The sequence below is a fragment of the Paracoccus sp. L-17 genome, from assembly GCF_056857655.1.
The window spans coordinates 1-55,136 of the sequence record NZ_JBSXNM010000039.1 but is presented as its reverse complement, the minus strand read 5'-3'; the positions used below and the strand labels follow the sequence as shown (position 1 = coordinate 55,136).

The window sequence follows — 55,136 nt, the reverse complement described above, 5'->3', positions numbered from 1 at the left end:
CAATGCCGGCAGCATGGCATCGATGGAAAAGGCGACGGTGGCGAACAGGAACGCCAGCATCGCGATGAATTCGGGCATCGGCAAGCGTCGCAGGGGCGCCTGCTGGAACCGCGTTTCCTGGATCATTGGAGGGCACCTTTCCGGCAGCCTCCGGCTGATAGACCGTTTTTGCAGATCCTGCAAGTCACGCGGGGTCGGTCAGTTCATCGATGACGCCCTGCCAGACATGCGCGGGCTGGGCGCCGCCGATCGCGTGGCGGTCGGCGACGATGAAGGTCGGCACCGCGTTGATGCCACGCTCGCGGGCATGAGCCTCGCGCGCGGCGATCTCGTCGCGGTCGGCGTCGCTGTCCAGCAGCCGGGCGATCATGGCCTGATCCAGGCCGGCCGCGCCGCCGATCCGCGCGAGTTCGGCCGGATCCGAGATGTCGCGCGATTCCTGCCAATGGGCGCGAAGCAGGCCGGACATGACGCGCCCTTGTTCGCCCTCAAGGCCGGCCCAATGCATCAGGCGGTGCGCATCGCTGGTGTCGGGCTGACGGGTTGGCGGCCGAAGATCCAGTCCCATCGCGGCCGCGCGTTCGGCCAGCGCGCGCGCGGCATTGGCGGCGCCCGGTTTCATTTTCAGATATTCCAGTCGATCCATCCCCCCTCGCGGCATCTGCGGGTTCAGGCGGAACGGGTGCCAGGCGATGCGGAACGGATGATCGGAGCGGCTTTCGAGGGCGCGGTCCAGTTCCAGTTTGCCGATCAGGCACCAGGGGCAAACCGGATCAGAGAAGATATCGAGGCGGATCATGGCATGTCCTTGCGGTGACGGTCGCGCAGCGCGCAGTGGTTGTTCGTGCGGGTCGTGGCGCAGGGCGGCGCCTCTGGCCGGATCGGCAGGTTTCGGGCAGGGCCCGCCTGGACCACCAGTGCGCAAGCCGGCGGCTGGCTTCGGACCCTGCGGGAGGTTCCGATGATAGGGCTGGCGCGACCGACCTGCAACTCGGCCCATGGCGGACTTGATCCGTGGGGGCAAGAACCGAGCTTGCCATTGCCGACAGGCCCATGTCACCCTGCGCCAGAGGAGGCCGCCATGAAGATCATGCATTCGGGCCGCGCGCCATCGGGGCCCGGCCCCGAAAACTACTTCACCGGTCAGGTGCGGATCGATCCGCTGTTTCAGGCCGAGCCTCCGGGACGCGCGGTGGGCGCCCATGTCACCTTCGAGCCCGGCGCCCGCACCGCCTGGCACACGCATCCGGCCGGGCAGACCCTGATCGTCACGTTCGGGCGTGGACTGGCCGCCCGCGATGGCGGGCCGGTCGAGGAGATCCGTCAGGGCGATGTCGTCTGGATTCCGGCTGGCGAGAAACACTGGCACGGCGCCGCGCCCGATACCGCGATGAGCCATATCGCCATTCAGGAAGCCGTCGATGGCAGTGCGGTGACATGGCTGGAGAAGGTGACCGAAACCGAATATGACGGCCGGTCCGCAAGCGGGTGACACAAAAGAACGGCCCGCGCGAAGCGGGCCGTGAATGCCGAGGATCCCCTGGGATCAGAGCAGTTTGAGATCGCTGGCCGATGCGCGGCCGTCGCGGCCCGATTGCAGTTCGTATGCGATTTTCTGGTTGTCCTTGAGGCCCGTCAGCCCGGCGCGTTCCACCGCCGAGATGTGGACGAAGATGTCCTTGCCGCCATCATCGGGGGCGATGAAGCCATAGCCCTTGGTGGCGTTGAACCATTTCACCGTTCCGGTCGCCATAACCGTTCTCTCCTTCAAGTCATCCCGACGCCCGATTGCGCCAGGCCGTGCAGCCCGCTTTCGGTATTCCGGCTGCCCATCGAAAGGGAGGCGGTAGAAAGTCCTTGCTCACGCAGGTTTGAGGATGACCGAATCGTTAAGAAACGCAAGGGGTATCGCGCGCGGAATCGTGTGCCGCGCGTGAAGTCCCGGCGACATTGGCGCATTTCAGCGCAGATCCGGCGGTGTGGCTTCGGTCTTCAACATCTCGGCGGCCTGTTCCAGTGACAGGGACTTGCTGCCCTGCTGGTCCAGACGGCGGATCGAGACCGTCCGATCCTCTACCTCTTTCATGCCGATGGCAAGAATCGCGGGCACTTTTGCCACCGAATGTTCGCGGATCTTGTAGTTGATCTTTTCGTTTCGCGTATCCGCCTCGGCCCGCAATCCCGCCGCGCGCAGGGTTTCGACCACTTCGTGGACGTAATCATCGGCGTCCGAGACGATCGAGGCGACGACAACCTGACGCGGCGCCAGCCACAGCGGCAGCTTGCCGGCGCTGTTTTCGATCAGAATGCCGATGAATCGCTCGAAACTGCCCAGCACGGCACGGTGCAGCATGATCGGGCGATGTTTCGCGCCGTCCTGTCCGACATATTCCGCATCCAGCCGCTCTGGCAGGTTCGGATCCACCTGCAAGGTGCCGCATTGCCAGTCGCGACCGATGGCATCGGTCAGCACGAATTCCAGCTTTGGCCCGTAGAAGGCGCCTTCGCCGGGAAACAGCGTGTAATCATGGCCCGCCGCGATGCAGGCATTACCAAGCGCGGCCTCGGCCCGGTCCCAGCTTTCGTCCGAGCCGATGCGCTTTTCGGGGCGGGTGGACAGCTTTATGGTCCAGTCGGCGAAGCCCAGATCGGCGTAGATTCTGGCCAGAAACTCGATGAATCTCTTCGTTTCCGCCTCGATCTGATCCTCGGTGCAGAAGATATGCGCATCGTCCTGGGTAAAGCCGCGCACGCGCATGATCCCGTGCAGCGCGCCCGAGGGCTCGTAACGGTTGCAGGATCCGAATTCGGCCATGCGCAACGGCAGGTCGCGATAGGATTTCAGCCCATGGTTGAAGACCTGGACGTGGCACGGGCAGTTCATCGGCTTCAGCGCGTTGATGGTCTTGGTCCGGGCATGATCCTCGTCCACCTCGACGATGAACATGTTTTCCTGATAATTGTCCCAATGACCTGATTCTTCCCACAATTTCCGGCTGACGACCTGCGGGGTATTGACCTCGACATAGCCGTCGGCACGCTGCTGGCGGCGCATGTAGTCCTGCAGCGCGACATAGATGTTCCAGCCGTTCGGGTGCCAGAAAATCTGACCCGGCGCTTCTTCCTGCATATGGAACAGGTCCATCTCGCGGCCCAGCTTGCGGTGGTCGCGCTTGGCGGCCTCTTCCAGCATGTGCAGATGGGCCTTCAACTCGTCACGGTTGCGGAAGGCCACGCCGTAGATGCGTTGCAGCATCGGGCGGCTGGCATCGCCCAGCCAGTAGGCGCCGGCGATATGGGTCAGCTTGAAGGCATCGGCGGGAAGCTGGCCGGTCGATTGCAGATGCGGGCCGCGGCACAGATCCTGCCAGTCGCCGTGCCAGTACATCCGCAGCGGTTCGTCGCCCGGAATCCGGTCGATCAACTCGACCTTGAAGGGTTCGCCGCGGTTCCGATAATAGGCACGGGCGCGATCGCGATCCCAGATCTCGGTGCGGACGGGATCGCGGTCGTTGATGATCTCTTTCATCCTCGCCTCGATGCGGCCCAGATCTTCGGGCGTGAACGGTTCGGCGCGGTCGAAATCGTAGAACCAGCCATAATCGCGCACGGGTCCGATCGTGACCTTCGCATCGGGCCAGATTTCTTGCACCGCGCGCGCCATGACATGGGCGAAATCGTGGCGGATCAGCTCCAGCGCCGGCGCCTCGTCCTTCATGGTGTGAATGCTGATCGCGCCGGAATCCTCGATTGGCCATTGCAGATCGATGTGCCGCCCGTCCAGCGAGGCCGATATGGCGCGCTTGGCGAGGCTGGGCGCAATGCTTTCGGCAACCTCGGCGGCGGTGATGCCGGCTGCGTAGTTGCGCGCATTGCCATCGGGAAAGGTCAGGGAAATCTGGGACATGCCGTCCTCCTCGTCGGTCTGGCGCCCACGGAACGCCCGGTTGCGGGTTATCTGCGCCAGTCCATGGACCTCGCGGCGAAAAGTGTCAAGATTGGCACGGGAACGAAGGAGAGTGCCGCATGAGCGATCATCTGACCACCAGCGAGGGCCGCCGCATCGCCTATCGTCGGATCGCGGGGCAGGGACCGGGCGTGGTTTTCCTGGGCGGGTTCAAATCCGACATGCAGGGCACCAAGGCGCTGCATCTCGAGGCATGGGCGCGCCAATCCCGGCGCGCATTCCTGCGCTTCGACTATTCCGGCCACGGCGAAAGTGGCGGCCGTTTCGAAGATAGCTGCATCGGCGATTGGGCCGAAGACGCCCGCGCCATGATCGAGGCGCTGACGGATGGGCCGCAGGTCCTGGTCGGATCGTCAATGGGCGGCTGGATCGCGCTGCTGCTGGCGCGGTCGATGCCGCAGCGCGTGGCCGGGCTGGTCACGATCGCGGCGGCGCCGGATTTCACCGAACAGGGATTCTGGGCGGGTCTGGATCCGGCGCAACGCGAGATCCTGATGCGCGACGGAAGGATCGAGACGCCCAGCGATTACAGCGACGAGCCCTATGTGATCACCCGGCACCTGATCGAGGACGGGCGAAAGCGGCTGGTCCTGAATCAGCCGCTGCCGCTGCCATTTCCGGTGCGTCTGCTGCAGGGAACCGCCGATGCGGATGTACCGGTCGATTGGGCGCTGCGGTTGCTGGATCATGCCAGCGGGCCGGATATCCGGCTGGTCCTGGTCAAGGATGCCGATCACCGGTTCTCGACGCCGGAATGCCTGGACCTGGTAACCGCCTCGATCGAGGGGCTTCCGGTCTGACCCGGATCAGAAGCGGATCGTGTCATGCTCGCCCATATCGGGCTTCTTGCCGGTGACCTTCGATTTGGCGATCTCGTAGAGAAAGCTAGGCTTGCCACCTGTAGCCCATATTTCGGCCTCGGACAGATCCATCCGCATCAACTGCACATCTGGATCCTGGCGACCGTCCTCGAACCAGCTTGAGGCAACGGCATTCCACAACTCATCCAGCTTCTCCCGGTCGTCAGACAGCGACAGCGTTCCGTGGATGCGCGCAAACAGGCCGGCGCCGCCATCGGTCACGATATGGATCGCAGCCAACCCGCCGGCCGACGCGGATTTCGCGAGATCCGTTTCCTTGGCGGTGATGAACCAGAGGGCGCGACGGTCACGGTCCGCGTAATGCGACATCGGCACAAGCCGCATGTCTTCGGTGACGCCCAGCATTCCGACATTGATGTCGTCCAGCCGGTTCCAGAAGCTGTCGGTCAGGCTTTCCCGGTCAGTCATGTCGATCCCTTTCACGCCGCACCCTGCGACCTTGCGGGAACAACCCGGCGACGGCGGCCGGGTTCCGGGATCAGACGCCGATCTTGCTGCTGTCGCCCACCGGGTCGTTGACACCGCAATCGGCTGCCACACCCCCGCGGGCGCGGCGGCGCCTGGGCTTGATCGAATCCGGCACCGACATGTTCTCGTCGATGAAATCCAGCACCAGCGGGCGAATGTTCAGCCGCCACGACTTGCCTGCGAAGATGCCGTAATGACCGGCGCCGGGTTCAAGATGCTGCTGCTTGCGCTCGGCCGGGACGCCGCTGCACAGATCCAGCGCCGCAACGCATTGGCCCGGCGCCGAGATGTCGTCATTGGCGCCCTCGACCGTCATCACGGCTGTGCTGGTGATCCTGCCGATATCGACCGGTCGCCCGTTCACGGTGAAACGGTTCTGCGCGATTTCCAGATTCTTGAAGATCCGTTCGACCGTGGACAGGTAGAATTCCGCCGTCATGTCCATCACGGCCAGATATTCGTCGTAGAACCGGTTATGCCGGTCGCCTTCCGTCGCGGTGCCGCGTGCCTCGGCAAAGATCTTGTCGATGAAGGCCTTCGCGTGGGTTTCGGCGTTCATCGCGATGAACGAGGAAAGCTGGGCGAGGCCCGGATAGACCATCCGACCTGCGCCGCGATATTTGAAGCCGACCGACTGGATCGCCAAATGCTCCAACTCGCCCATCGTCATGCGGTTGCCGAAATCGGTGACATCGGTCGCGGCCGCGTCGGGATCGACCGGGCCGCCGATCAGGGTCAGCGTGCGCGGCTGCGAGGCGGGTTCGTCCTCGGCCAGGATCGCGGTCGCGGCCAGCGCCAGGGGGGCCGGCTGGCAGATGGCCACCACATTGGTATCGGGGCCCAGGAACCGGATGAAATCGACCAGATAGCTGGTGTAATCCTCGATGTCGAACTTGCCTTCACTGACGGGAATGTCGCGCGCGTTGTGCCAATCCGTGACATAGACTTCGCAATCGGGTAGCAGCGAGGTGACGGTGGACCGCATCAGCGTCGCGTAATGGCCCGACATCGGAGCGATCAGCAGCACCTTGCGAAGTTGCGGCTCGCGCCGGGAAACGCGGAAGTGGATCAGGTCGCCGAAGGCGCGGCGCATCACCGGTTCGGGATAGACGACGTGATCCTGGCCGTCCTCGCCGAGGATTGCCGGAATTTCCCAGTCAGGCTTGATGACCATGCGTGCGAAGCTGCGTTCGGTGACATGGCCCCAGGCGCTGATCAGCCTGAACATCGGGTTGGGGGACAGGGCGAAGACCGGATAGGACGCAAAGGCGCGGGCTGTCGCGCCGAGCCATTCATTCGTGTTCCGGATCGTCTCCATCGCGTCGTAGGATACGACGCCCTTCAGTCCCTTGGTCGGCATGTTAGCCACCCTTTTCTGCGTTGCGGCGCAGTGCGGGCCCGGCCGAGGTCGGCTGAGGCTCTGATCTGGCGGCTTTACGCTGTGCCTGCGCTGCGCGTATCATTACCCTCTTTCTAGGGGGGATGTCGTCTCATGGCAAGCAACAGAGGCTCGACGGGCAAAGATGTTACGCAACGGAAGGGCATTCGGGCAACATCTGGAAAGACCGGCACGTCGAAGGATTCGGCGGATGCGAAGGAGACAAGGAAGCCTGCCGCCGCGGAACCGCGCAAACGGGCCAAGTCCGCCGATGCCGCGACTGCGAAATCGGTGGCGGCGGCACGGCCCGCAACCGCCCGCAAGGCCGCAAAGCCGGCCGCTTCGTCGAAAGACCAACCGCGCAAGACCGCGAAAGCCAGCCCGGCCGAGGCCCGGCTGGAGGACGCGGCCTCGACCCGTTCGAGCGAGGCAGGGGCCACGCCCCGATCCCCCGGCGCCATGCCGCCGCCCCCTGGCGCCACGCCCGAAAAGATGCTCGAGGCGCTGGCCATGGGCGTCGATGCACCCAACGCGCAGCGGCTGGCCGAGAATATCGAGCGGATCGAGGCTTTGGGAAACCGGCTGATGAACGCCTTTTCGGGCCGCAGCCTGCCCAATCCTGGCGTCGAGGCGCCGGGCCCCGATCTGCTGCTGACCGCCGCCAACGCCTGGATGAAGTCATGGACGGAACAGCCCGCGCGGGTGATCGAACAGCAGGTGAATTACTGGGGCGAGACGCTGAAACACTATGCCAAGGCCAATATCGCGCTGGCCAGTGGCAATCTGAGCGCGCCCGAGGATGACAGCCCCGCCGACAAGCGTTTCGCCAATCCGCTGTGGCGCAGTCATCCCTATTTCAACTTCTTCAAGCGTCAGTATCAGATCAATGCCAGCGCCATGCGCGAGGCGGCGGACAGGCTGGACATGCCCGATCAGGTGGCACGGCGGCGCATCGGCTGGCTGACCGACCAGATCATCGACATGATGGCGCCGACGAATTTCCTGGCCACCAATCCCGACGCACTGGAAAAGGCCGTCGAGACCGAGGGCGAAAGCCTTGTGAAGGGCCTGGAGAACCTGGTGCGCGACGTCGAGATGAACGGTGGCGAGATGGTCGTCTCGCTGGCCGATCGCGATGCCTTCACCGTCGGCGAGAATATCGGCACCGCCGAAGGTCGCGTGGTGCATCGGACGCCGCTGCTGGAACTGATCCAGTACACCCCGACGACCGACAAGGTGCACGAGATCCCGCTGCTGATCTTTCCGCCCTGGATCAACAAGTTCTACATCCTGGACCTGAAACCCCAGAACAGCCTGATCCGCTGGCTTCTGGATCAGGGTCACACGTTGTTCATCGTCAGCTGGAAGAATCCCGATGCCAGCTATGCCGAGGTCGGAATGGAGGAATATGTCGCCGCCTATCTGGACGCGATGGACAAGGTTCGCGATCTGACCGACCAGAAGAAGCTGAACGTGGTCGGCTATTGCATCGCCGGCACGACCCTGGCGCTGACGCTTGCATTGCTGAAGCAGCGTGGTGACGATCGCGTGAATTCGGCGACGCTGTTCACCGCATTGACCGATTTCTCGGATCAGGGGGAATTCGTCAGCTTCCTTCAGGACGATTTCGTCAACGGCATCGCCGAAGAGGTCGAGCGGCATGGCCTGCTGCGGGCGCAACTGATGTCGCGCACGATGAGCTTTCTGCGCGCCAACGATCTGGTCTGGGGCCCGGCCATCCGCAGCTACATGCTGGGCGAACAGCCGCCCGCCTTCGATCTGCTGTTCTGGAATGGCGACAGCACCAACCTGCCGGGCAAGATGGCCATGCAATATCTGCGCGGCCTGTGCCAACGAAACGATTTCGCCGGCAATGGCTTCGATCTGATGGGCCACAAGCTGACATTGTCGGATGTCACCGTGCCGCTTTGCGCCGTGTCCTGCGAGACCGATCACATCGCGCCCTGGAAAGATTGCTGGCGCGGCGTGGCGCAGATGGGCGCGACCGACAAGACCTTCATCCTGTCCGAAAGCGGCCATATCGCGGGTATCGTCAACCCGCCGTCGAAGAAGAAATACGGTCACTACACGGGCAATGGCGACTTTTCTCTTGGCCACGAGGCATGGCGTGAACAGGCCGATTTCGCGCCGGGCAGTTGGTGGCCCCGCTGGGGGGAATGGCTGGCCGAAAGGGCAGGGCGGATGGTCGATGCACGGCAGCCCGTCGAAGGGCTGGGCGCCGCGCCCGGCAGCTATGTTCACGACCGCGCCGGGTGATCCGCATGCGATGTCCGAGGGATTTCAGGCTCCTGGAAAAATTTGCTGCAACGCAGCATTCGGGCTTGAAATGCCGCAGCGCAGCATTCATATTGGTCTCACGATAACCGGGCGTGGCGAATCCCTCGGAACCCGCATTGGCCGCGCCGAAAAGGAGAGATGAGATGGCTACGAAGACCCCCGACTTTACCAAGACCTTCCAGGACATGATGGCGAATTTCCCGGTCGACACCTCGTCGGTGCAGGACGCGATGAAATCGCAAAGCGCCCTGGGCGAGAAACTGGCCAAGGTTGCACTGAGCGCCGCCGAACGCTCGACCGAGATTTCGGCCCAATGGGCCAAGGACACGATCGCCCGCATGGGTGAAGCCGCCATCGTCAAGTCCGAGCCCTCGGACTATGCCAAGGCGATGACCGACTTCGCCTCGGCCTATGCCGAAGTGACGTCCGAACATATGGCCGCCTATGCCGAGGTTGCCAAGAAGGTGCAGATGGACACGGTCGATCTGATGCTGACCGCCGGCAAGGACATTGCCTCGGACGCCCAGAAGGCCACCGAGAAAGCCGTCCGCGACACGCAGACCGCCGCGAAGAAGGCCACCGCCGCCGCGAAGTGATCGCGACGTTCGAGGATCGGCTGAAACGGGGGGACGGGCGACCGTCCCCCTTGTCCTATCCGGATCGGGCCTCCGCCACCGCGCGCGGCCGCCCGAAGCCGCGTCACGACGCGGAATTTTTCTTTGCCTTTTGCGTATGCAGCAACCATCATGGCCCAAATCTGCCGCAAGGGGTTTTCAGGGATGGTCACCAGGTCCGCGCCGCTGCTGATCAAGCGTTATGCCAGCCGGCGCCTCTACAACACCGAGACCAGCGATTACGTCACTCTGGATGATATCGCCGGCTTCATTCGCGAGGGTCGCGAGGTCAAGATCGTCGATCTGAAATCCGGTGACGAACTGACACGGCAATATCTTTTGCAGATCATCGCCGAACACGAGGGCCGGGGCGAGAACGTCCTGCCCATAGACGTGCTGACCGACCTGGTGCGAAGCTATACCACCAGCGCTCAATCCGTCGTGCCGCAATTTCTGGCCGCCAGTTTCGAGATGCTGCGCGAGGGGCAATCGAAGGTGCTGGAAAACATGTCCTCGATGAATCCGATGGCCCGGATGCCGGGTTTCGAGGCCCTGCAGCGCCAGCAGCAGGCCTTTCTGAAGGCGATGATGGTTGGTTGGCGCGGCGGTGCATCCGGCCCTGAGCCTGAGGGTGACGACGCCGGACAGCGCGCCGCAGCGCCCGCAGCCAGCGAAACCGGCGGCCGTGCCGACCCGGCGGGCGACGACCCGCAAGACATGGCCGATATCCGCCGCCAACTGGCCGAACTCCAGAAGCGCATCTCCAAGCTCTGACTTGCACCCGCCGCCCGGGCGGGCTAGACGGACCGACACGGAGCGGTGGCCGAGTGGTCGAAGGCGCACGCCTGGAAAGTGTGTAGGCGGGAGACCGTCTCGAGGGTTCGAATCCCTCTCGCTCCGCCACTTGCCCTTGTGAAAGCTTTCTCCCGATCCGGCTGCGGCCGGATTTTTCCGTTGTATTCGAGGGTTATGCCGGTGGGGCTGTTAACCGGCCCACGCGCCGTGAGGCCCGGACGCGTTCTCTCAAGGGCGGTATTCTCCCGACCTGTTAACCGCCTCCGTTCCGGTGAATAGCCTCAAGTATTTGTTTTAAATCGATATTTTGAAATCCCTGATGCATGCGATTTGGTAAATCCATCTGCATGGCGGATGGAACAGAGATCGAACGCTGTCCGCTGCGCTGCAGTTCGGCTGCAGCTGGCAACCAATCCCGGCACAGCGGCCGTTCGTGCTTTGTGCTGACTCAACTGCGTGTTAGCATCGCCAAAAAGCGGTGAGGCGAGCAGTTGGCCCAGAAGTCAGACATCGAATGGACGGACGCGACGTGGAACCCGGTGACAGGCTGCACCAAGGTCGGTCCCGGTTGTGACAACTGCTATGCTGAGCGGTTCGCAGAGCGCTGGCGCGGAATTGCCGGACACCCCTACGAGCAGGGCTTCGACCTGACACTCTGGCCATCAAGGCTGAAGCAGCCCGTGCTCTGGAAGAAGCCGCGGATGATCTTCGTCAACTCGATGAGCGACCTCTTCCACAAGGACATCGATCGGAAATTCGTCGACGCGGTGTTCGATGCCATGGAGCAGGCGGACTGGCATGTCTACCAGGTGCTGACCAAGCGCAGCTCGCTCATGCGCAACTACGTCCGGCGACGGTATGGTGGTGGGTCGGTCCCTCGCCACATCTGGCTCGGCGTTTCTGTAGAGGACGCCGCGCATACGAGCCGGATCGAGCACCTGAAGCAGATCAATTCCGATGCACGCTTCATCTCGTTCGAGCCGCTGCTCGGACCGATCGGGGATGTTGATCTGCAGGGCGTCGCGTGGGCCATCGTCGGGGGGGAGAGCGGGCCTCGGGCTCGGCCCATGGACGAGAGCTGGGCACGCCAACTTCGTGACATCTGCGACCGTGACGACGTGGCGTTCTTTTTCAAACAATGGGGCGGTGCCCGGCCGAAGTCAGGCGGGCGCCTTCTTGATGGTGAAGAGTGGAATGGCTTTCCGTGGCAGATCGTTCCCGAACCCATCATCCGTGCTCTGCAGCCCGAGGATGCTTGATGCCACCTCGGATCGAAAACTATCAGGGGCGCGAACAGTCGTTCATCAAGCACCTGTTTCTCAACAAGTACCTTGAGTCAGCGGCGTACAAGCTGTTCCAGGGCAGATCGCCGGTCTTCAATTTCGTGGATGCATTTGCGGGTCCCTGGCGGGTCTCGGACACGGACAAATACTCAGACGCTTCATTTTCTCAGGCGATAGAAACGCTGGATGCCGTCCGCCGGTCGCTACTAGATATGGGGCGCCCGGGGCTGAAGGTTCGTTTCCGGTTCTGCGAGCGAAACCCGGCTTCGGTCGCCAAGCTCCAACAGTTTGCAGCCCAGAAGCCCGAATTCGATATCCGGGTGTTCTCTGGTGCTTTCGAGGACAATCTCGATGGCATCCGCTCCGCCTGCCGCGATGGCTTCACTTTCACTTTCATCGACCCAACCGGCTGGAATGTCGAGTCCGGCAAGATCTTCGATTTTCTCCGGAATCTCAACGGCGAGTTCCTGTTCAATTTCATGGCCGAAGAAGTGAACCGACACGCAGGTTGGGATGGTGTGGCGCAATCGGTCGGTCGCTTCCTAGCGGACCCCGCTTGGAAGGCTGCGTTCGAGGCGCTGCCCGAGGGGGCCAACGAAACGAAAATCCTGCATCTCTTGAAAGCCAGGATGAAGGAGGCACGGGTCGCGACGTATCTGACGGACATGGCCATCCGGAAGCCTCGTGAGGACCGGATCAAGATGCGCTTGATCCTCGGCACGCACAGTAGTTTCGGCGTAGAGGTGTTCCGCAGCGTTCAGGAAAAGGTGGAAAAGGAGGCGGTTCGCACCCGCCACGCTATCCAGACCGAGGAGAGCGGCCAGTCGCAGCTCTTTCCGGATGACCAGATCATCGCTTTCGAGACCGATCGTGACGGGGTCGGCTGTTCCTCCCACATGGGCTGGGCCACCGAACTGGTGCTTCGCATTGTTGCCGACAGACCGGGGATTGCGTTCAGCACGCTTGCCGGCGAGGTTATGGAGCAGGTTCCCGTCCGGACCACGCACCTGAACAAGATCGCAGCGACAAACCGAAAGGCCGGGTTGCTGCAGTTCGACCTTGCGACTGGCAAGCGAACCCCGAGCCCCGATACAAAGCTCTGGGCCGGTGAGGTGCAGGCAAATTAGGCCCGCCCGCCGCGACGGCCACGAGCAGTGGCGTGCACATCACCGACGCGCAACACCCACCATTGGCAAGCTGGCGTCGTCGTTTTCGACCAAGGCCGCGAGCCGAGCGAGCGCTTCCGCCACGATGCGGCCCTGATCGTGGATGCTCTGAATGATCTCAGCTGGCGACCGGTCGTCAAACTTTGCAACGGTGCTTGGATTGACCGCCTTCAGGTCGAAGACAGCAGCGTCAATGGCAGCTGCCTGAGCCTCCAGTTCTCGCGCCGACTTCTCCTTCTCGTTGATTTCGCCAATAAGCGCAGCCACCTCGGCATCTGAAGTCTTCAGCTTCTTCAGGCGCTTGAGCTTTTCCTTGAGGTCGATCACCTCGGCCTTGGTTTCAGCTGCCTGCGCCAGGATGGGCTGCATTTCTTCGCGGGCTTTCGCGCGGCGCGCGGCAAAGTCGATGGTCCAGGAGTAACGGCTGTCGGCCTCGGTCTTGCCACGGAGCGGCAGCAGCCGGGCGTAGGACGGGAACGGCTTCCCGGCGTTCTCTTCCTGCTCAAGCCAATCGGCGGTCAGATTGGCGGGCAGCGCGCTGTCGGCAAGCGGCTTCCCATCCTTGTCGAAACCGAAATGCGCCAGTGTGAGCGGGGTCTTCTTGCCGACCTTCACATGGCTCAGGTCGTAGTACCAGATTCGCTCGGTTTTCTTGCCTTTGGTGAAGAACAGCAAATTGGTCTTCACGCCCGCGCCAGCGGTCGAGAAGACCCCTCCCGGCAGGCTCACAATTGCCCAAAGGTCGCATTCGTCGACCAGCTTGCGCTTCGTCTCAACGAAGGAGCTTTCGTTGGTCCGGAACAGCATGCCTTCGTCGAGAACGATGGCGCAGGTGCCCTTCGGCGCCAGCTCGGCAAGGATGTCCTGGACGAACAGCACCTGCGTCGAGCTGGTCTCGAAGGCGAAGTTCTTCTGCGCGTCCTTACCTTCCTTTCCGCCGAACGGCGGGTTGGTCAGGATGACGTCAAACTGCTTCGGCGCCTTGTCGAACAGCGCGCCATAGGTTGCCCGGCGCGTGAGGGAGTTGCCATGCCAGAGATTGGGCTGGTCGATCCCGTGCAGGACGAGGTTGGCCAGCGCGATCGGGATGACGAGGTTCTCCTTCTCGCGGCCGAAGAACGTGTCGTGCTTCAAGGTCTCGAGATCGGTGCTCAGAGGGGACCGGCCCAGCTTCCGCGCGATGTGCTCGTATGCAATTGCCAGGAAGCCGCCCGTCCCGCAGCAGGGATCATAGATGGTCTTGCCGAGTTGCGGATCGACGGTGTGCACCATCGCCCGGATCACCTCGCGCGGGGTGAAGAACTGGCCGCCATCCGAGTTCTTTTCGCCCATCTTGAGCAGCAGGTCTTCGTACACCTGCGACAGGGTGAAGAAGTGGGTGTCGTCGATGTTGTCGACGCTGATCTCGTCCACGCGATCAAGGATGTCGCGCAGGTTCGTCTCGGAATCCACGCGAACGCGTTCGACCGCCGTCATGATCCGGCCGATGATGCGCTGCTTCGGCGATGCTGCGGGGTTCGGCAAACCCGTCCTTGCGTCTATGTCCAGCCCGTGCAGTGCCGGAAGCAGCTCCTTGTTGATGAAGTCGAAGAGCTTGCCGTCACCAGCGGCGAACAGTTCCTGGCGCTTCCAGCCGAACGGCTTCCCCTCCGGAGTCTTCGGATGGCCCGGCTTCTCGGAGTATGGCGCCGCCCAGTCCTGCCAGCGGTAGGGCGCGCGCAGGGCGTGCGAGAACCCGACGCCGACGGCATCGGCTTCTTCCTGATCGCGTGCCTCTTGGGCATCTAGTAGGCGCAGGAAAAGGATCCATGTCAGTTCCGGCACATACTGTAGGGCGCTGGCGCAATTGGAGCGACGCATCACGTCACAAATGCCCTTAACGAACGTCGAGAGAGATCTCACGCCGTTGATGCTTCTCTGCTGGGGTTTTGTCGATTTAGCTTGCTTCATTATTCTGCCCCAAAGGAAGCCGCAACAATTCTGTGTGGGAGGCTCCTTATGTCCCTGAGCTGCAAATCAATTGCAGACTTTATCGAGTTTATCTCAAATTGTGCAGTGCGTAGCTTATTGGCAAAATCCTGCTGAATATCGAAATCAGGTAGTGAGACCTCAGCCTCTGCCAGCCGATTGAAAAGCATACGTTCTCTCACCGCTCCTCTAGCCAGAGAAAGTATGCATTCGTGTCCGAGAGGCGAGCGGAGCCAGTAGTAGAACCATAGGGAGTCAATGCAGCCTTCATTCCCGCGGAATACAACATAGTCCGGACTTGTCATCCCAGGCGCGTCATCGTCGGAAACAAAAGCTACAGAACCAATAAGTATGCGCATCGGGTTGTAGAAAATGGTTCCTGGCGTCACTGGCTTGTATTTATGAGGGCTCTTCCCAGGCGGTTCTTTCGCTGGGGCAAGACCGTCAACTGTCGCGCCATACACCGGAACGTTTGCCCAGTCGGGACCAATGCCGCCTTTGATCTCCGTCAGGCCGTCGCCAAGCTTGATCTTCTTACTCACGATCCGAACAGCCTTCCCTTTGCCTCGCGCACAACGTCAAACGGCTTTCCAAGCCCGCGAAGCGCGGCGAGACCTCCTGCCATCCGGATTTCCGGTACATCCCACAGCGCAGGCGTTTCCAGCGCGTCGGTACCGCCTTGCGCGAACTGGGGGCCCAGTTCCTTCAGCACGACGGCCGCTTTCGGGTCCATGCCGTCAAACCAGCCGCGATTCAAGTCGATATACTGATTCCCTCGCTCGGGTCGCTTCAGAGCGCGCGCATGATAGCCGTGGTGGCCAAAGAAGTCGTAGAGATCAAAGTCGCTCATCTTGTCGATTTCGCGGATGACCTCAGGGCTGAAGTTGTCGCCCAGCAGATGGTCGATCAGGTCACGTCGCTTGCTGGTCTCGATCCAGAGCTCGCGGAACTCGTCCAGCGTGTGCGCCTCTGCAAGAACGCGCGCCATCACCTCGCGCCGGTACTCGTCCACCGGGATCGGGGTGTCGCGGCCCTCGCGGCTGACCAGGATGAAGCGACCCTGCGGGTTGATGACGACCTGCTTTCCGCCAATCTCTGCGACAGACGGGCCGTCGCTGCCCCCGTCGTCGCCGCCCTCGCCACCACTGCCTGTGCCTCCATCGCCTCGCGGACGTGGGGGCTTGGTGATGAACTCGGTGCCGAAGAGATCGGTGACGCCGGTGTAGTCGTAGAGCCAGAACTTGTACTTGGCCGTCTCTTCGTGGATGCGCGTGCCCCGGCCGACCATCTGGTAGAATTTGATCGGCGACTGGAGGTATCGGAAGAAGACAACGGCATTCAGCCGTTCGATGTCCACGCCGGCCTCCAACAGATCGACCGTGCAGGCGATGAAGGCGCGTTCGCCGGACCCGCGCATCGGCTCGATCATGTCGGCGCCGTTGTTCGCTCCGCCCATGCATTTGAAGGCGTAGTGGTCCTTCGGCGTCTGACCGTTCTCGCGGCACCAACGGACGTAGAGGTTGTTCATGTGCTGCGCGACCCGGTCGGCATGGATCTCGCGCGTGCAGAAGATGATGACCTTCTGCTCCGGCCCACCATTCGCGCAAAGGAGCTGGAACAGGTCCTCGCACATCTTCGGCGTGCGCAATTCGACGAACAGCTCGTCGTCGAAGTCCTTGCCGGTGTACTGCGCCTTGGGCAGGTCGTCCTCGGTCAGCGGCAAGCCCGTCTTGATGTCTCGGACACCCGCCCTGAGGATTTCTTCTCGGGTGAAGACCATGTTGTCGATGCTGGCCTTGCGCTTAACGATCTCGCAGGCCGCCAGATAGCCGTCCTCCTGCGCCTCGATCAGGGTGTACTCGTAGACCGGTTCGCCGAAGTACTTTCTGTTATTGGCAGTGATCTCCTGGTCCTCGGCGCTGGCCTGCGTCGATTCCTCGAGCTTCCGCGGCGTCGCGGTCAGGCCGATGTGGATGGCGTTCGGGTTGCGGCGAAGCACCTCGGACCACCGGCCCCAGGCAGAGCGGTGGCACTCGTCGATGATGATGACGCTAAACGCGTCCTGACCGTAGTGCTCGGACAGGAAGCTGGCGAACCCGTCATCGTCGTCCAGTCCGAGCGTCTGGTAGGTGGCGATATGGATCCGTGCGTTCTGCGCGGCGTTGCCGCCCCGCTCCGTCTTCACGATGCGGGCGTTGTCACCGAAAGCCGCCTTGAGCTTGTTGTAGGCCTGCTCGCGAAGTTCATCCCGGTCACACAGGAAGAGCGCTGGCTTGGGGAGCTGGCCGGCCTGCGACAGCCGCCAGAGCAGGTTCGTGGCGATAATCGTCTTGCCTGCGCCTGTGGCGAGCGTCAGCAACACCCGGGGTGCCGTGCCAGCCTGGCGGTCCAGAATGATCTTCTCGAAGGCGGCGCGGATCGCTGCATCCTGATAGTAGCGGCTTTGAGCCCATGCCGGGCTGTCCGCCTGGAACAGCATGGCTGCGTCGGGGGCGTGGAGGTCTATCCCACTGTCCTTCGCATACCGTGTCGTCAGGTCGGGGTGCGTGGGGAAATCGGGAAACTGAAAGGGCCCAGCCTGCAGGCTTGAGAAGCAGTCGTACTCCCCATAGCGGTGGCCATTGGTCGAGAAGACGTACTTGACCTCGTACCGCTCGCAATCGGCATAAGCCTTAGCTTGCTGCATGCCCTTGAGCGGATCGTCCCCCTCCTTCTTTGCTTCGAGCACAGCGATGGGCATCGACTTCGGCATGTCCGCGATCTGGACGCACAGGAGATAGTCCGTGCGCCCCGGACCTTTCCGCCTGCGCCCCTTTGGCCCTGTGGGCTCCACCGGCGGCGGCGTCAGAACGGTTTCGAGCGTAACCTGGTCCCGGCTTACATAGCCTTTTGCCCGGAGGACTGGGTCGATGAGGTGATACCGCGTATCGGCTTCATTCATGCTCATGGTCACCCTCCCGCCCAGCTGGAAAATGCTATCTGCGAACGGAAGGATGAATCGGGTCGGCATCCAGTGCCGAGAGTGCCTCGAAGCGATAGACCACTATGCATTGACTGACCATATCCGCTGCGCTCTATCGACCAGATCAGCCTGACGTGCGATCAGCAGGTCCTTCGTCCAATGATCAGCCGACAGGATCGGCTTTGTGGTGTCGAAGGAAACCCGGTTGTTCCGCTCTGCGTAAATCTTCTTCTTGCGGTCGAATGGGAAGTACTGCGCCTTGTAATTCTTGATGCCAGCAAGCAGTGCAAGATTGCCAAGGCGGTGCAGCCAGAGGCGGTGTTCGTCATCACTGAAACGCTCACGCCAGTAGGCGTCCTTGAGCGCCTGAGGCAGAACATGCTCGATAGTAATCTTTCCGCCGAAGTCCTTGGTGACCGACTCGTCCTGATCGGCCTCTTCAAGCCGCAGCAGGACGGCCTGCGCGAAGGGCCGCCCATAAACCTCGCCGTCAAGCAGAGAACGGAACTCATCGTCGTTGGCATTGGCGCGGAAGATCGCGTGGATGTCGTCCGCGTTTTTCCCGGCACGGATCGCGGTGATGAGCTGAAAGTACGCTGTTAAACGAGCAGTGAACGCGAGCCGCCGGATCCAGTTCTGATAGGTGATCCGTTCGAGTAGATCGATGAACTCCCCCTCTGGCATGTCAGCTACCGGCCTGTTCAAGAAGGCAAGCAGCGGCGGGATCCACTCTTCGAACGCTACCCGCTTGAGCGATCTGACCGCGCGACGAGCTGCAGGTGCCTCGAACTCGTTCCTGAGAACGCGCAGATAATTGCGAGCGGAGGTATTCACTTCGTCGAGGAAAGTGAACGGCGACGCTGCAGTCTCGATAAGGGGTTCAAACTCCTCGTGCAGTGCCTTCCGTGCTTTTGTCGCGACAATCGAACTGCGATGATGCGCCATGAACTGGTCAAGCCGCTCGATACCGATCTGCTCCTCCAGTTCGAGCCATGCCTCGTACAGGTCACTGCTTCGGGTTGCATTGCCGCCGAGCCGCGCGAACAGCATGTTTTTTATCAAGTCCGCATTTGACAGCGCCATGCCTCGGGCATTCAGAACGTTGAACAACCGGTAAGCCGACTGCCAGGAAGCAGTGGTGACAAACACCACATAGACCCTGCTGAGCAGGTAGTTCGCGAACAGCTTCAGCGTCTTCTGGTCATGCTGAGCAATGAAGCTGTCGATGGCCTCGAGGTTCTCGATGATGCGCTGCTTTGGGGCGTCCTGCTCCTTAGCGACTTCTTTTCGGACCGCCTCGGGCACCGTTTCCCCTGCCAGAACATGTCGGCGGAAGAAGTTCTGATCTCGCTGGCGCAGGGTCAGGCGTGGCGACTCCTCTTCACCGGTCAGGGCATTGCGTGGCAAGACGCGCCGACCGAGTTCGGATTTCGCCGGTTCATCGACGCCATCGCGCAGGCGTGAAAAGATCAAGTTGAGCGTTGTCAGACGCTGTTGACCGTCCACGACATCATAAAGACGACCCTTCTCACGCTCGATCGTGATCAGCGAGCCGATGAAATATTCCTCATCGTTAGCCGCAAACGCCTCCCAAACATCATCGAGTAATTGCTCAACGTTACCCTTCTCCCAAGAATATGGGCGCTGATACGCGGGTATTTCGTATCTAATCTGTTCCGTCAGAATCTGACTTATCGTGCGCTCGGCCGCTTCCATTGTCGCTCTCAACTATCGGACGGCGACGGGATTGCCGGGCGCCCCGATTTTGAGCTGACATTACCGCCGTTTACGGCGCTAGACTAAGCTGTCGCCCTAGGGCGACGCAAGCATGAAGCCAGCTGCTCGCCGATGGCATCTTCAATCTAGGGGAGCGCTCAGGACAGTTCGCTGCTCGGACCACGCCATTGGCAGGGTGCTGCGCAGCGCCTCCAGCTTGAGACCGGACGGCTGACTGCCGTCAAGGATACTCTCCACTAAATCAGGCGCCAGTTGAGTGAGGCGCATGGTTCTCGTCAGGTATGGAGCGGCGATCCCCTCCCGCTCGGCCAGTTCGGCGATGGTAGCGAACTCACCCGACTCGAGCATCTGCTTCCAGCGGAAGGCGCGGGCCAGCGCCTTGACCAGCGTGTTGTCCGCCTTGCGGTCTGGCCGGACGCCATCGGGAAGTTGCATTTCCTTGCGCCCGCCGCGCTTAACGACGCGGAACGGCACGTGGAGCGTCACCGTCTCGGGGATCGGCGTCGCGCGGGTCACGCCGCTGCTCCGATGCTGCCAGACAGCATCTCGCGCGCGAGCCCTCCGAGGCCGTCCATCCGGAGCCGGAAGTTGAGCCCGTTCGCGCCGATATCGACGCGCTCGACCAAAAGCGTGACAATGCGCGCCTGCTCGGCGGGGAAGAGTTCGTCCCACAGCGGGTCGAGCTGCTGCAACGCCGCGCGGGCGTCGGCCTCGGAGATGTCGTCGGCGCGGGCACGCGCCGCCTTCCAAGTCCCCGCAACAATCTCTGGCTGCCGGAACACGGCACGGAGTTGGTCGATGACTGCGGCCTCAATCTCCCCTGCTGGCACGCGGGCCACGGGGCATGACCCGGCACCATGCTTCAGCACTGTCTGGCTGACGTAGTAGCGGTAGAGCCTGTCGCCCTTCCGGGTGTGCGTCGGCGAGAAGGCCGCGCCGTCCGGCCCGAACAGCAGCCCCTTCAGCAGCGCGGGCGTGTCGGCGCGGGTGCGCGCGGCGCGCTTGCGCGGGCTTTCCTGCAGGATGGCGTGGACCTTGCCCCACGTGTCGCCGTCGATGATGGCGTCGTGTTCGCCGGGATAGCTGTCGCCCTTGTGGACCGCCTCGCCGATGTAGGCGCGGTTGCTGAGCATCCGATAGATGTATTTCTTGTCGATCCGGTTGCCGCGGGGCGTCCGAAGTCCCCGCATGCCGACCTCCCGCGCCAGTTCCGTGCAGGAGCCGATCTCGAGGAAGCGGGCGAAGATCCAGCGCACATGCGCTGCGGCTTCCTCGTCCACCACCAGCTTGCGGTTCTCGACGCGGTAGCCGTAGGGCGGCACCCCGCCCATCCACATGCCCTTCTTGCGGCTGGCGGCGACCTTGTCGCGGATGCGCTCGGCGGTCACTTCGCGCTCGAACTGGGCGAAGGACAGCAGGATGTTTAGCGTCAGCCGCCCCATGGAGGTCGTCGTGTTGAACGACTGCGTCACCGAGACGAAGGTCACCCCGTTCCGGTCGAACACTTCGACCAGCTTGGCGAAATCGGCCAGCGAGCGGCTGAGGCGGTCGATCTTGTAGACCACCACCACGTCGACCAGCCCGTCCTCGATATCCTCAAGCAGCCGTCTCAGGCCGGGGCGTTCGAGCGTGCCGCCCGAGATGCCGCCGTCGTCATACTGATCGCGGACGAGCACCCAGCCCTCGGAGCGCTGGCTGGCAATGTAGGACTCGCATGCCTCACGCTGGGCGTGGAGGCTGTTGAACTCCTGTTCCAGCCCTTCCTCGGAGGATTTTCGGGTGTAGACCGCACAGCGCAGCTTGCGGACGACCTTCGATTTCTCGGGCGGCTTCGTCATGTCCGCCCCCTGTGGTTCTTCAGCCCGAAGAAGGTCCACCCGTTCCAGCGCGTGCCGGTGATGGCGCGGGCGATGGCGGACAGCGACTTGTACGGCCGACCTTGCCACTCGAAGCCGTCGGTGGTGACGGTGACAACCTGCTCGACACCCTGCCATTCGCGCAGCAGCCGCGTGCCCGTGATGGGGCGGTCACGGTCGGCGCGGATGCCGCGCTTCCTCTTGTCCCCGCCATCCAGTTCCTCGCCCAGCCGCTCCAGGCGCCGGATCGTTTCGGGCTTCAGCCCGCCGTAGGCGAGTTCCTGGATGCGGTATGCCAGTCGGGACTCGAGATAGCGGCGGTTGAACGGCGGCGGCTCGCTGTCGAACAGATCGCGCCACTGCTTCTTCAGGTCAGGCGTTGGCGTGGTCTTCAGCGCGACTAGGCGCGCGGGGATGGGATCGGGCTTGTTCATGCATTTCTCCGGTGCGTTGGAGTTGCATGACGGCACTGGTCGGGCGGATAGTGTAGGCAACGTTCTCCACTATCGTCAGATACTTCGCCCCCATCCTGCATCCGCAACCGGACCAGCCCGAGCGCCAGCAGGCCGCACAGCTCGGCGCGGCGCTCTGCGGGCGTCATCTGGTCGGGCGGGAGCGGATTGGGGCGTTTCATGCGGCCGACCGCTCCGCACGGCCAAGAACGGCGGCGGTGATCGCGCCACGGTTCCAGCGGAAGTTCAGGTGGCAGTTGGCGGCGTATTTCGACAGGCTGAAATCCAGCCCGTTGGCCTCGTGCCCCGCGCGCTGCAGCAGGTCCATCTGTTTCATCGTCGCCGGGTCGTTCAGCCAGCGACGGCTCTTGATCGAGGCGGTCCCCGTCTCGGTGGCGCGCAGGAAATCGTCTGCGGCGGCGAGCGCCTGCACCCGGGTGCCGATGGCGAGCGGCCGGATCGCCCTGCCTTTCGGCTGTCCGAGCGCGTGCCAGAGCGCGCCGTCATGGAACACCCCGGCCCAGCCATTGAACCCGCTCGCCATCATCGCCTGGCCGTCGCCATGCAGATCGCACCAGGCGAACGGGGACCGCTCCAGCAGGTCGATCTCCATCATGTCGAAGGCGGTCAGCAGTCGAGCCTCTGCTCGTTCCCGCGTGAAGACGTGACCGCAGAAATCACAGACCGATGCTCCAAGCGGCAATTCGGCTCCACAGGTCGGGCACAGTTTCCATGGTGCTTGGCCTGGCTCAGGATCGTCCTCGTCGAGGGTGATCTCCTGTTCGAGCGACCCGTGCCGGAGCGCCGCGCCCGCGAAGTCGAGCACGACGCAGTCGGTTTTCACGATGCCTGGGAAACGCGCGGGATCAACCCGCCGCAGACCGCGACCGACTGCCTGGATGAAGGTACCCTTGTGCAGCATGGGGCGCAGGATGCCGATGCAGCCGACGGGCTGGCTGTCGAAACCCTCGGTCAGGACCATGCAGTTCGTCAGCACCTGCACCTCGCCCCGGTCGAACCGGGCGATGAGGTCGACGCGCGTCCGCGATGGCATCTCGCCCGAGATCGTCTCGGCCGTGACGCCGGCCGTGCGGAATGCCTCGGCAACTGCATCGGCATGGTCGACCGTCGCACAGAAGAAGATGGTGCGCCGGTCCGCTGCCTTCGCCTGCCAGTGTTCGACGACGGCCTCGTTCAGCACCGAGCGGTTCAGCACCTTGTCTGCCGCGCGCATGTCGAAATCGCCGGCGGTGGCGCCGAGCCCCGCCAGTTCGTCCTCGACGCCGAGATCGATGGTATAGGTGCGCGGTGGCACCAGGAGACCGCGACTGATCAGCGTGCCGATCTTGAGGTGATAGCCGACATTGCTGAAGGTGCGGCGCAGGCTGCGGCCATCGCCGCGACCCGGCGTGGCCGAGAGCCCGAGCAGCTTGATCTCCGGATTGAGCGCCCGGGCCTCGTCGATGATGGACTGATAGCTTTGCGCCGCGGAGCGGTGGCATTCGTCGATGACGAGATGCGAGACCGGCGCCATCCGCTCGCGCCGGTTGGCGCGCGCCAGGGTCTGGACGCTTCCGAAGACGATGCGGCCGTCCCAGTCGTCCTGCTCGGCCTTGACCACCGAGGTCGGCATTCCGGTGACAGTGCCGATGGCGCTGCGGTTCTGATCGATCAACTCGTCGGTGTGCTGCAGCACCAGAACGCGGTCGTGTTTGCGTTGCTCCAGTTCCTCGCCGATGTAGAAACCGGCGATGGCCGTCTTTCCCGCCCCGGTGGGCAGCACCAGCATGGTGTTGCCATGTGCGGCGGTGCGGTCGCGGGCGGCATCGACCGCCGCCCTTTGATAGTCGCGCGGAATCATGGTCGTCCCCCTCAGCGTGCCCAGAAGGGCGCGGAGCCGGAGGACGGCGCGCCCGACTGACCCATGCCGTTGTCTGCAAGCTGCGGGCCCGAGGCGGTGAACTGACCCTGCTGCGGTGGCTGGGCTACGCTGCCCATCACCCGAGCGTATTCGGCATGGTCGGCGCCGAGCGCGGCCTTGATGACGTTGCGCCCGGTGTCGTCGGGCTTGTCCTTGTCGCGCTCGATGCCGATGCGCGCCACGAACTCCAGCCCGCTCAACTCGCCGAGGCTGCGGATCATCCGCGCGGCGCGGGCGGCGTTCGACTGGTCATCGGCACGCACGCCGCGGGCGGATTCGAGGATGCCGCGGATCATGGCGCGCCCGCGGTTGCCATAGGTGTCGTCGCCGGGACCGCCCGCAGCTTTTCCGCGAAATCCGATGCGCGTGTAGATGCGGCGCCGCGCGAACGGCCCCTCCATCACGACTGCCTCGGTGTTGAGGTAGAGGGCCGGGCTCGTCTTGCTCTGGGTGAGCCAGCCTTCCGGGCCCGCGCCGCCGGGGCGGACGGTGAGGCAGACCTTGACCAGCGTGTTGGCCGGGATGAGGTCGAAAGCGGCGTCCTGCGTGTCCGCGCCGTTGAAATCCATGTCGCTCGCCATTGTCATGCTCCTTTCGTCGTCGGGGGATTGGGTGCGGTGGCGGCCGCGGGCAGATCGAAGTTCAGGCGGGCAGCGCCATCGGGGCGCGGACCACGGATCTTCGCCATGAGCCGCCCGAGATGGGCGGGCTCGATCATCGACAACCGGCCGCTGCGGTCCTTCGCAGGCAGGCCGAAATCGTTGATGGTGGTGCAGATGAACGCCCTGAACGGGTCACCCTTCTCGGGGCGCAGTTCGGTCAGGGTCACGACTTCGTCGACGATGCCGGGCAATTCGAGGCCGGTCTTCGATCCCTCGATCTGCATCGAGAAGAAGGGCTTGCCGAAGTCGTCGAGCTTGCGGTCGAGAAGACCGACCAGCCAGATGTTCTTGGCGGGCGTGTGCTGCAGATGCGTGAGCCAGCCGATCATCTCCTGGCCGAGCAACCCGTAGGTCGCGCGGAGATCCGGCTTGCCGGTGCGGTCGGACTGGGCCTGGGATTGGCCCTTGCACCACTGAAGGCAGATGCGGGAGGCGACGGAGATGCTGTCGACGAAGACCGTGTCGTACTTGTCGAGCTGGCCGGCGGGACCGAAGGCCGCGCAGACCCGCGCGAAGTGCCCGGGCCCATAGGACTGGTCGTCCCGCATGGCCGGGTTGGCGCCGCCGATCCAGGCGGCGAGATCGCGGGCGACCTCCCAGTCGCGGATGCGGATCTCGTCGCCGGGCCAGCCCTGAACGGCCAACTCGCCCGCCTCGAGGTTCAGGAAAAGCGTTCGCTGCGGATCGAGGGTCAGCAGCTGCGTGGTCTTGCCGATGCCAGAGGTGCCCGTGAGCACCCCCTTGATGCCGCGCGCCTCGCGCAGGCGTTCGTCGGCCTTGATTATGCGGAGCGGCCCGCCGCCGAAGGGGGCGCTCACTTGCCGCCCTCCAGATCCCGCACAGCGGCCGAAATGGCGATGTCCGCGCCACAGGCGCCCTGGCGGCGCGCCATCTTCAACACGTCGCCAAGCGCACTCGTGAGCCGGTAGAGCTCGGACTGCTGCCGCGCCAGGGCGACAAGCGCGAACTCGATGTCGTCCACAGTGGCGCGCTCGATCGGCACCGCGCGGTTCGGCCTCTCAGACAGGGCCGGAACGTTGATCGTGTCGGGGATCGCCTCCATCCAGCTCGACTGGCGCAGGCGTTTCAGGGGGGAAGTCGTGAACATGGTGATGCTCCGTGGTTTCGTCGGTTGGTGTCCAGGGATCGTCGGGAAGACTGCTGCCGGGCCTGACGCCGCCCTGGAGCTTGCGGTCGGAGTGTTTCCCCGCGTGGGGGTGTTGCATTCCTCCGAGGGCCCGGCATGAAACTTGGTGGAACCGGGTCATCGCCGGTCCTGTTGTCACCTACCGGCGGGCCTCCGAGACCGTCGGGGCGGCGCCGAGATATGCGGCGAGATCAAGCGCCTCGGCCGCCTTCCGGATCGTGCCGAGCCGGGCGTAGACTGTGCTGCGATGGATCCCGAGGGCCTCGGCTGCCTCCGTCGGCGACATGTCGATCAGCGCCAGCGCGACATCCCTGCAGGTCGGTGTCAGCCCTGCGAGAAGGCGCCGGACATCGCGGACCAGCCCGAACGCCTCGTCCGGTGCACGCGCGACGGCGGCGTGCGGCATCTCGCTGTCAGGGAGGGTTTCAGCGAGCGGCAACATCTCGTCGTTGCCGCGACCCTGGGACGGAGTGTCGAAGTCGACCCACGCCCGCTCGGCCCGCAGGCGTTCGGTCGGCGCGGCCAGCGTGGCGATGCGGTTCGCCAGAACGCGGTCTGCAAACGTGTCGTACTGACCGCGGGAGGGGTCGAACCTGTCGTCGCGGCGATAGAGGTGCAGACGCAGGTCCTGTTTGATGTCCTCGGCGTCCATGCCGGGAACCGAGCCCGACCGCGCCAGCCGTTCGGCCCGGATGATGATGTTGCGGGAGACGCGCGAGCGCGCGTCGCAAATTGGGTGGAAACGCTCCATGAAGTTTCGCCTTCGTCCAGGTGGACGGGCACGCGGCCCGAGTGACCGGGACCGGCGAAAATTCGCGGAACGGGCTCGAAATCAGAGCGAACGACGCAGAAAAAACCCACGAAACCGAATGGTTTCATGGGGTTGCGTGGCAGGAAAAAAGTTCGAAAAGGGTCAGTCGTCGTCAGCGAGATTTCGCCGGGACAGACCTGCGACGCCCTGCCTCAGTCCGCTGCCGTCGATGGTAAACCTCGCGACGTATTGGCCGGAATCGTCCCCGATGGGGTCCTCGACAATCCCGGTGAAGGCTGAGAGTTGCTCGCTAACGAACTGCTTGTGCTTCTGGGCGCTACTCTTGCCCACGGGTATTCGGCCGCCGTGAAGCGCGAAACTGCGCAGCCACTCCCACGGGAGTCGTGCCTTGCCTGTACGCTTGTCCGCCATGCCGACATCAGCAGGCGCTACGGCGCGTTGAACGCCCGGCCCGCTAAAATTGAACAGCTCGTCATTCTCGAATGCGATCCGGATCGACGACCAGGTCGTACCAGGTGGCAGCGCGATTGCCGGTGGTGCTGGTGCGTCATCGCCGGAGCCCGGAAGCTTCGCGATCAGGTCTCGGAAGATTGTCCTAGGATCGAACCGAGCCGCGAGCGTAGTCTTCTGGTCCCAAACGACGACATCGTCGAGAAGGAAGACACGCGCCTCCGCTTCGGCCAGCCTCGATGACAGATCACAGTCGATGGCCGAGGCATGCGGGACCAACACCGCTTTCGGGCCAGGTGTGCGAAAGACCGGTGCGAGATCGGCGAAGATAAATGGGGCTCCTTGCTCGGTTAGGCCAAGGAAGACGGCGAATCCGACCCCCGACCGCATGTCGTAACGTCCGAGGGCAAGCATAGGCGTGGGAGCCACAACCGGTGTCGTGTCTTGCAGGCCGAACGCGCGGATCAGGGCGGAGGCAAGCTTGCCACGGTGAAGCGCGAGGATCCGAACGTCGTCCCTCTCGAGACGGAGGGTGTCGCAGCGGCGCGGAACATCGCCGCAATCTGCCCGGAACTTGCCGTCGGGCAGCAGAACGAGGTGGCGGAAGCAACCGTTTTCGCTCGAGCGCGGGCACACGAGCTCTTCGGCGAAATCGCCGGTTCTGTGCAGCAGCGCCCCAGCGATGGCCCAGTCCTCACCGAGTTCTCGTACCCAATCACGTTGCGGAGCCGAGCCGCCAAGCGCCTCAAGCGCCTGCCAGAACCGGCTCGTCCTCATCGATCACATCCATCTCCCTGCTGATGTCGAAGAACCCACGCTCGCGGAGCCAGGCCTCAACTCGTTCGGCATCCGAATCCCGGTCGTAGCGGGCCGAGTCGAGGCGGATGTGGACACCACGCTCGCGACTCGAATCCTCGAACAGGAAGCCGAACTTGGCGGAGGTGATCTTTCCGCGCGAGAGCGCTTGCTGCCAGTGTGTCCCGAGAGACTGGTAGAGGTGCGACGAGCGCCGAATATCGATCTGAGGAGGATCACCCGGGATCACGCGCACCACTTCCAGCAGACGGACGCGCGTCACGCCGTCGACATCGCCGCACTTCAGGATATCGGGCCCGACTGTTCTGATCGGCGCGAGGGTGAAAACTTCGCCTTCACCGAAATAGTTCGACCGGTTGAAGACCAGCCCACCCAACGTATTACGATACAGATCCCGTTCGCCCTTGGTCTCTGCGTTGATGCCGAGGAGATCCAGCACTGCGTCGTATATGATTACGTCGTGCTTTTGCGGCCGGTAGAACGCGGCACCGGATTCGCCGTCTTCCTCGTGCTTGCCCTCGCGAACCGCCGCCTTTCCATGGCGGATGACCAACCAGAACTTCTGCTCCCGCCGAAAACAGAAGGCGCGCACACCACGGCCTTTTCTGCGCTCGTGGAACCAAGGGTTCATGATCTCAGTCATGCGCGCCAGATGTGTCTCTGCGACCTCAGGAAGCTCGCGCCCGTCGCCGTGTCGGCCCGGATAGTATTGGAAGGCCGATTTGTTGAATGCGATCGCTCGAACTGTTCTTGCCTCGAGAACGCCGGGGCGAGCGAGGTGGATCTGGACTGCAACATCGGCGGTTGTCGGATTTGCGGCGGGCGAAATCGCGATACCTTCCTCCATCGCACGCTCAAGCAACCATTCGAGCGTTTCATCCGAGGCAGCCTCGTCGATGTAATAGAGCCCGTTCATGAGCTCCATCGGCATTTCGGGATCGTACGAGAGGAGAGTCTTCGCCAGATCGTTGTGTGGAAACTCATCCGTCGGGTCAGTTGGAAAAACAAACCCGCGCTTTGCGAAGTAATCGCGCCATGGCTCGAGAAGTTCGATTAAGTGGACATTTGCTATCCGCTTCAAGCCGTCCGGACGGATAAATACTTTTGGATTAAATGACGCCATTCGCGACTCCTGGATGAATCGGTGGAAGTTTAGGCTACTGACGGACCGGTTCTGGCACAAGTATCTGTTCGCGAAAGGTTCCCTGAGCGCCATCCGACAGTCCGCCACCCCCGCCGGTAGGTGAGGAGAGCATCTGGAGCTCTCCCATGAACAGCATCTACCCGGCGCGCCGCGCCATCCCGCATTCCCTCACGCCAGCGCCCACTAGCGGGGTCGGCGCATGATCGATCCAGACAAACGCGAACAGGCAGCCCTGCGCGCCGCCCTCCGCAACATGGCCGAACTGATGGCCGAGATCGGATGGACCACGCGGTTCGCCGATCTCAGCGAAGAACAGGCGCTCGCGCTCGCGACCGCCGCCGTCGACGGTTTCCAAGAGGCGATGCAGACCAGCGCGCCCCGGCCTGATCCGGAGGTGCCGTTCTGATGGACGCCGGTTTCGACTTCAACCATCGGGAGAAGCCGCCCAGTTTCGCGGACACCGTCAATGCCTGCATCGACACCGCCCTCGTGGCGGAACAGGCCGAACGTCCCCAACGCGACTATCTCGGAGGCAGTCGGCTGGGTGACATCTGCCAGCGCAGGCTGCAGTACGAATACCTGAAGACGCCGAAGGACCCGGGCGCCGGGTTCTCGGGCAAGTCCCTGCGGATCTTCGCGCTCGGGCACGTTCTCGAAGACCTGGCTATCGTCTGGCTGCGCAGGGCCGGGTTCGACCTTCGCACGCGCAATCGCCATGGCGATCAGTTCGGCTTCTCGGTCGTGGGCGGACGTGTGCAAGGCCATGCCGACGGGGTGGTCGTCGCCGCGCCGAACGGCATGGCGGTTCCTGCGCTCTGGGAGTGCAAATCGGCGAACGCCAAGAACTGGCGGGAAATCGCGAAGCACGGCGTCAGAAAGGCCAAGCCAGTCTACGCCGCGCAGATCGCGCTCTACCAGGCCTATCTCGGCCTGACCGAGGCGCCCGCGCTCTTCACGGCGATCAACAAGGACACGTGCGAGATCTGGCACGAACTGGTGCCGTTCGATGCCGCACTCGCCCAGTCCGCCAGCGACAAGGCGGTGACGATTCTGCGCGCCTGTGATGCGGGTGAACTTCTTCCCCGCCACACGGCCGACCCCGACCACTTCGAATGCCGCTTCTGTGCGTGGCGGGAACGCTGCTGGGCATGACGGTCCCGTCCGACACCATCGCGCCCGACGACGTCGCGCCCGACGCTGAAATGATCGCGATCTATGCCGACGTGGTGTTCGGCTACTGCGACGGCTGGGTGCCGGTCCGTGCGCTCGCAGAGAAAGGCGCGGGCGATGGCCCGCCGCATGTGCCCTTCATCGAAGCGGACGCCACGCTCGCCGCGAAACTCGCGCTTCAGGCGACATGGGCGAGCGACGCCGGCATGGCCTTGTTCGTGGCGCCCGGTACGGTTGCGGCTCCCGGCGACGCGCGGGCGGAGAGCATCGTCCAGACGCAGGTGGTGCTGGTCGATCTCGACCATGGCGACATCGGCGCGAAGCGCGACCACCTTGTGCAGCACCTCGGTTGCCCGACACTCGAGGTCGCATCCGGTGGTGTCACCGCCGAGGGCCAGCGCAAGCTGCACCTCTACTGGCGTCTGACCGAGCCCGCCGAAGGCGAAGACATCGCCACGGTCTGCCGCGCCCGGCACATGATCGCCGCGAAGGTCGGCGGCGACCCTTCGTTCCGGTCAGCGCACCAGCCGATCCGCGTGGCGGGATCGATCCACGCCAAACAGGGTCTTCGGCGGCTGGTGCAGATCCTGAACCACGATCCTCGCGATCACGACCTTGGCGAGCTGCTCGAGGCGATCATCGCGATGCCGCCGCTCGACGGCGAGAACGGGCTCGACTTCAACATGGCCGCGACCGAGCGCGGCAGCGTGACTGAGCTGTTCGGCCGCCAGGTTCGCGAAGGCGGCGTGGATGGCACCACGCGGTTCGACGCACTGTCGCGCGTAATCGGTTACTGGATCCGCCGTGCCCGCGAAGGCCACGTGCCGCGCGAACAGGCGTGGGAGGAAATCGTCTCCTACAACATGGCCCGCGTTGCCCCTCCCTGGCCGGAGGATCGGCTGCGCGAGGAAGCCGAACGCCTCTGGAAACGCGACGCCGCACGCAACGGCGAGATCGATGACGAGGATGACGGTCCCGATGGCGGCGGCCCAGCTGGCGGGGGGCATGATGGGCCGGTGCCGGTGCGCTTCACCGAGGATGCGCTCGCCGCAGCCTTCGCAGCCCGACACGCCGAGACATGGCGCTACGTCGCCGGCTGGGGGCAATGGCTGACCTGGTCGGGCAAGCTCTGGCGGCGAGAGGAGACGCTGCAGGCCTTCGATCTGGCCCGGATGATCTGCCGCGAGGCGGCGGCCCGTGCCGGGTCTGCGCGGCTCAAGGCGAAGCTTTCCAGCGCCGCGACCGTCTCCGCCGTGGAGCGGCTTGCCCGTTCCGACCGCCGCCACGCAACCACGACGGAGCCGTGGGATCGCGATCCCTGGCTGTTGAACACGCCCGGCGGTGTGGTCGATTTGCGCAGCGGCGCCTCGCTGCTCCACGACCCCGGCCTCTTCATGACCCGCATTGCCGGGGCATCGGTCGCAGACGCCTGTCCGGTCTGGCTCGGGTTTCTCGAAACCGTCACGGGCGGGGATGGCGAACTGCAGTCCTACCTGCAGCGCATGGCGGGCTACTGCCTGACCGGCGTCACCACCGAGCATGCCCTTTTCTTTCTCTACGGCACCGGCGCCAATGGGAAATCCGTTTTCGCCAACACCCTGACCGCCATCCTTGGCGACTACGCCACCGTCGCGCCAATGGACATGTTCATGGCCACGCAGGGTGATCGCCACCCGACCGACATGGCGGGCCTGCGCGGGGCGCGCATCGTCACGTCCATCGAAACGGAACAGGGCAGCCGCTGGGCCGAGAGCAAACTCAAGGCGCTGACCGGGGGCGACAAGATCACGGCCCGCTTCATGCGGCAGGATTTCTTCGAGTTCATCCCGCAGTTCAAGCTGCTGATCGTCGGCAACCACAAGCCTTCAATCCGCAACGTCGACGAGGCGATGAAGCGGCGCCTGCACATGGTGCCGTTCACGGTCACCATCCCGCCCGCACGGCGCGACAAGCACCTGGCCGATAGGCTGCTCGCCGAACGCGACGGGATCCTCGCATGGGCGCTCGAGGGCTGCATCGAATGGCAGCGGACAGGGCTGCGCCCTCCGCCCGCCGTGATGGCTGCGACTGAGGATTACTTCGAGGCCGAGGACGCCATCGGTCGCTGGATCGACGAGCGCTGCTCTGTCGGGTTGCACCTCAGCGCCAGCACCTCCGCGATGTTCGCCGACTGGAAGGCGTGGGCCGATGCGAACGGCGAGTTCGCAGGCTCGGTCAAGCGCTTCTCGGAAGCCCTGATCGTCCGGGGATTCGAGCGTCACAACACCCGCGCCGCGAAGGGATTCCGGGGCATCGCCCTCGATGACAGCAACTCTGACCTTTTCTCGGGAGAATAGGAAAATGCCAATGAATTCAGAGAGTGTGACGGATGTGACGGATCATACCTATAAGACCGTTACGCGCGCGCATGTGCGCGCCTGTGGAGCGGATAGGGAACCATCCGTCACATCCGTCACACCCGTCACCAACCCTCCGGTTCGGATGGAGGACGGTGGCGGACTGCTTCCCTGCATCCTCGCGCTCGACCTCGGCACCTCGACCGGCTGGGCGATCCGCGGCCACGATGGTCTGATCACCAGTGGGACCGTCTCGCTGCGCCCGGGCCGCTTCGACGGCGGCGGCATGCGCTACCTGCGCTTCACCAACTGGCTGACCGAGATCGACCAGCTGTCCGGTCCGGTCGCCGCGATCTGGTTCGAGGAAGTCCGCCGTCACGCCGGCACCGACGCGAGCCACATCTACGGCGGGCTCATGGCCACGCTGACCGCATGGGCCGAGCTGCGGGGTGTGCCCTACGAGGGCGTCCCGGTCGGCACGATCAAGCGCCATGCCGCTGGCAAGGGCAACGCCGACAAGGCCGCGATGATCGCCGCCGTCCGCGCCCGCGGTTTCAGCCCGGCCGACGACAATGAGGCCGACGCCATCGCCCTGCTGCTCTGGGCGATCGAGACGAAGGGAGGTGTCGCATGAGGTGGCACCCCCACGGCTACGGCGGCCGGCGCCGGGATCCCGAACAGGTCAAGCGCGAGGGCTGGCAGGAACAGGGCGTCCTCGCGGTCTCCGCCGATGACGACCGTCTCACCTGGCCCGAGCGTGAACTGGTCCGCCAGCTCGGCGAGAAGCTCTACGGCCCGCGCCCGTCCGACAGGGAGGCGCGCCATGGCTGATCGCGAATGGACCGCCGACTGCGTCGCCGATCATTTCGAGGAGGCGTTCCGCACCCTGCGCCAGCTGCCGCCGGTGAAGGCGCAGGGCTACTTCAACACCTGGCCCGACATCGTGCGGACCAGCCGCGAGATCGCGGCGATGGAGCCGCAGCCGATGCGGGTCTGGCCCTCGGCCGCCGCCATCACCCGGCTCGAGCAGACCTTCGACTGGGTGCTCTGGATCGAGGAGGCGGAGCGCAAGCTCGTCTGGTCCCGCGCGGCCCGTGTGCCGTGGAAGCAGATCAGCGGCGAGCTCGGCTGCGACCGCACCACCGCGTGGCGTCGCTGGCAACTGGCGCTGACCAAGATCGCCGCGCGCCTGAATGCGCAGTGACTCCAATGTGTTGCAACACTTTTTCTTTCGACATCTGCAACATGATCGTGCTATTCCGAAGGCAAGATGGGGAGAGTGCGCTGGAAAGCTCGCTCTCCCTTTTGCGTTGACGGCGGCCTTCTGGACCCCGGCATCCAGCAAGGGTCCGACCGGGGTCCAGCCCACGACAGTTTCCGGTTCCTTCCTGGCGACATTCGTATGCTGGCGGGCGAAGCGCGGGACATCGCCAGCGACAGGGCCGGATTTTTGGGAAGCCACCCGGAAGCCAGATCCACCTGACCGCGCACGAAACCCAATAAACACTGGCCCTTGGGCTGGACACCCCGGACGCCGCTGGACCCCGCATGGAGTCCAGCGTGGCATCCGGTGTCCGGAATCCGGCCAGCATCCACCCGACCGAGGAACCTTGCCCACCATGACGCTGAGCTTCGCCCCGGACGCCGTCGAGACGTGGCCGCTGGCCAGGCTCCAGCCCTACGCGAAGAATGCGAAAGCCCACGGGCCGGACCAGGTCGCGAAGATCGCTGCCAGCATGGCCGAGTTCGGCTGGACCGTGCCGTGCCTCGTGGCCGAGGACGGCGAGCTGATCGCGGGCCACGGGCGCGTGCTGGCCGCGACGCAGCTCGGGCTGACCGAGGCGCCGGTAATCGTGCTCGGGCATCTGACCGAGGCGCAGCGACGGGCGTACCGGATCGCGGACAACAAGCTGACCGAACTCGGCACCTGGGACGAGGCGCTGCTGTCGGCGGAACTGAACGACCTGCTGGCTGAGGATTTCGACCTGTCGCTGGTCGGGTTCTCCGACGGCGAGCTCGACAAGCTGCTGGCCTTCGTGCCGGAGGGGGACGGGGAAGAAGGTGGCGCCGGGGGCTCCATGCCGCCGGTGACCATCCCCGAACCGCCGCGCAACCCGGCTTCGCGCACCGGCGATCTGTGGATCCTCGGCGATCACCGTCTGCTTTGCGGTGACAGCACCAGCGCCGCGGATGTGCGCCGCCTGATGAATGGCGAGCGGGCGATCCTGTTTGCGACCGACCCGCCATACCTTGTCGACTACGACGGCTCGAACCATCCGACCCGGAACAAGGACTGGTCAGCGTCCTACGGCACCACGTGGGACGACAGTTCGCAGGGCGCGGAACTCTACGACGGTTTCATCGCGGCGGCCGTGGCCGAGGCCATCGCCGAGGACGCCGCCTGGTACTGCTGGCACGCGTCCCGCCGCCAGGCGATGCTGGAGGCTTGCTGGGAAAAGGCGGGGGCGTTCGTGCACCAGCAGATCATCTGGGTGAAGGACCGCGGGGTTCTGACCCGGTCGCACTACCTGTGGAAGCACGAGCCCTGTTTCATGGGCTGGCGGCGTCCGAACCGCCCGCCGAAGGTGGCCGAGGAAACGCTGCCTTCGACATGGGCGCTGCCCAGCTTTGCCAAGGATGAGCGACCCGACCATCCAACCCCGAAGCCCCTCGACGCTTTTGGCATCCCGATGCGGCAGCATGTGGCACGGGGTGGCCTCTGCTATGAGCCCTTCTCGGGGTCAGGCTCGCAGATCATGGCGGGCGAGGCCAATGGCCGCCGCGTGTTCGCGATGGAAATCAGCCCCGCCTATGTCGATGTGGCCGTGGAGCGCTGGCAGGCCGAGACCGGGCGCGACGCGATCCTCGATGGCGATGGTCGGACCTTCGCTGAGGTGAGGACCGAGCGGCTGGGCGACGATGCCAAAGCCCCCGCCGATCCCCCGGCAACGGACGCCGCCCCCGAACCCGCGCGCAAGCGCCAGACCGCCGCGTGACATGCATGACCTGGCTTTACCTTCCTCCGGAGACGCTTCCGGAGCCGGAGACGCATGCCTCTTCGGCCTCTCCCTCTGCTCCGGCGCGGGCGGGCTCGACCTCGGGCTCGCCATCGCTCTCCCCGGATATCGTGCTGTGGGCCATGTCGAACGGGAGACCTTCGCCGCAGCCACTCTCGTGGCGCGGATGGAAGACGCGTCCCTGGATCAGGCTGTTGTCTGGGACGACGTTGCCACCTTCGACGGCCGCCCGTGGCGCGGCGCGGTGGATATCGTCACTGCGGGCTATCCGTGCCAGCCGTTCTCCGTCGCGGGCAAACGCCGGGGCGCGGAGGATCCGCGCCACCTCTGGCCGCATGTCGCCCGCATCATCGGCGAGGTCCGGCCGCCCTTCGTGTTCCTCGAGAATGTCGCCCATCATCTCCGCCTCGGCTTCCCCGAAGTCGCCGCAGGACTGGTCGATATGGGCTACCGCCTTGCGGCAGGCCTCTTCACGGCGGCGGAAGTCGGTGCGCCCCACAAGCGTGAGCGGCTGTTCATCCTCGCCATCCGCGAGGGGGACGAGCTGGCCGACGCCGCGCGCCTGCTCTGGCACCCGGTCGAGTGGCGGAAACCGGACGGAACTGCTGAGGCTCTGGCCGACGCCGAGGGCCAGCGCCAACGAGAACCGGCAGACGAAGCCAACGCCGTCGCAGGCAGCGGGTCAGCACGGCATGAACCTCGCGACGACGGCCGCGATGTGGCCGACGCCGCAGACCGACAGCTTTCGCAGCAGGGGTGGCGCGCGGAGGGACGAGAAGGGTCTGGACCAGCTGGCGCGGGACTGGCCGACGCCGATGGCGAACGACGGCTGCAAACCGAGTGCTGGCAATCGCAAGGCGGCCGATCTGACCCACACCGCTGCCATGTGGATGACGCCCACCGCGCGGGATCACAAGGATGGGGCCACGACTTTGGCGAACACGCCGGTCAACGGCCTTCTTGGCCGCCAGGTCCTGGTGACGCCGATGGCTGGGATCAATACCTCCGATGCGCGCCGGACCTTGAACCCGCTGTTCGTCGAGGCGCTGATGGGCTGGCCCACCGGGTGGACCGGCTTCGCCTCTGTGGCAACGGAGTGGTCCCACTGGTTGCAGCGCATGCGCTGCGAACTCTCGCGGCTTCCATAATGGGGCGATCCTAGTCAAGCGCCATGGCGCAGCATGAGACAGGCGCGAAACGGAGGTTTGTTCGCGGGACATAGGCGTTGGCGGCGCGGAGACATGACGGATCGGAGCGGTGCCAACGCCGGGCCGATCCCATGAGTTCTGTGCGGTCCGGCTTTTGGCCTGACGCTCTCAGGATGCCGATCTGTCGTTCCTGATCCGGGATGTTGCTTCCATCCGAGGTCGACGCCGGGGGGCCGCCTCTCCATGCCTGGTTCAAGTGCGATTCCCGCGTGCCAATCTGAACTGCGCTCTTGGACAGCGTCCGGATGCAAGCCGCGAGGCGGCATCGTCGGGAACCGCGTCCCGGTCGGGACTTCGGCAAGCCATGGCGTCCGTGCCTGGCCTGTTCCTCCTGTGCTACGGAATGGACGTCAGCAGGCCCGCGGCGCCATCGCGGCCATGGCCTCATCGCGGGTGAAACGGAATTCCGTCCCATCCCGCCACATACGATGCAGCACCACGCCGATCCGCCGCGCCAGTGCGACGGTGGCGCGCTTCCTGCCGCGGCGTTCGGCGACTCTGAGCGCCCAGGCCTTGAGCCAGCTCGGCGCGCTGCGGCACAGCACCGCGTTCGCCGCCTGATAGAGCGCCGTGCGCAAGGCAGCGTCTCCGGCGCGCGTGATCTGGCCGACGACATCGCGTTCGCCTGACTGGTTGCGCCGCGGGGTCAGGCCCGCCCAAGGGCCGATATCCTTCGATGAGCGGAAACGCTCGGGATCATCCACCGCCGACCGCATGGTCAGGGCCACGACCGCGCCGACACCCGGCATCGTCATCATCAATCGGCAGTCAGGATCGGACTTGGCCAGATCGCGCAGCAGCTTTTCCAGCCCGGCGAGTTCCTTGCGCAATTCCTCACGAGCGCACAGGACGGGCGCGGCGGCGCGTTCCAGCATCAGGTTGCCGTCGACCAGTTCGCGGACGCGGGCCTCGAAGCGGACCTTCGTCACCGCACCCATCTTGAGGCCGAAATTGCGCAGCACCCCGCGCAGCGAAAGCTCGAGGTCGATCAGCGCCTGCTGGAGCATCTTGCGCGCGCTCAGAACCGCCCGCATCTCCTGCGCGGAGACCGACTTGCAATGGACCGGCCGGAACCAGCCCATCTGCAGAAGCCGGGCGATGCCTTCCGCGTCCCGTCGATCGGTCTTGATCGGCATCGCTTTCAGCGCGCCCTTCACTTGCCGGGTCTCCAGCAGAACGACCGGGAAACCCGCCTCGGACATGTGCCGATGCAGCCACTGCGAGAGGGGACCGGCTTCAAGACCGACCGCTACGACGTTGCCGGGAAGCGCGCGCATGGCGGCGATCAGCGGCTCCGGTTCGCTGTCGACCTTCGCCTCCTTCACCACCTTGCCATGCGCATTCAGGGCGCAAAGCGCCGTGCTTGCCAGAGACACATCAAGAGCAATAAACAGATCCATGTCGTTGTCCTTCTTCCTGACCAGGGAATTGGGGCGCGCCTCATGGCCCGACCCCGTCGACACGCCAGCCGTGTCAGGGACAACGACACCTCAACTTCCGCCAGCCATCAAGACGCCGAACTCCGCATCAGGATGCCGAAGCGTTGCCGACTCGCGCCAAGCCCCATTACGGCATCTGAACTGCTGGCCGATGGATGAGGCAGCGGCGTGAAGCAGTCCCGCCTCATGTCGCTGGTCGAATCCGTCGCCAACGTGATCGTCGGCTACGGCGTTGCGGTCGTCACGCAAATCCTGATCTTCCCGGTCTTCGGGCTGCACACGACGCTGGCGCAGAACCTGAAGATGGGTGCGGTGTTCACCGTGGTGAGCATCGCGCGGTCCTACGTCCTGCGGCGTCTGTTCGAGGCGATCCGGATGCGGGGCGACTAGATGGAGTAGCTGCCGAAGGGCTTTCCGAACTTCTCAACGCCCGACTTGCCCAGCAACGTCAGCTTGTTGTGCAGCTTGTGCCCGGGAGATGCGTTTCGGGCCTCGCGAGCCCAGACCTTGGCGTCAATTTCCCAGACATCGAAGTTCGTTCCGTCCGGGGTGAAAGCACAGAGAACGACATCGATCCGCTCGAGAAGAGTGTTGAGACATCCCCATTGGGTGTTGCGTCCCTTCGCCGTGCGCAGCGTAGCTCGCCGACCGTCAGGTAGTTTGAGTTCTGTTGCAACAGGGCTGACGAGGTCGCCGATTTTGCTCGCAAGTGCCCGGCCAGCTGAGATGCCAAACTCATACCCCTCGCGGCCGGTGAACTCGTCCTGTCCGCCACCCGGCTTGGAGGGTTTCGTCGATACGACCTTGGGAGCCTTCGGCAGAAATTCGTCCAAGGCACGAGCGGCAACGGATGCAGCCGATAGACTAGGGTTCTGAGTCAAGAATTCGCCGAGACGGGATGCCAGATTGGGATCCAGTCTAACCGTGATCGAGTCTACCATGCGCGCCACCATTCAAGAGGGTTGATGCATCCATCTTGCAGGCCAACGATAGGATTCGTCAAGAGGTATGATTCATACCCCTTGACGTGTCGTGCTTCCACGAAGCTGCGTCCAATCAAGCGATGCGGTAGACCCGCCCCCGATCCTCGACCTTCTCCGAGGTCACTTCGAGCCCGAGCTTCTTCTTCAGCGCCCCGGCCATCGCGCCGCGCACCGTGTGCGACTGCCAGCCCGTCGCGACCATGATCTCCTCGATGGTCGCGCCGTCCGGCGCGCGCAGCATGGCGATCAGCGTGGCCTGCTTGGTGCCCTTGCGCGGCGTGCGCGCCTTGGGCGCGGCTGCCGCCTCGGTGGGGGTGTCCGTCGCGGGCTCTCCGATCGGCGCCTCGTTGGCGCCCGCAGGCGCGTCCGCGCCCTCGGTCTCGATGCCGATGGCGGCGAGACCCGCGTCGGTGGCGACCAGCGTGACGCCGTGGCCGTCGCCGGTCTCGCGCCAGACGGGTTCGCCCTTGCGCATGTCCGCGTCGACCTCCTGCAGGAAGCCCTTGGCGAGCATCGCGCCGACCACCTTGGCGGCGGCGCCGCCGCGCAGGCTCTCGGGCAGCGGCAAGGCGATGTGCTCGGGCCGCTGGGCGGCGGTGCGCAGGATCAGGGCTTGGGTGTCGGAAAGCTTGTTCATCGTCGTCTCCCGTATCGGGGCGCGCGGGATGCGGGCCCTTCTACGAGGTCGAGCCCGCCAGTCGGCGGGCGGGACCGGGAGCGGGTCGTGTCACTCGGCGTGTTCGCCTTCATTGAAGGCCATGTCGGTGATCTCGCGAAGCTTGGCGCGGTAGTGGTTCAGGGTGCCGACATGGCCCCAGTTGATCTCGTCTGGGCTGGTCTCGAAATGGTCCGCGCTGAGGGCGGCGAGCCGCTCCAGCATCGCGTCGATCTCGAACTTGGCGGCGAGGAAGGCGTCGAGGGCTTTCGTGTTGTCGGTAACGCGGCGGGTCATCGTGGTGGCTCCGTGGTGAGTTGCATCGCTTCGTTGGGGTGACGTTCGCTCCGTCGCGGAGGCTTATCAACTCGATAAGCACATGATCTTGAACGATAATCGGAGCCGTCGATGCAGGGCATGAGCGAGCGCCAGTACGCCGCCCATGTCGGGCTGTCGCGGGGCGCGATCCAGAAGGCGAAGTCGGCCGAACGGCTGGTCCTCTATCCCGATGGCAGCATCAACGCGGCGGCCAGCGACGCGCGGCGGGCGGAAACGACGGACCCGTCCAAGACCCGGAAACCGCATGCGCCGAAGCTGAAGCCTGTCCCCGAGGCGGCGGTGGCCGCTGTCGGCGACACGCTGCGCGAACAGGGGCTGGCGGTCCCGCCGGTCGGCGGCGGCACGACCTTCCTGCAGGCGAAGACCGCGAACGAGGTGCTGAAGGCGCAGGAGCGGCGCATCCGTCTCCAGAAGCTGAAGGGGGAACTGATCGAGCGGGCCCGCGCGCTGGCGCTGGTGTTTCGGCTGGCGCGGGAGGAACGGGACGCATGGGTGACCTGGCCTGCGCGCGCGGCGGCGCTGATGGCGGCCGAGCTCTCCGCCTCGTGCCGCGACGCCACGGGCCAGCAGATCACCGTGGAGCCGGCCGTGATGCAGAAGGTCCTGGAGAAACATGTACGCGCCCACCTCGACGAACTCGCCGAGGTCCGGCCCGACTTCCGGTGAGCATGGTGATGATCTTGGCGGCCTGACGGAGTTCGACGGCGCGGGCGAGATCCTGCGCGCCTGGGGCAGCGGGCTGCGGCCCGACGCGGACCTGACCGTCTCGGAATGGGCGGACCGGCACCGGATGCTTTCGGGCCGCGCCTCGGCCGAACCGGGGCGGTATCGGACGGTGCGCACGCCCTACATGCGCGAGATCATGGACCGGCTGTCGCCCGGCGATCCCACGCAGCGGATCGTGTTCATGAAGGCGGCGCAGGTCGGGGCGACCGAGGCCGGGAACAACTGGATCGGGTTCGCCATCCACCAGGCGCCGGGCCCGATGCTCGCGGTCCAGCCGACGGTGGAACTGGCCAAGCGCAACTCGCGCCAGCGGATCGACCCGCTGATCGACGAGAGCCCGGAGCTGCGGGAGCGGGTGAAGCCCGCGCGCTCGCGCGATGCCGGCAACACGATGCTGTCGAAGGAATTCGCGGGCGGCATCCTGATCATGACCGGGGCGAACTCGGCGGTCGGGCTGCGCTCGACCCCGGCGCGGTACATCTTCCTCGACGAGGTCGACGCCTATCCGGCCTCGGCCGACGAGGAAGGCGATCCGGTCACACTGGCCGAGGCCCGGTCGCTGACCTTCGCGCATCGGCGCAAGGTGTTCCTGGTCTCGACGCCTACAATCCGCGGGCTCTCCCGCATCGAGCGGGAATACGAGGCATCCGACCAGCGTCGGTTCTTCGTGCCGTGCCCGCACTGTGGCCATGCGCAATGGCTCAAGTTCGAACGGCTGCGCTGGCAGAAGGGTCGTCCGGAGACGGCGGAATATCACTGCGAGGGCTGCGAGACGGCCATCGCGGAACACCACAAGTCGGCGATGCTGGAGGGCGGCGAGTGGCGGGCGACCGCCACGGCCGCCGATCCGACGACGGTTGGGTATCACCTCTCGGCGCTCTATTCGCCGATCGGCTGGCTGAGCTGGGAGCGGATCGTGCGGGCATGGGACGCGGCTCAGGGGTCGGACGAGGCGATCAAGGCGTTCCGCAACACGATCCTCGGCGAGACCTGGGTCGAGACCGGCGAAGCGCCGGACTGGCAGCGGCTCTACGACCGGCGCGAGCGCTGGATATCCGGCACCGTGCCAGCGGGCGGGCTGTTCCTGACCGCCGGGGCCGACGTGCAGAAGGACAGGATCGAGATCGATGTCTGGGCCTGGGGTCGCGGGCTGGAAAGCTGGCTCGTCGATCACGTCGTCATCGAGGGCGGGCCCGACCGGCACGACGCCTGGTCGGAACTGACCGCGTTGCTCGACCGAAGCTGGCCGCACGAACGCGGCGCGTATCTGCGGATCGCGCGGCTCGCCATCGACACCGGCTACGAGGCCCCAGCGGTCTATTCCTGGTCACGGGCGCAGGGCTTCGCGCAGGTGTCGCCGGTCAAGGGCGTCGAGGGCTTCAACCGCTCGAGCCCGGTCTCGGGGCCGACCTTCGTCGATGCGACCGAGGGCGGCAAACGCCTGCGGCGCGGGGCGCGGCTCTGGACCGTGGCTGTGTCGACCTTCAAGGCCGAGACCTATCGCTTCCTGCGGCTGGCGCGGCCCACCGACGAGGAGATGGCCGACGGGGCGGCATTCCCGCCCGGCTCGGTGCATCTGCCGCACTGGGTCGAGAACGAATGGCTCAAGCAGTTCGTGGCAGAGCAGCTGGTGACGGTGCGCACGAAGCGCGGCTTCGCCCGGCTGGAATGGCAGAAGCTGCGCGAGCGCAACGAGGCGCTGGATTGCCGGGTCTATGCCCGCGCCGCCGCCTGGATCGCGGGCGCGGACCGCTGGCCCGACGAGAAATGGCGCGACCTCGAGGATCAGCTCGGGGCGGCGCCAACGGAAATGGATGGCGCAGGGCGGGTCAACCGACCGCAATCCGCACCCCAAGGAAAGCGGCAGTCGGACTGGCTGGGCCGACGCGGAGGATGGTTCTGACATGACCGACTGGACGGAAACCGAGCTCTCGGCGCTGCGCCGGGCCTATGCCAGCGGCACGACCCGGGTCAGCTATGACGGCAAGTCCGTCGATTACGGCTCTGCAGAGGATCTGCTCGCCCGCATCCGGACCATCGAGCGCGCCATCGCGGGAACGACACGGCCGTTGCCGGTCGCCGGGCTCGCGGGCTTCTCGCGTGGGGACCGGTGATGTCGGCGACCTGGTTCGACCACGCCATCGCGACGGTGGCCCCGCGCATGGCCGCGCGCCGCGTGATGGCGCGTCAGGCGTTCGAGACCCTGACGCGGGGCTACGACGGGGCCGCGCGCGGACGGCGGACCGAGGGCTGGCGCGCGCCGGGATCCTCGGCCGACACCGAGATCGGCGTGGCCGGGGCGCTATTGCGCGACCGGATGCGCGATCTGGTCCGCAACAACCCGCATGCGGCCAAGGCCGTGGCGGTGCTGGTGAACAACATCATCGGCGCAGGCATCATGCCGCGCGCCGCCAGTGGCGACGACAAGCTCGACCGCAAGGTGGACGCGCTCTTCGAACGCTGGACGGCGGAGTGCGATGCCGACGGCCAGCTCGACTTCTACGGCCTGCAGACGCTGATCTGCCGCGAGATGGTCGAGGCGGGCGAAGTCTTGGTGCGCCGCCGCCAGCGGCGGGCCAGCGACGGTCTACCTGTGCCGCTGCAATTGCAGGTGCTGGAGGCCGACTTCCTCGACGCGACGAAATCCGGCGTCCTTGGTGGTGCTCGGCTGGTGCAGGGGATCGAGTTCGACCCGGTCGGCAAGCGCCGGGCCTATTGGCTCCATGCCGAGCACCCGGGCGACGCCTACGGGGCCTTGCAGAACGGCCTGCAGAGCCGCCCGGTCCCCGCGACCGAGATCGCCCATGTCTACGAGAAGCAGCGCACGCAGGCGCGCGGCGTTCCCTGGGGCGCGCCGGTGATCCGGTCCTTGCGCGATCTCGACGACTACGAGGTTGCCGAACTGGTCCGCAAGAAGACCGAGGCCTGCGTCACGGCCATCGTCTTCGGAGACGACGAGGCGCAACAGGGCATTGCGCCCTCCGTGGTCGATGCCGATGGCAACCGGGTCGAGCAGTTCGAGCCGGGGCTGATCGCCTATGCGCGCGGCGGCAAGGACATCCGGTTCAACCAGCCCGCCGCCACCGGCGGCTACGGCGAATACAAGCGCGCCAGTCTGCACACGATCTCGGCGGGCTTCCGGGTGCCCTACGAGCTGCTGACCGGCGATCTCAGCCAGGTCAACTATTCCTCGATCCGGGCGGGGCTCGTGGAGTTCCGCCGGATGATCGACGCCGTGCAGTGGCAGCTCTTCATCCCGATGTTCTGCGCACCGGTCTGGCGCTGGTTCACGGAAGCCGCTTGGGCGGCGGGCCAGATCCCGTCGCCCATCGTGCCGGTCGAATGGTCGCCGCCGAAGTTCGAGGCGGTCGATCCGCAGAAGGACGCCATGGCGAACCTGCTGTCGATCCGGTCGGGCACCATGACGCTGGCCGAGGTGATCGCGCGGCAAGGCCGCAACCCCGATGCCGTCCTGGCCGAGATCGCTGCGACCAACGCCAAGCTCGATGCGCTGGGGCTTGTGCTCGACAGCGATCCGCGTCGCGTCACCAAGACCGGCAGCGCGCAGACCGGCGATCCGGCGGCCGATCCCGCCGCCGACGACCCCTCCGCCGAAGCGGATGAAACCGACCCGGCGCAAGCCGACCAACAGGACTGACCTTCATGGACACGATGATCGAACTGCCGGCCATGCGCCGGTCGGCGGAGCTTGCGCCGAACACGGCCGATGCCGACAGCCGCACCGTCGAGGTGGTCTGGTCGGCCGGGGCCCGCGTGCGCCGCGCCACCTTCTTCGGCGAACCCTATGACGAGGAACTGAGCCTCGACCCCGCCCATGTCCGCCTCGACCGGCTGAACGCGGGCGCGCCGTTCCTGAAGGTGCACGAGCTCGACACGCTCGACGCGGTGATCGGCTCGGTCGTGCCGGGCTCTGCCCGGATCGAGAACGGCCGCGGGATCGCCCTGGTGCGGATCAGCGAACGTGCCGATGTCGAGCCAATCTGGCGCGACATCCAGGCCGGGCACATCCGCGCGGTCTCCATCGGCTACCAGGTCCACCGCTTCGAGGTCTCGAAGCCGGAAGCCGCCCGCGAACTCTGGCGCGCGGTGGACTGGACCCCCTTCGAGGTCTCCGCCGTCGCGGTCGGCGCCGACCCCGCTGCCGGTTTCCGCGCCCAGCATCCCCTTCACGACTGCGTCCTTCACCGCCGGGACGCCCCCACACCGCAAGGAGCATCCCCGATGACGGACAAGACCGAGACCCCGGCGAGCGACGCCGCAATTCCCGCCACCCCCCAGCCGACCGAGCCGGTCGAAACCGAGGACACCGCCATGACCGAGCCGAAACCGGCTGCGCCGGACCCGAAGGTCGCAGCAGCGGAAACCCGCACGCAGCCGAAGCTTCAGAATACGGAGGCCTCCGCCGCGCCCGACACCGAAGCGGTCGCCACCCGCGCCCGCGAGGCCGAGCGTGACCGCGTCTCCACCATCTACGATCTGGCCGGCCGCCTGAACCTCGAGCGCAGCTTCGCCGAGGACCTGGTCAAGCGCGGCGTCAGCGTGGACGAGTCCCGCCGCCTGATCCTCGACCAGGTCGCCGCGAAGTCGGACGAGACCCGGACCTTCGGCAATGTCTCTGTCCCCCTCGGCGGCCGCGACGAGCGCATCACCCGCCGCGACGCGGTGGCCAACGCGCTGCTGCACCGCTACAGCCCGACGCTGTTCCAGTTGGAGGATGCCGCGCGGCAGTATCGCGGCATGACGCTGCTGGAACTCGCCCGCGAAAGCCTCGGCAACGCCGGGGTGAACACGCGGGGGCTCTCGCGCGACGAGGTGGCGACGCGCGCGCTGCATTCCACCTCGGACTTCCCCGAGATCCTGTCGGCCGTCACCAACAAGACGCTCCGGCAGGCCTACGAGGCCTATCCCCGCACCTTCATGCTGTTCTGCCGCCAGGTGCTCGCCACCGACTTCAAGTCCATGCACCGAGTCCAACTCGGCGAAGCGCCGCAACTGCTGGAAGTTGGCGAGAGCGGCGAGTTCAAGCGCGGCACGCTCGGGGAGTCGAAGGAGAGCTACAAGGTCAAGACCTATGGCCGGGTGGTCGCGATCACCCGCCAGACGCTGATCAACGACGATCTCGACGCCTTCACCCGGATCCCGGCCATGTACGGCAATTCCATCGCTCAGCTGGAGTCGGACGTGGTCTGGGGGATCATCACCGCCAACCCGGCGATGGCCGACGGCAACGCGCTGTTCCACACCACCCACAAGAACCTCGCGGGAACCGGCGCGGCGCTCGACGTGAGCAGCGTCGGCGCGGCCCGTGCCGCCATGGCCAAGCAGACGGGGCTCGACAAGAAGACCGTGCTGAACGTCCGGCCCGCCTTCCTGATCGTTCCCGCCTCGCTCGAACTGAAGGCCGAGCAGCTGGTCGCCCAGAACCTCGTGCCCGCCGCGACCTCCAGCGTGGTGCCGCAGTCGATCCGGACGCTGGCGCCGATCAGCGAGCCCCGGCTCGACGCCGCCAGCGAGACCGCCTGGTATCTGGCGGCCAGCCCGAACCAGATCGACACCATCGAGTACGCCTATCTCGAGGGCCAGCAGGGCGCCTACATCGAGACGCGCAACGGCTTCGACGTCGACGGCGTCGAGATCAAGTGCCGCCTCGACTTCGGCGCCAAGGCCATCGACTGGCGCGGCCTCTACAAGAACCCGGGCGCGTAAAGCGCACCCATCCTGAACCCTGACACGCGGGCGGTCCTGATGGGCCGCCCTTCGTCTTTCCACGAGGATCACGTCCATGAAAAACTACGTCCAGCCCGGCAACACCATCACCCTGACCGCGCCCTATGCTGTCGCCTCCGGCGATGGTCTGCTCGTCGGCTCCATCTTCGGCATCGCCGCCGGAGCGGCCGCCCTCGGCGAGCCCGTCGAGACCGCGCTCGTCGGCGTCTTCGACATCACCAAGGTCGGCTCGCAGGCCTGGACCGTCGGCGCCAGGGTCTATTGGGACGACACCAACAAGCGCACCACGACCGTCGCGACTGACAACACGCTCATCGGCGTGGCCGTCGAGGCGGTGGCGAGCGGCGCGGGCGACACCATCGGACGGGTCCGCCTGAACGCGGCCTTCTGATGAGCGCCTTCGCCGCTGCCGTGGGCGCGCTCTTCGCCGATCCGAACATCGGCCGGGACGCGGTCTACATCGCCGACGGCGGCGCGCCCGTGCTGGTGCGCGTTGTCGCCCGGCGCGCTGACGCGATCACGGACTTCGGCGACGCGCGGCTCTGGTCCGAGACCACCAGGATCGACCTGCGCGTGGCCGAGGTTGCGACCCCGCGCCCCGGCGACCGTATCGAGATCGATGGCGACGCCTTCCTCATCCAGGGCGAGCCCGTCCGCGACCGCGAGCGGCTGGTCTGGACCGTGGATCTGAGGCCCGCGTGAAACTCAAGCTCGACATCGATCCCGACATCGTCGCGATGATGGCGGCCGAAGTTGCGGCGGGCGAGCGCGCTGTGACGGCCGCCATGCGCGAGGCCGGGACCGGGCTGAAGACGGCGTGGCGGCTGCAGATCACCGGCGCGGGACTCGGCACACGGCTTGCCAACTCGATCCGGAGCCAGAACTTCCCGAGGTCGGGCGAAAGCCTGGAAGCCGCGGCACTGGTCTGGTCCAAGGCTCCGGTCATCGTCGGCGCGCATGACACCGGCCCGCTGATCCGCTCGAAAAACGGGTTCTGGCTCGCGATACCGTTGCCCGCGGCGGGCAAATCCCTGCGCGGCGGCCGCATCACGCCCGGCGAGTGGGAGCGGCGACGCGGGCTGCGCCTGCGCTTCGTCTATCGCCGCACGGGCCCAAGCCTGCTGGTGGCTGAGGGACGGCTGAACACCAAGGGCCAGGCAGTGGTGTCGCGCTCGAAGACCGGGCGCGGCAAGGTCACCGCCCCGATCTTTCTGCTGGTGCCACAGGTCAAGCTGCCGAAGCGGCTGGACCTCGCGCGGGATGCAGACAGGGCGTTGGACGGTGTGCCGGGGCTGATCGTGGCGAATTGGGTGGATCAGCGGATCTAACGCAACCCATGCATCACATCCTCGCATTCCGCCCGAATGTTTTTAGCGCCCACAGCTGACGACCAATCAGCCCAGCCAATATGCGCCAGCCCGGTCGCCTGCCTCTTCTTCTCGTAGAGTTCCCGAGCGACGAGCTTGGGGAGCATGACCGCATCGTAGAGGGCATAGTTGCGGTGCCACCGAACCGCCGCGAACCAATCCGCCTTGTCGAGATTGTGCTGCTTCAACGAAACGCGGGGGTAAGGGCCATCGGTGCCGAGGATCCGCGATTTAACTTCAATGAGGCCAAATTGCGGGGAGCGAACATCGGATCCGCGGTTGTTGCCGCCAATCACCTCGCCGCCGGTTGCAATCGCGACCAGGAGTTCAGCCAAGATTTCGTGGCTGATCTTGTCATAGCGGGCCATGCATTTCGCCGTCTGAAGAATGTTCCAAATCTCTCGCGCGTCTTGGGCCGCATGATCCTGTTTTTCGGACAAGAAACCATCTCCAACGCTCTCGTTTGAAGCTGCTGAATAGGCGGAGCGCGAAGAGCTCGCAACGCATCTCCAAGGGTTTTCCGCATGCCCACGCCTCGCGAAACCATCCTCTCCGCGCTGCACGCGCGGCTCTCGGCGCTGCCTGCCACCGCCCTGCGCGGCGAGGTGCTGCCCGAACGCGTTCCGACCGAAGGCCTGCTGATCCTGCGCGACGGCGAGCCCGGAGAACCGGAAGTCACGCTGTCGCCGCTGCGCTACCACTATCAGCACCGCGCCGAGATCGAGGCGGTCGTTCAGGGCGCCGCCCGTGACGCCGCCTTCGACACGCTGACCGCCAGCATCGGCGCGGCGCTCGCCGCCGACCGCACGTTGGGCGGCCTTTGCGACTGGGTGGAGGCGGAAGCGCCGCGGCCCGTCGATCTGCCGGTCGAGGGCGGGGCTGGCCTGAAGGCGGCGGTGATCACGGTGGTGCTACACTATTCCATAGCCGACCAGCTGGCCTGACCCCGACAACCCGAGGAGACGAACATGGCACGAGCCCAGGGGGCGCGGGCGCTGATGGCGCTTGCGTTCGAGACGACCTATGGAACGCCGCCCGTGAGCGGCTTCACCCGCATGCCGTTCGCCAGCACCTCGCTCGGTGCGGAGCAGCCGCTGCTGAACTCGGAGCTTCTCGGCTACGGCCGCGATCCGCTGGCGCCGATCAAGGACGCGGTCACGGCGGACGGCGATGTCGTAGTGCCGCTGGATGCCGAGGCCTTCGGCTTCTGGCTGAAGGCGGCGTTCGGGGCGCCGACAACCATCGGTGCGGAAGCGCCCTACACCCACGAGTTCCAGTCGGGGTCCTGGTCGCTGCCCAGCATGTCGATCGAGACCGGCATGCCGGAGGTCCCGCGCTACGCGATGTACTCGGGCTGCGTGCTCGACCAGATCGCCTGGCAGATGCAGCGCTCCGGCCTGCTGACCGCCACGGCGCGGCTGGTGGCACAGGGCGAGACGGTCGGGACCACGACGAGCGCGGGGACACCGGCCGCACTGGAGCTGAAGCGCTTCGGCCATTTCAACGGGGCGATCACGCGGAACGGCACCGCGCTCGGCAATGTGGTCTCGGCCGAGATCACCTATGCCAACAACCTCGACCGGATCGAGACCATCCGCTCGGACGGGCGCATCGACGGGGCTGACCCCTCCATCGCCGCGCTGACCGGCCGGATCGAGGTACGCTTCGCCGACCAGACGTTGGTGACGCAGGCCATCAACGGCGAGGCCTGCGAGATGGAATTCGCCTACGTCCTGCCGTCCGGCGAGAGCTTCACCTTCACCGTGCACGCCGTCTACCTGCCGCGCCCCCGGATCGAGATTTCCGGGCCGCAGGGCGTGCAGGCGACCTTCGACTGGCAGGCGGCGCGCGACAGCGTCGTCGGCCGGATGTGCACCGCCACCCTAGTGAACGACGTGGAGACGTATTGATGCTGACGCTTGATCTGACGAACGCGCCGCGCTGGCATGATCTCGCGCCCGGCGTGCGGGTGCAGCTGCGCCCGCTGACCACGGCGCTGATGGTGGCGACCCGCAGTGATCCCGGCGTCGAGGCGGTACCGGAGGAGGCTGCCGACGAGGAGCGCGCCGTTGCCTTCGCCAAGGCGCTGGCCCGCCGCGCGGTCCTTGCCTGGGACGGCATCGGCGACGCGGGCGGCAACTCCATCGATCCCAGCCCCGAGGCCATCGACGCGCTGCTCGATGTCTGGCCGATCTTCGAGGCCTTCCAGCTGACCTACGTCTCGAAGGGCCTGCTGCTGGAACAGGAAAAAAACGTCTCCGCGCTCTCGCCGAATGGTCCTTCGGCGGGGGCGAGCGCTACTGCGAAGCCTGCGCGCAAGCCTGCCCGGACTGCCCGGCGCGGCTGAACCGTCCGGAAACTCCGGAGGGTTGGCAGGTCTGGGACCTCGTCGGCCGCCTCGGCGGCCAGCTGCGTGTCCTGCCTGGCGCGGTGATCGGCTGGGACATGTCGGCAGCGCTGGCACTCGGTGATGCCCTCGGTGTGCCGCCGCTCGCCATGGCCGAACTGCTGCCCGTCATCGAGGCGGTGGTGGTGGCCAAACTCAACGAACAGATGGATCACTCCCATGGCTGAGAAGAGGGTCAGCGTCCGCCTCGCGGCCGTGGGCGGACGGCAAGTGCGCGCCGAGTTGGAAGGTGTCGGCGAGGCAGGCGCGCGCGGCTTTGGGCGGCTCAGCCGCGAGATGGAAGCGGCCAACGCCCGGCTCGCCGGTTTCGCGCGCCGGGTGCGCGTGGCGGCTGCAGCTGCGGTCGCTGCCGCCACGGCGGCGGGCGTCGCCATGGTCCGCTCCGGTCTGCAGACCGTCGATGCGCAGGCCAAGCTGGCGCAGTCCCTCGGCACCACCGTCGCCTCGATCCAGACGCTGGAGCGCGCGGGCGAACTGGCCGGCGTCTCCATGTCCGGCATCGAGCAGGCGACCAAGGACCTCACGCGCCGTCTCAGCCAGGCGGCCGCCGGCAGCGGTCCTGCGGTGCAGGCGCTCGATCGGTTGGGGCTCTCGGCGTCCGACCTGTTGACCCTGCCGCTCGACGAACGCGTCGGCGCGATCAACGCCGCCATCGAGGATTTCGTGCCCGCCGCCGAGCGCGCGGCGGTCGCGGGGCAGCTCTTCGGCGAGGAAGGCTCCATCGCCATGAGCCGGATCGACACCGCGACGCTGCGCCAGGCGACCGAGGACGTCCTCGCCTTCGGGGTCGTCGTCTCCGAGCAGGACGCCGACCAGATCGAGCGCACGAACGATGCGATCTCTCGGCTCGGGCTGATCTGGCGCGGGCTGTCGAACCAGCTGGCCGTCGCCGCCGCGCCTGCGCTGGAGGCCGTTGCCGATGCAATGGCGTCGGTCGCCAGCCGCACCGGGCCGCTCGGCATCGCGATCCGCGGGCTTTTCGACAACATCGGCCGCCTCACAACCTATGCCGCCACCTTCTCGGCGTTTCTCGCGGGCCGCTGGGTGGCTGGCATGGCCGCCGCGGCGCTCTCCGTCCGCGGTCTCGCCACGGCGCTGGTCGTCCTGCGCGGCGCCCTGATCCGCACCGGCATCGGCGCGCTCATCGTCGGCGCCGGCGAGCTCGTCTACCAGTTCACCCGCCTCGTCTCCGGTGCCGGCGGATTCGGTGAGGCCATGTCGCTCCTGAAGGACGTGGCCATCGAGGTCTGGGAGCGGATCCGCATGGGCGCCGCAGCGGCCGGGGCCGCGGCAACGGCGATGTTCTTCGACCTGAAGGCGGACGCCGCCTCGGGCATGCAGAGCGCCATCGAGAGCGTCGTCGGCTTCGGCAACACCGCAGCGAACACCTTCGAGGGCGCCTACGAGGCGATCAAGGCGATCTGGGGCCTGCTGCCCGCCGCCATCGGCGATCTGGCGTTCCAGGCGGCGAACAGTCTGGTCGATGGCGTCGAGGCGATGCTGAACGGCGTGGTCTCGCGCATCAACGGCTTCATTGGCGGGATCAATGCCGGCCTCGAAGCCCTCGGGTCGGAACGGCGCATCTCGCTGGTGCCGGACCTCGACCTCGGCGAGATCGAGAACCGCTTCGAGGGCGCGGCCAGTGCTGCCACGACGGCGGCACAGGCGGCCTTCGACCGGGCCTTCGAGGACAACCCGCTCACCGCGCCCGATCTTGGACTGACCGAGGCGGCGAACCGCGCGCTCGAGTCCGCGAACCTCTATCGCGGCGCCGCGCGCGATCTGGCCGACGGCGCCCGCGCCCCACTGGAAAGCTGGCAGGCCCTGCGCGATGCGGTGCGCGGCACCGACGAGGCCAGTGCCGATGCGCTGTCCGAGGCCACGGGTGCTGCCGAGCGGCTGGAGACGGCGCTCGGCGATGCAGGTCGCGCCGCGACAGGTGCAGGCGCGGCGGCCGGGGCTGCCGCCGCTGCGGCGGAGCCCGACACCGAGGCCGCCGTCACCGGTTGGCGGGCGGTCACAACGGCGCTGTCGGACTACGCCAGCAAGGCGCGCGAGATCGGCGGCGATATCGGCCAGAGTCTGGTCGGCGCTTTCCAGTCGGCCGAGAACGCAGTCGGCCAGTTCGTGCGGACCGGCAAGCTGAACTTTCGCGACCTCGTCACCTCGCTGCTCGCCGATCTCGCCCAGCTCGCGGCGCGCCGGTTTATCCTCGGGCCGATCGCCAATGCCCTATCCGGCGTGTTCTCCGGCGCGGGCGGCATCTTCGCGAACGTCCTGCATGCGGGCGGGATGGTCGGCTCGGCTGGGCCCTCGCGGATGGTCCCGGCAATGGCCTTCGCCGCCGCGCCCCGGATGCACGGTGGCGGCATGGCGGGGCTACGCCACGACGAGGTGCCCGCGATCCTGCAGCGCGGCGAGCGGGTGCTGTCGCGGCGTGAGGCGCAGGCCTACGGCGCGGGCGGCGGGGTCAACGTCACCATCATGGCGCGCGACGCCGAAAGCTTCCGGCAGTCCCGCACACAGGTCGCCGCCGACATCGCCCGTGCGGTCTCGCTCGGGCGGAGGGGCATGTGATGGCGTTCCACGAGGTCCGGTTTCCCGACAATATCAGCCGCGGCGCGCGCGGCGGGCCAGAGCGGCGCACCCAGATCATCGAGCTCGCCTCGGGCGACGAGGAGAGGAACGCCAGCTGGGCCAACTCGCGCCGCCGCTACGATGTCGCCTACGGCATCCGCCGCGCGGACGATCTGGCGGCCGTCGTGGCTTTCTTCGAGGCGCGGAACGGGCGGCTGCATGGTTTCCGCTTCAAGGACTGGGGCGACCACAAATCCTGTCTGCCTTCAGGAACGCCATCGCCGACCGATCAGGCCATCGGCACCGGAGACGGCACAACGACCGCATTCCAGCTGGCCAAGCGCTACGCCTCGGGCGCGCAATCCTGGACGCGCGCCATCGCCAAGCCGGTGGCGGGCACCGTGCGCATCGCGCTCGGCGGGGTCGAGCAGCCCTCCGGCTGGTCGGTCGACACCACCACCGGCGTCGTCACCTTCGGCGCCGCACCGGGCGCTGGCGTTGCGATCACCGCGGGGTTCGAGTTCGACGTGCCGGTCCGCTTCGACACCGACGCGCTCGACGTAACGCTCGACCTCGAGCGGCTCGGTTCGATCACCTCCATTCCGCTGCTGGAACTGCGCCGATGAAGACCCTCGCTCCAGCCCTGCAAGCCCATCTCGACGTGGGCACGACGACGCTCGCCTGGTGCTGGCGGATCGCCCGCGCCGATGGCGTCACCTTCGGCTTCACCGACCATGACCGGACGCTGAGCTTCGACGGCACCGACTTCGAGCCCGAGAGCGGGCTGACGGCCTCCGAGGTGCGGTCGGGCTCGGACCTGTCCGTCGATGCGCAGGATGCGGAAGGCGTGCTGACCTCCGACCGCATCACCGAGACCGACATCCTTGATGGGCGCTGGGACAGTGCGGAGGTCGAGGTCTGGCGGGTGAACTGGGCGGACACGAGCCAGCGCGTACTCATGCGCCGGGGCGCCATCGGCCAGATCCGGCGCGGGCGGCTGGCCTTCGTCGCCGAGGTGCGCTCGCTGGCCCATGTGCTGGGCCAGACGGTCGGGCGGACGTTCCAGGCGACCTGCGATGCCGCTCTCGGCGATGCGCGCTGCGGCGTCGATCTGGAGGGCTCGGCCTTCAAGGGCGACGGTGCCGTCATCGATCTCCTGCGGGATCGCGCGTTCACTGCCTCGGGGCTCAGCGGGTTCGAAGCCGGCTGGTTCACGTTTGGCACCGTCGAATGGACGAGCGGTGCGAACGCGGGCCGGCGCACCGAGGTGCTGGGCCATGACGTCGCGGATGGCATCGCCGTGCTGACCCTGCTCGAAGCGTCGGTGCGCGCGATCGCCGAGGGTGACGCCTTCACCATCCGCGCGGGCTGCGACAAGCGCATGGAGACCTGCGGGGCCAAGTTCGCGAACACCGTCAACTTCCGCGGCTTCCCGCACATCCCCGGTCAGGATGCCGTGCTGCGCTACGCCACAAAGGACGGCGGGCACGAGGGCGGCGTGCTGTGACGCAGTGCCTCGCATCAGCCGACCCGGTGCACGTCATCGCCATCGCTCGGTCCTGGCTCGGCACGCCGTACCATGACCAGGCGAGCCTGCGCGGTGTCGGCTGCGACTGCCTCGGGCTGGCCCGGGGCGTCTGGCGCGAGGTCGTCGGCCCGGAGCCGTTCCCGATCCCGCCTTACAGCCGCGACTGGGGCGAGACCGGCCCGCGCGAGGTGCTGGCCGAGGGTGCGCGCCGAATGATGATCGAAGTGGAACCGGGGGCGGCCGGTCCCGGCGCGCTGGTCCTCTTCCGCATGAAGTCCCGCGCCATCGCCAAGCATGTCGGGATCCTCACCGGCCCCGACACTTTCCTCCACGCCTATGAGCGGCTCGGCGTGATCGAGGAACCGCTCAACAACGCCTGGCGGCGGCGCATCGCCTTCGCCTTCCTGTTCCCGCAACGCTGAGACCCCGACATGGCAACGCTTGTCCTCGGTGCCGCTGGCGCCGCCATTGGCGGCAGCATCGGCGGCGCGATCCTCGGCGTGAGCGCCGCGACCATCGGCGGGTTCATCGGCTCCACCATCGGCTCGGTCGTCGACAGCTGGATCATCTCATCGCTGGCGCCCACCCAGCGCATCGAGGGCGCGCGGCTCGACACGCTGCGCATCACCTCGGCCACCGAGGGCGCAGTCATCCCGCGGCTCTATGGCCGGATGCGCATGGGCGGCAACATCATCTGGGCGACCGATTTCCGCGAGGAAACGAAGACCACTACTCAAGGCGGCGGCAAGGGCGGCGGGGGCGGCAAGGTCAAGACCACTGAATATCTCTACTACGCCTCATTCGCGGTGGCGCTCTGCGAAGGGCCGATCACCGGCATCGGCCGCATCTGGGCCGACGGCAAGCCGATGGACCTCTCCGGCGTCACCTGGCGCTGGTAT

General features: G+C 65.7%; 57 protein-coding genes, 1 tRNA gene and 2 pseudogenes (1 of these 60 running past the window's edge). 35 read left to right on the top strand and 25 right to left on the bottom strand.

The features are described from left to right. Positions 1 to 126, bottom strand: partial view of a multidrug effflux MFS transporter gene (locus tag AC13CR_RS10385; RefSeq protein ID WP_292957016.1) — the start only. 1,095 nt of this gene lie to the left of the window's left edge; 126 of the gene's 1,221 nt are visible here — the first part of the coding sequence; it begins with the start codon at positions 124 to 126; the stop codon falls past the left edge of the window. 58 nt (positions 127 to 184) lie between these two features. Continuing rightward, positions 185 to 799, bottom strand: coding sequence for a DsbA family oxidoreductase (locus AC13CR_RS10380; RefSeq protein WP_292957019.1), 615 nt, complete (start codon positions 797 to 799; stop codon positions 185 to 187). A 282-nt stretch (positions 800 to 1,081) separates the two neighbouring features. On the opposite strand from AC13CR_RS10380, the gene AC13CR_RS10375 reads away from it, so the two are divergent. Beyond that, positions 1,082 to 1,492 carry a (R)-mandelonitrile lyase gene (locus AC13CR_RS10375; RefSeq protein WP_292957022.1) on the top strand — a complete coding sequence of 137 codons (411 nt, stop codon included), beginning with the start codon at positions 1,082 to 1,084 and terminating at the stop codon, positions 1,490 to 1,492. Positions 1,493 to 1,546: 54 nt separating this feature from the next. On the opposite strand, the gene AC13CR_RS10370 is transcribed toward AC13CR_RS10375, so the two are convergent. Together AC13CR_RS10370 and thrS are read right to left on the bottom strand one after the other, a co-directional pair. Beyond that, the gene (locus AC13CR_RS10370) at positions 1,547 to 1,753 is read right to left on the bottom strand and encodes a cold-shock protein (RefSeq protein WP_089388183.1); all 207 of its coding nucleotides are present in this window, start codon (positions 1,751 to 1,753) and stop codon (positions 1,547 to 1,549) included. Between the two features lie 207 nt (positions 1,754 to 1,960). After that, entirely contained in the window at positions 1,961 to 3,907 is a 1,947-nt protein-coding gene (gene thrS, locus AC13CR_RS10365) for a threonine--tRNA ligase (protein ID WP_482900817.1), read from the bottom strand. A gap of 119 nt (positions 3,908 to 4,026) precedes the next feature. Between thrS and AC13CR_RS10360 the strand changes: the two genes are divergently transcribed. Further along, positions 4,027 to 4,767 carry an alpha/beta fold hydrolase gene (locus AC13CR_RS10360; RefSeq protein WP_482900816.1) on the top strand — a complete coding sequence of 247 codons (741 nt, stop codon included), beginning with the start codon at positions 4,027 to 4,029 and terminating at the stop codon, positions 4,765 to 4,767. Between the two features lie 6 nt (positions 4,768 to 4,773). Here the strand turns inward: AC13CR_RS10360 and AC13CR_RS10355 are convergent, their stop codons facing one another. After that, positions 4,774 to 5,256 carry a pyridoxamine 5'-phosphate oxidase family protein gene (locus tag AC13CR_RS10355; RefSeq protein ID WP_292957041.1) on the bottom strand — a complete coding sequence of 161 codons (483 nt, stop codon included), beginning with the start codon at positions 5,254 to 5,256 and terminating at the stop codon, positions 4,774 to 4,776. Positions 5,257 to 5,326: 70 nt separating this feature from the next. Further along, positions 5,327 to 6,676 carry a polyhydroxyalkanoate depolymerase gene (phaZ, locus tag AC13CR_RS10350; RefSeq protein ID WP_414692175.1) on the bottom strand — a complete coding sequence of 450 codons (1,350 nt, stop codon included), beginning with the start codon at positions 6,674 to 6,676 and terminating at the stop codon, positions 5,327 to 5,329. A 510-nt stretch (positions 6,677 to 7,186) separates the two neighbouring features. Here phaZ and phaC point away from each other — a divergent pair. From phaC to tcmP, 6 genes are all read left to right on the top strand, one after another. Next, positions 7,187 to 8,971 carry a class I poly(R)-hydroxyalkanoic acid synthase gene (gene phaC, locus AC13CR_RS10345; RefSeq protein ID WP_482900832.1) on the top strand — a complete coding sequence of 595 codons (1,785 nt, stop codon included), beginning with the start codon at positions 7,187 to 7,189 and terminating at the stop codon, positions 8,969 to 8,971. 164 nt (positions 8,972 to 9,135) lie between these two features. Then, positions 9,136 to 9,588 (top strand): Phasin, encoded by a 453-nt coding sequence (locus tag AC13CR_RS10340; protein ID WP_292957047.1) that lies wholly within the window; start codon positions 9,136 to 9,138, stop codon positions 9,586 to 9,588. Between the two features lie 183 nt (positions 9,589 to 9,771). Next, positions 9,772 to 10,380: a polyhydroxyalkanoate synthesis repressor PhaR gene (gene phaR, locus AC13CR_RS10335; protein ID WP_292957050.1), complete on the top strand. Its 609-nt coding sequence runs from the start codon at positions 9,772 to 9,774 to the stop codon at positions 10,378 to 10,380. Between the two features lie 39 nt (positions 10,381 to 10,419). Further along, a tRNA-Ser gene (locus AC13CR_RS10330) sits at positions 10,420 to 10,509 on the top strand. 383 nt (positions 10,510 to 10,892) lie between these two features. Next, positions 10,893 to 11,660 carry a DUF5131 family protein gene (locus tag AC13CR_RS10325; RefSeq protein ID WP_184146010.1) on the top strand — a complete coding sequence of 256 codons (768 nt, stop codon included), beginning with the start codon at positions 10,893 to 10,895 and terminating at the stop codon, positions 11,658 to 11,660. Continuing rightward, positions 11,660 to 12,811, top strand: a complete 1,152-nt coding sequence (gene tcmP / locus AC13CR_RS10320; protein ID WP_184146008.1) for a three-Cys-motif partner protein TcmP — start codon at positions 11,660 to 11,662, stop codon at positions 12,809 to 12,811. The genes AC13CR_RS10325 and tcmP overlap by 1 nt, the downstream gene beginning before the upstream one ends. Before the next feature lie 39 nt (positions 12,812 to 12,850). On the opposite strand, the gene AC13CR_RS10315 is transcribed toward tcmP, so the two are convergent. The 14 genes from AC13CR_RS10315 to AC13CR_RS10250 form a co-directional block, all read right to left on the bottom strand. Then, a complete protein-coding gene (locus tag AC13CR_RS10315; RefSeq protein ID WP_184146006.1) occupies positions 12,851 to 14,800 on the bottom strand; it encodes a class I SAM-dependent DNA methyltransferase in 1,950 nt (649 codons plus the stop codon). Beyond that, entirely contained in the window at positions 14,800 to 15,360 is a 561-nt protein-coding gene (locus tag AC13CR_RS10310) for a restriction endonuclease subunit S (RefSeq protein ID WP_184146004.1), read from the bottom strand. The genes AC13CR_RS10315 and AC13CR_RS10310 overlap by 1 nt, the downstream gene beginning before the upstream one ends. Then, entirely contained in the window at positions 15,357 to 17,765 is a 2,409-nt protein-coding gene (locus tag AC13CR_RS10305) for a DEAD/DEAH box helicase family protein (protein WP_184146002.1), read from the bottom strand. The genes AC13CR_RS10310 and AC13CR_RS10305 overlap by 4 nt, the downstream gene beginning before the upstream one ends. A gap of 96 nt (positions 17,766 to 17,861) precedes the next feature. Beyond that, positions 17,862 to 19,496, bottom strand: a complete 1,635-nt coding sequence (locus tag AC13CR_RS10300) for a DUF262 domain-containing protein (RefSeq protein WP_482900815.1) — start codon at positions 19,494 to 19,496, stop codon at positions 17,862 to 17,864. Between the two features lie 141 nt (positions 19,497 to 19,637). Continuing rightward, positions 19,638 to 20,033 carry a hypothetical protein gene (locus AC13CR_RS10295; protein WP_343063163.1) on the bottom strand — a complete coding sequence of 132 codons (396 nt, stop codon included), beginning with the start codon at positions 20,031 to 20,033 and terminating at the stop codon, positions 19,638 to 19,640. Then, entirely contained in the window at positions 20,030 to 21,355 is a 1,326-nt protein-coding gene (locus tag AC13CR_RS10290) for a recombinase family protein (RefSeq protein ID WP_184145998.1), read from the bottom strand. Before AC13CR_RS10290 ends, AC13CR_RS10295 begins: the two co-directional genes overlap by 4 nt. Continuing rightward, entirely contained in the window at positions 21,352 to 21,807 is a 456-nt protein-coding gene (locus AC13CR_RS10285; RefSeq protein WP_184145997.1) for a DUF2924 domain-containing protein, read from the bottom strand. The genes AC13CR_RS10290 and AC13CR_RS10285 overlap by 4 nt, the downstream gene beginning before the upstream one ends. 196 nt (positions 21,808 to 22,003) lie before the next feature. Next, the gene (locus tag AC13CR_RS10280; RefSeq protein ID WP_184145996.1) at positions 22,004 to 23,686 is read right to left on the bottom strand and encodes a DEAD/DEAH box helicase; all 1,683 of its coding nucleotides are present in this window, start codon (positions 23,684 to 23,686) and stop codon (positions 22,004 to 22,006) included. A gap of 11 nt (positions 23,687 to 23,697) precedes the next feature. Beyond that, entirely contained in the window at positions 23,698 to 24,327 is a 630-nt protein-coding gene (locus AC13CR_RS10275; protein WP_482900814.1) for a hypothetical protein, read from the bottom strand. A 2-nt stretch (positions 24,328 to 24,329) separates the two neighbouring features. Continuing rightward, positions 24,330 to 25,226 (bottom strand): AAA family ATPase, encoded by an 897-nt coding sequence (locus AC13CR_RS10270; protein WP_184145994.1) that lies wholly within the window; start codon positions 25,224 to 25,226, stop codon positions 24,330 to 24,332. Beyond that, positions 25,223 to 25,516: a hypothetical protein gene (locus AC13CR_RS10265; RefSeq protein WP_083548819.1), complete on the bottom strand. Its 294-nt coding sequence runs from the start codon at positions 25,514 to 25,516 to the stop codon at positions 25,223 to 25,225. The genes AC13CR_RS10270 and AC13CR_RS10265 overlap by 4 nt, the downstream gene beginning before the upstream one ends. A gap of 178 nt (positions 25,517 to 25,694) precedes the next feature. Beyond that, entirely contained in the window at positions 25,695 to 26,306 is a 612-nt protein-coding gene (locus AC13CR_RS10260; protein WP_184145993.1) for a sigma-70 family RNA polymerase sigma factor, read from the bottom strand. A gap of 162 nt (positions 26,307 to 26,468) precedes the next feature. Beyond that, a complete protein-coding gene (locus AC13CR_RS10255; RefSeq protein ID WP_184145992.1) occupies positions 26,469 to 27,554 on the bottom strand; it encodes a hypothetical protein in 1,086 nt (361 codons plus the stop codon). Beyond that, a complete protein-coding gene (locus tag AC13CR_RS10250) occupies positions 27,523 to 28,716 on the bottom strand; it encodes a hypothetical protein (RefSeq protein WP_184145991.1) in 1,194 nt (397 codons plus the stop codon). Before AC13CR_RS10250 ends, AC13CR_RS10255 begins: the two co-directional genes overlap by 32 nt. 220 nt (positions 28,717 to 28,936) lie before the next feature. Here AC13CR_RS10250 and AC13CR_RS10245 point away from each other — a divergent pair, with 220 nt between their 5' ends. The 9 genes and pseudogenes from AC13CR_RS10245 (at position 28,937) to AC13CR_RS10205 (ending at position 36,408) form a co-directional block, all read left to right on the top strand. Beyond that, positions 28,937 to 29,143, top strand: a complete 207-nt coding sequence (locus AC13CR_RS10245; RefSeq protein ID WP_184145989.1) for a DUF6511 domain-containing protein — start codon at positions 28,937 to 28,939, stop codon at positions 29,141 to 29,143. Next, positions 29,143 to 29,889 carry a hypothetical protein gene (locus AC13CR_RS10240; RefSeq protein ID WP_184145987.1) on the top strand — a complete coding sequence of 249 codons (747 nt, stop codon included), beginning with the start codon at positions 29,143 to 29,145 and terminating at the stop codon, positions 29,887 to 29,889. The genes AC13CR_RS10245 and AC13CR_RS10240 overlap by 1 nt, the downstream gene beginning before the upstream one ends. After that, a complete protein-coding gene (locus AC13CR_RS10235; protein WP_482900813.1) occupies positions 29,850 to 32,243 on the top strand; it encodes a phage/plasmid primase, P4 family in 2,394 nt (797 codons plus the stop codon). The genes AC13CR_RS10240 and AC13CR_RS10235 overlap by 40 nt, the downstream gene beginning before the upstream one ends. A 145-nt stretch (positions 32,244 to 32,388) precedes the next feature. Further along, positions 32,389 to 32,877, top strand: coding sequence for a crossover junction endodeoxyribonuclease RuvC (locus AC13CR_RS10230; RefSeq protein WP_083548826.1), 489 nt, complete (start codon positions 32,389 to 32,391; stop codon positions 32,875 to 32,877). Beyond that, the gene (locus tag AC13CR_RS10225) at positions 32,874 to 33,074 is read left to right on the top strand and encodes a hypothetical protein (protein WP_028720215.1); all 201 of its coding nucleotides are present in this window, start codon (positions 32,874 to 32,876) and stop codon (positions 33,072 to 33,074) included. The genes AC13CR_RS10230 and AC13CR_RS10225 overlap by 4 nt, the downstream gene beginning before the upstream one ends. Then, positions 33,067 to 33,447 (top strand): DUF6362 family protein, encoded by a 381-nt coding sequence (locus tag AC13CR_RS10220; protein WP_083548827.1) that lies wholly within the window; start codon positions 33,067 to 33,069, stop codon positions 33,445 to 33,447. Before AC13CR_RS10225 ends, AC13CR_RS10220 begins: the two co-directional genes overlap by 8 nt. Positions 33,448 to 33,862: 415 nt before the next feature. Next, on the top strand, positions 33,863 to 35,239 hold the full coding sequence (locus AC13CR_RS10215; RefSeq protein WP_482900812.1) for a site-specific DNA-methyltransferase: 1,377 nt from the start codon (positions 33,863 to 33,865) through the stop codon (positions 35,237 to 35,239). Continuing rightward, a pseudogene (locus tag AC13CR_RS10210) lies at positions 35,163 to 35,762 on the top strand (DNA cytosine methyltransferase); the annotation flags it as partial. The gene AC13CR_RS10215 and the pseudogene AC13CR_RS10210, both read left to right, overlap by 77 nt. Before the next feature lie 190 nt (positions 35,763 to 35,952). Further along, positions 35,953 to 36,408 carry a hypothetical protein gene (locus AC13CR_RS10205; protein ID WP_482900833.1) on the top strand — a complete coding sequence of 152 codons (456 nt, stop codon included), beginning with the start codon at positions 35,953 to 35,955 and terminating at the stop codon, positions 36,406 to 36,408. Positions 36,409 to 36,818: 410 nt separating this feature from the next. Here the strand turns inward: AC13CR_RS10205 and AC13CR_RS10200 are convergent, their stop codons facing one another. After that, complete coding sequence (locus AC13CR_RS10200) at positions 36,819 to 37,868, bottom strand: IS110 family RNA-guided transposase (protein ID WP_482900811.1); 1,050 nt, start codon at positions 37,866 to 37,868, stop codon at positions 36,819 to 36,821. Positions 37,869 to 38,075: 207 nt separating this feature from the next. On the opposite strand from AC13CR_RS10200, the gene AC13CR_RS10195 reads away from it, so the two are divergent. After that, positions 38,076 to 38,297, top strand: a complete 222-nt coding sequence (locus AC13CR_RS10195) for a DUF7220 family protein (RefSeq protein ID WP_130989308.1) — start codon at positions 38,076 to 38,078, stop codon at positions 38,295 to 38,297. Here the strand turns inward: AC13CR_RS10195 and AC13CR_RS10190 are convergent. The 3 genes from AC13CR_RS10190 to AC13CR_RS10180 all read right to left on the bottom strand — a co-directional run bounded on the left by AC13CR_RS10190 (position 38,294) and on the right by AC13CR_RS10180 (position 39,842). Continuing rightward, complete coding sequence (locus AC13CR_RS10190) at positions 38,294 to 38,740, bottom strand: hypothetical protein (protein WP_482900810.1); 447 nt, start codon at positions 38,738 to 38,740, stop codon at positions 38,294 to 38,296. The genes AC13CR_RS10195 and AC13CR_RS10190 overlap by 4 nt on opposite strands. 223 nt (positions 38,741 to 38,963) lie before the next feature. Beyond that, positions 38,964 to 39,527, bottom strand: coding sequence for a DUF3489 domain-containing protein (locus AC13CR_RS10185; protein ID WP_482900809.1), 564 nt, complete (start codon positions 39,525 to 39,527; stop codon positions 38,964 to 38,966). Between the two features lie 90 nt (positions 39,528 to 39,617). Then, complete coding sequence (locus tag AC13CR_RS10180) at positions 39,618 to 39,842, bottom strand: hypothetical protein (protein WP_482900808.1); 225 nt, start codon at positions 39,840 to 39,842, stop codon at positions 39,618 to 39,620. Between the two features lie 111 nt (positions 39,843 to 39,953). On the opposite strand from AC13CR_RS10180, the gene AC13CR_RS10175 reads away from it, so the two are divergent. The 8 genes from AC13CR_RS10175 to AC13CR_RS10140 all read left to right on the top strand — a co-directional run bounded on the left by AC13CR_RS10175 (position 39,954) and on the right by AC13CR_RS10140 (position 47,686). Then, positions 39,954 to 40,550, top strand: a complete 597-nt coding sequence (locus tag AC13CR_RS10175) for a hypothetical protein (RefSeq protein WP_482900807.1) — start codon at positions 39,954 to 39,956, stop codon at positions 40,548 to 40,550. Then, complete coding sequence (locus AC13CR_RS10170; protein WP_482900806.1) at positions 40,498 to 42,513, top strand: phage terminase large subunit family protein; 2,016 nt, start codon at positions 40,498 to 40,500, stop codon at positions 42,511 to 42,513. Before AC13CR_RS10175 ends, AC13CR_RS10170 begins: the two co-directional genes overlap by 53 nt. A 1-nt stretch (position 42,514) precedes the next feature. Next, entirely contained in the window at positions 42,515 to 42,724 is a 210-nt protein-coding gene (locus tag AC13CR_RS10165; protein WP_028030714.1) for a phage head-tail joining protein, read from the top strand. Further along, on the top strand, positions 42,724 to 44,268 hold the full coding sequence (locus AC13CR_RS10160; protein WP_482900805.1) for a phage portal protein: 1,545 nt from the start codon (positions 42,724 to 42,726) through the stop codon (positions 44,266 to 44,268). The genes AC13CR_RS10165 and AC13CR_RS10160 overlap by 1 nt, the downstream gene beginning before the upstream one ends. Positions 44,269 to 44,273: 5 nt before the next feature. Continuing rightward, positions 44,274 to 46,337 carry a prohead protease/major capsid protein fusion protein gene (locus AC13CR_RS10155; RefSeq protein WP_482900804.1) on the top strand — a complete coding sequence of 688 codons (2,064 nt, stop codon included), beginning with the start codon at positions 44,274 to 44,276 and terminating at the stop codon, positions 46,335 to 46,337. A 76-nt stretch (positions 46,338 to 46,413) separates the two neighbouring features. Then, complete coding sequence (locus AC13CR_RS10150) at positions 46,414 to 46,749, top strand: DUF2190 family protein (RefSeq protein ID WP_183828752.1); 336 nt, start codon at positions 46,414 to 46,416, stop codon at positions 46,747 to 46,749. Continuing rightward, positions 46,749 to 47,060, top strand: a complete 312-nt coding sequence (locus AC13CR_RS10145) for a head-tail joining protein (protein WP_183828748.1) — start codon at positions 46,749 to 46,751, stop codon at positions 47,058 to 47,060. The genes AC13CR_RS10150 and AC13CR_RS10145 overlap by 1 nt, the downstream gene beginning before the upstream one ends. Beyond that, the gene (locus AC13CR_RS10140; protein ID WP_482900725.1) at positions 47,057 to 47,686 is read left to right on the top strand and encodes a DUF6441 family protein; all 630 of its coding nucleotides are present in this window, start codon (positions 47,057 to 47,059) and stop codon (positions 47,684 to 47,686) included. The genes AC13CR_RS10145 and AC13CR_RS10140 overlap by 4 nt, the downstream gene beginning before the upstream one ends. Here the strand turns inward: AC13CR_RS10140 and AC13CR_RS10135 are convergent. Then, positions 47,683 to 48,093 (bottom strand): hypothetical protein, encoded by a 411-nt coding sequence (locus AC13CR_RS10135; protein WP_482900724.1) that lies wholly within the window; start codon positions 48,091 to 48,093, stop codon positions 47,683 to 47,685. The two genes, AC13CR_RS10140 and AC13CR_RS10135, sit on opposite strands and share 4 nt — an antisense overlap. 156 nt (positions 48,094 to 48,249) lie before the next feature. Here AC13CR_RS10135 and AC13CR_RS10130 point away from each other — a divergent pair, with 156 nt between their 5' ends. The 9 genes and pseudogenes from AC13CR_RS10130 to AC13CR_RS10090 form a co-directional block, all read left to right on the top strand. Then, the gene (locus tag AC13CR_RS10130; RefSeq protein ID WP_482900723.1) at positions 48,250 to 48,669 is read left to right on the top strand and encodes an acyl-CoA transferase; all 420 of its coding nucleotides are present in this window, start codon (positions 48,250 to 48,252) and stop codon (positions 48,667 to 48,669) included. A 24-nt stretch (positions 48,670 to 48,693) separates the two neighbouring features. Next, on the top strand, positions 48,694 to 49,635 hold the full coding sequence (locus AC13CR_RS10125) for a phage tail tube protein (RefSeq protein ID WP_482900722.1): 942 nt from the start codon (positions 48,694 to 48,696) through the stop codon (positions 49,633 to 49,635). Continuing rightward, complete coding sequence (locus AC13CR_RS10120) at positions 49,635 to 50,072, top strand: hypothetical protein (RefSeq protein WP_482900721.1); 438 nt, start codon at positions 49,635 to 49,637, stop codon at positions 50,070 to 50,072. The genes AC13CR_RS10125 and AC13CR_RS10120 overlap by 1 nt, the downstream gene beginning before the upstream one ends. Before the next feature lie 83 nt (positions 50,073 to 50,155). Next, a complete protein-coding gene (locus tag AC13CR_RS10115) occupies positions 50,156 to 50,299 on the top strand; it encodes a DUF7697 family protein (RefSeq protein WP_482900720.1) in 144 nt (47 codons plus the stop codon). Beyond that, positions 50,292 to 52,709, top strand: coding sequence for a phage tail tape measure C-terminal domain-containing protein (locus tag AC13CR_RS10110; protein WP_482900719.1), 2,418 nt, complete (start codon positions 50,292 to 50,294; stop codon positions 52,707 to 52,709). The genes AC13CR_RS10115 and AC13CR_RS10110 overlap by 8 nt, the downstream gene beginning before the upstream one ends. Next, positions 52,709 to 53,335, top strand: a complete 627-nt coding sequence (locus AC13CR_RS10105; RefSeq protein WP_482900718.1) for a phage distal tail protein, Rcc01695 family — start codon at positions 52,709 to 52,711, stop codon at positions 53,333 to 53,335. The genes AC13CR_RS10110 and AC13CR_RS10105 overlap by 1 nt, the downstream gene beginning before the upstream one ends. After that, positions 53,332 to 54,216, top strand: a complete 885-nt coding sequence (locus tag AC13CR_RS10100) for a DUF2163 domain-containing protein (protein WP_482900717.1) — start codon at positions 53,332 to 53,334, stop codon at positions 54,214 to 54,216. Before AC13CR_RS10105 ends, AC13CR_RS10100 begins: the two co-directional genes overlap by 4 nt. Then, positions 54,213 to 54,659, top strand: coding sequence for an NlpC/P60 family protein (locus tag AC13CR_RS10095; RefSeq protein ID WP_482900716.1), 447 nt, complete (start codon positions 54,213 to 54,215; stop codon positions 54,657 to 54,659). The genes AC13CR_RS10100 and AC13CR_RS10095 overlap by 4 nt, the downstream gene beginning before the upstream one ends. A gap of 9 nt (positions 54,660 to 54,668) precedes the next feature. Then, positions 54,669 to 55,136: pseudogene (locus tag AC13CR_RS10090) on the top strand (baseplate multidomain protein megatron); the annotation flags it as partial.

Bases quoted from the DNA above. Each gene is read 5' to 3' on its own strand.
- AC13CR_RS10275 (WP_482900814.1), bottom strand. From the start codon at position 24,327: ATGGCGAGCGACATGGATTTCAACGGCGCGGACACGCAGGACGCCGCT.
- AC13CR_RS10250 (WP_184145991.1), bottom strand. From the start codon at position 28,716: ATGGCGTCATTTAATCCAAAAGTATTTATCCGTCCGGACGGCTTGAAG.
- AC13CR_RS10300 (WP_482900815.1), bottom strand. From the start codon at position 19,496: ATGGAAGCGGCCGAGCGCACGATAAGTCAGATTCTGACGGAACAGATT.
- AC13CR_RS10290 (WP_184145998.1), bottom strand. From the start codon at position 21,355: ATGACGAAGCCGCCCGAGAAATCGAAGGTCGTCCGCAAGCTGCGCTGT.
- AC13CR_RS10305 (WP_184146002.1), bottom strand. From the start codon at position 17,765: ATGAGCATGAATGAAGCCGATACGCGGTATCACCTCATCGACCCAGTC.
- phaZ (WP_414692175.1), bottom strand. From the start codon at position 6,676: ATGCCGACCAAGGGACTGAAGGGCGTCGTATCCTACGACGCGATGGAG.
- AC13CR_RS10285 (WP_184145997.1), bottom strand. From the start codon at position 21,807: ATGAACAAGCCCGATCCCATCCCCGCGCGCCTAGTCGCGCTGAAGACC.
- phaR (WP_292957050.1), top strand. From the start codon at position 9,772: ATGGTCACCAGGTCCGCGCCGCTGCTGATCAAGCGTTATGCCAGCCGG.
- AC13CR_RS10160 (WP_482900805.1), top strand. From the start codon at position 42,724: ATGTCGGCGACCTGGTTCGACCACGCCATCGCGACGGTGGCCCCGCGC.
- AC13CR_RS10220 (WP_083548827.1), top strand. From the start codon at position 33,067: ATGGCTGATCGCGAATGGACCGCCGACTGCGTCGCCGATCATTTCGAG.
- AC13CR_RS10255 (WP_184145992.1), bottom strand. From the start codon at position 27,554: ATGAGGACGAGCCGGTTCTGGCAGGCGCTTGAGGCGCTTGGCGGCTCG.
- AC13CR_RS10150 (WP_183828752.1), top strand. From the start codon at position 46,414: ATGAAAAACTACGTCCAGCCCGGCAACACCATCACCCTGACCGCGCCC.
- AC13CR_RS10170 (WP_482900806.1), top strand. From the start codon at position 40,498: ATGTACGCGCCCACCTCGACGAACTCGCCGAGGTCCGGCCCGACTTCC.
- AC13CR_RS10105 (WP_482900718.1), top strand. From the start codon at position 52,709: ATGGCGTTCCACGAGGTCCGGTTTCCCGACAATATCAGCCGCGGCGCG.
- AC13CR_RS10215 (WP_482900812.1), top strand. From the start codon at position 33,863: ATGACGCTGAGCTTCGCCCCGGACGCCGTCGAGACGTGGCCGCTGGCC.
- AC13CR_RS10375 (WP_292957022.1), top strand. From the start codon at position 1,082: ATGAAGATCATGCATTCGGGCCGCGCGCCATCGGGGCCCGGCCCCGAA.
- AC13CR_RS10175 (WP_482900807.1), top strand. From the start codon at position 39,954: ATGCAGGGCATGAGCGAGCGCCAGTACGCCGCCCATGTCGGGCTGTCG.
- AC13CR_RS10340 (WP_292957047.1), top strand. From the start codon at position 9,136: ATGGCTACGAAGACCCCCGACTTTACCAAGACCTTCCAGGACATGATG.
- AC13CR_RS10100 (WP_482900717.1), top strand. From the start codon at position 53,332: ATGAAGACCCTCGCTCCAGCCCTGCAAGCCCATCTCGACGTGGGCACG.
- AC13CR_RS10110 (WP_482900719.1), top strand. From the start codon at position 50,292: ATGGCTGAGAAGAGGGTCAGCGTCCGCCTCGCGGCCGTGGGCGGACGG.
- AC13CR_RS10360 (WP_482900816.1), top strand. From the start codon at position 4,027: ATGAGCGATCATCTGACCACCAGCGAGGGCCGCCGCATCGCCTATCGT.
- AC13CR_RS10120 (WP_482900721.1), top strand. From the start codon at position 49,635: ATGCTGACGCTTGATCTGACGAACGCGCCGCGCTGGCATGATCTCGCG.
- AC13CR_RS10245 (WP_184145989.1), top strand. From the start codon at position 28,937: ATGATCGATCCAGACAAACGCGAACAGGCAGCCCTGCGCGCCGCCCTC.
- AC13CR_RS10265 (WP_083548819.1), bottom strand. From the start codon at position 25,516: ATGTTCACGACTTCCCCCCTGAAACGCCTGCGCCAGTCGAGCTGGATG.
- AC13CR_RS10230 (WP_083548826.1), top strand. From the start codon at position 32,389: ATGGAGGACGGTGGCGGACTGCTTCCCTGCATCCTCGCGCTCGACCTC.
- AC13CR_RS10205 (WP_482900833.1), top strand. From the start codon at position 35,953: ATGAACCTCGCGACGACGGCCGCGATGTGGCCGACGCCGCAGACCGAC.
- AC13CR_RS10225 (WP_028720215.1), top strand. From the start codon at position 32,874: ATGAGGTGGCACCCCCACGGCTACGGCGGCCGGCGCCGGGATCCCGAA.
- AC13CR_RS10125 (WP_482900722.1), top strand. From the start codon at position 48,694: ATGGCACGAGCCCAGGGGGCGCGGGCGCTGATGGCGCTTGCGTTCGAG.
- AC13CR_RS10315 (WP_184146006.1), bottom strand. From the start codon at position 14,800: ATGAAGCAAGCTAAATCGACAAAACCCCAGCAGAGAAGCATCAACGGC.
- AC13CR_RS10280 (WP_184145996.1), bottom strand. From the start codon at position 23,686: ATGATTCCGCGCGACTATCAAAGGGCGGCGGTCGATGCCGCCCGCGAC.
- AC13CR_RS10260 (WP_184145993.1), bottom strand. From the start codon at position 26,306: ATGGAGCGTTTCCACCCAATTTGCGACGCGCGCTCGCGCGTCTCCCGC.
- AC13CR_RS10135 (WP_482900724.1), bottom strand. From the start codon at position 48,093: ATGGCCCGCTATGACAAGATCAGCCACGAAATCTTGGCTGAACTCCTG.
- phaC (WP_482900832.1), top strand. From the start codon at position 7,187: ATGCTCGAGGCGCTGGCCATGGGCGTCGATGCACCCAACGCGCAGCGG.
- AC13CR_RS10130 (WP_482900723.1), top strand. From the start codon at position 48,250: ATGCCCACGCCTCGCGAAACCATCCTCTCCGCGCTGCACGCGCGGCTC.
- AC13CR_RS10180 (WP_482900808.1), bottom strand. From the start codon at position 39,842: ATGACCCGCCGCGTTACCGACAACACGAAAGCCCTCGACGCCTTCCTC.
- AC13CR_RS10200 (WP_482900811.1), bottom strand. From the start codon at position 37,868: ATGGATCTGTTTATTGCTCTTGATGTGTCTCTGGCAAGCACGGCGCTT.
- thrS (WP_482900817.1), bottom strand. From the start codon at position 3,907: ATGTCCCAGATTTCCCTGACCTTTCCCGATGGCAATGCGCGCAACTAC.
- AC13CR_RS10355 (WP_292957041.1), bottom strand. From the start codon at position 5,256: ATGACTGACCGGGAAAGCCTGACCGACAGCTTCTGGAACCGGCTGGAC.
- tcmP (WP_184146008.1), top strand. From the start codon at position 11,660: ATGCCACCTCGGATCGAAAACTATCAGGGGCGCGAACAGTCGTTCATC.
- AC13CR_RS10235 (WP_482900813.1), top strand. From the start codon at position 29,850: ATGCCGCTTCTGTGCGTGGCGGGAACGCTGCTGGGCATGACGGTCCCG.
- AC13CR_RS10185 (WP_482900809.1), bottom strand. From the start codon at position 39,527: ATGAACAAGCTTTCCGACACCCAAGCCCTGATCCTGCGCACCGCCGCC.
- AC13CR_RS10380 (WP_292957019.1), bottom strand. From the start codon at position 799: ATGATCCGCCTCGATATCTTCTCTGATCCGGTTTGCCCCTGGTGCCTG.
- AC13CR_RS10165 (WP_028030714.1), top strand. From the start codon at position 42,515: ATGACCGACTGGACGGAAACCGAGCTCTCGGCGCTGCGCCGGGCCTAT.
- AC13CR_RS10370 (WP_089388183.1), bottom strand. From the start codon at position 1,753: ATGGCGACCGGAACGGTGAAATGGTTCAACGCCACCAAGGGCTATGGC.
- AC13CR_RS10240 (WP_184145987.1), top strand. From the start codon at position 29,143: ATGGACGCCGGTTTCGACTTCAACCATCGGGAGAAGCCGCCCAGTTTC.
- AC13CR_RS10155 (WP_482900804.1), top strand. From the start codon at position 44,274: ATGGACACGATGATCGAACTGCCGGCCATGCGCCGGTCGGCGGAGCTT.
- AC13CR_RS10145 (WP_183828748.1), top strand. From the start codon at position 46,749: ATGAGCGCCTTCGCCGCTGCCGTGGGCGCGCTCTTCGCCGATCCGAAC.